Source organism: Streptomyces sp. NPDC003379, assembly GCF_053589195.1.
Genome location: NZ_JBSFRK010000001.1, coordinates 227,956 through 279,675, shown reverse-complemented (window position 1 = coordinate 279,675; position 51,720 = coordinate 227,956). Strand labels below are relative to the sequence as shown.

Sequence of the window (51,720 nt, the reverse complement as noted above, 5' to 3'; positions counted from 1 at the left end):
GTCGCCGGGGGCGAGTGGCGGACCGCTGCCGCCCTCGATACCCCCCGCGGCCGGCCGGGTCGTGCCTACGGGCCCGGCCCAGCGCGGCCCCGCCGCGATCCGGATGGCTCCGCTCACGCCGCTCGCAGCGCACCGTATCGCCGTCATCGGTGGCGGTCCCGGCGGTCTTTACGCCGCCGCGCTGCTCAAGCGGCTCGACCCCGGGCGTGAGGTGACCGTCTGGGAGCGCAACGCCCCCGAGGACACCTTCGGCTTCGGTGTCGTGCTCTCCGACGAGACGCTCGGCGGCATCGAGCACGCCGACCCCGCCGTCTACGCCGCCCTCCAGGCGGAGTTCGTACGCTGGGACGACATCGACATCGTGCACCGCGACCGGCGCCACACCTCCGGCGGACACGGCTTCGCGGCGCTCGGGCGGCGCAGGCTTCTGGAGATTCTGCACGCGCGCTGCCGCGACCTCGGGGTCGAGCTCCGCTTCCGTACCGGGGCGCCGCCCGCCGCCACGCTCGCCACGGCGTACGACCTGGTCGTCGCGGCGGACGGCGTGCACAGCCTCACCCGCGAGGCGCACGCCGACGCCTTCGGGCCGAGCGTCACGACCCACCGCTGCCGGTACATCTGGCTGGCCGCCGACTTCGCCTTCGACGCGTTCCGCTTCGAGATCGCCGAGACCGAGCACGGCGTGATGCAGCTGCACGGCTACCCCTTCTCCGCGGCCGGTTCCGGCGCGTCCACCGTCATCGTCGAGATGCGCGAGGAGGTCTGGGAGGCGGCGGGCTTCGACGGCCTCGACGAGCGCGAGTCCACCGACCGCTGCGCCAAGATCTTCACGGAAGCGCTCGGCGGCCGCCCCCTGCGCGGCAACAAATCCGCCTGGACAAACTTCCGTACGGTCGTCAACTCCCGCTGGTCGCACGGCAACACGGTCCTGCTGGGCGACGCCGCGCACACCGCCCACTTCTCCATCGGATCCGGTACGAAGCTCGCCGTGGAGGACGCCCTCGCCCTCGCCGCCTGCCTCCAGGAGCACCACGACATCCCGAGCGCCCTCCAGGCGTACGAGACGGAGCGCCGCCCCGTCGTCGAGTCCACTCAGCGGGCCGCCCGCGCCAGCCTGGAGTGGTTCGAGCGCCTGCCCGACCATCTCGACCAGCCGCCCCGCCAGTTCGCGTTCAACCTCCTGACCCGCAGCCGCCGCGTCACCCACGACAACCTCCGCCTGCGCGACGCCGACTTCACCCGCTCCGTGGAGCGCGAGTTCGGCTGCCCGGACGGTACGCCCCCCATGTTCACGCCCTTCACCCTGCGCGGCCTCACCCTGCGCAACCGCGTCGTGGTCTCCCCGATGGACATGTACTCCGCCGTGGACGGCGTCCCCGGCGACTTCCACCTGGTCCACCTGGGCGCCAGGGCGCTCGGCGGCGCGGGCCTTGTCATGACCGAGATGGTCTGCGTCAGCGAGCGCGGCCGCATCACACCGGGCTGCGCCGGCCTCTACACCCCCGAACAGGCCGACGCCTGGCGGCGGATCACCGACTTCGCCCACACCCAGGCGCCCGGCGCGGCGATCGGCGTACAGCTGGGCCACTCGGGTCGCAAGGGTTCGACGAAACTGATGTGGGAGGGCATCGACGAGCCGCTGCCCGACGGCAACTGGCCGGTCTCCGCGGCCTCCCCGCTCCCGTACAAGCCGGGCAGCCAGACCCCGCACGCACTCTCGCGGGCCGGACTCACGGAGATCCGCGAACAGTTCGCCGCCGCCGCCCGCCGCGCTGACCACGCGGGCTTCGACCTCCTCGAACTGCACTGCGCCCACGGCTACTTGCTGTCGGGCTTCCTCTCGCCCCTCACCAACCACCGCACGGACGCGTACGGCGGCTCCCTGCCCTCCCGCCTCCGCTTCCCCCTCGAAGTCTTCGACGCCGTCCGCGAGGTGTGGCCGGACGGCAAGCCGATGACGGTCCGGATCTCCGCCACCGACTGGGCCGAGGGCGGCACCACGGCCGACGACGCCGTCGCGATCGCCCGCGCCTTCGCCGCGCACGGCGCCGACGCCATCGACGTCTCGACGGGCCAGGTCGTCGCCGAGGAACGCCCCGCGTACGGCCGCTCCTACCAGACCCCGTACGCCGACCGCATCCGCAACGAAACGGGCATCCCCGTGATCACGGTCGGCGCCATCTCCTCCTGGGACGACGTCAACTCCCTCCTCCTCGCGGGCCGCACGGACCTCTGCGCTCTCGCCCGCCCCCACCTCTACGACCCCCACTGGACCCTGCACGCGGCTGCCGAGCAGGGATACGCGGGCCCCGGCGCGATGTGGCCCGTCCAGTACCGCGCAGGTAGCCGTCGCCCCCAGACGGGCCGCACGGACGCGCCGAAACCGCGGCTCTCACTGGGGAGTTGAAGCGGACGTCCTCAGCTCCCCTCGGGCGGCGACACGTACCGCGCACCGGCCTCCCGCAGCCACCCGTCAAGGCCCGCGAACACCGCGGCCGACCGCGCGCCCGGCCAGTCCCGCGGCAGGAGCGCCGCGGCCAGGCCCGGGTCGGCGTAAGGGAGTTGGCGCCAGGAGTCGAGGGCCAGGAGGTAGTCGCGGTAGGCCGCCTCGGGAGGCGGGGGAGCGTCTCCGCGGGCCTCCCAGGAGCGCAGGACCGGCTCGTGGCGGTCCAGGAACGCCTCGTGCCGCTTGGCCAGGGCGGCCAGGTCCCACCAACGGGCCACCGCCTCCGCCGTCGCGGCGAAGCCGAGATGCTCGCCGCGGAACAGATCTACGTACGCGGCGAGTTGGAGGCGCTCCAGAGTATGCCTGGTCTCCTCGTACAGGTGCGCGGGGGCGATCCAGACGCCGGGCGCCGCCGTGCCGAAGCCGAGGCCCGCGAGGCGGGAGCGCAGCACATGCCGCTTGTGCCGCTCCGCCTCGGGCACGGAGAAGACGGCGAGGACCCAGCCGCCCTCCCGCGTCCCCGCCGCACCGCCGTAGATGCGGCGGTCGCCGTCCTCCAGGAGCTGGCGCGCGTCGGGGGAGAGCGCGTACCCGGCCGCGCCCGCCTCCGTGCGCGCGGGCACGAGGAGGCCGCGCCGCTTGAGCCGCGACACCGACGAACGCACCGACGGCGCGTCGACGCCGACCGGCGCGAGGAGACGCACCAGCTCGGCCACCGGGACCGGCCCGGGCGCCGCCCGGCCGTAGGCGCCGTAGAAGGTGACGATCAGGGACCGTGGACTGTGCTGCTCGGACACGTGATCACTCTACGTTCCCCAGCCCACCAGCCACCCCCGCCGCCCCCGCCGCTGGTTCTGCCGCCGGACCCGCTGCCGACTCCGCCGCCGACTCCGTTGGCGCCGTCGCTGATGGCTGCGCCGTCGGGTCTGCTGGCGCCCCCGTCACTGACACCACTGACGCCGTCGCCGATGGCTGCGCCGCTGGTTTCGCTGATGCCGTCGCCGATGGCTGCGCCCTGGGATCCACCGATGCCGTCGCCGATGGCTGCGCCGCCGGGTCTGCCGGCGCTCCCGTCACTGACGCCGCCGACGGCGCCGCTGGGTCCGCCGGTGCCCCCGCCGCCAGGCCCCCCGCACTCTCCCCCCGCAGCCGGAACCTCTGCAGCTTCCCCGTCGCCGTCCTCGGCAGTGCGTCCAGGAAGACGATCTCTCGCGGGCACTTGTAGGGGACGAGTTCCCTCTTCACGAAGGCGCGCAGGCGGTCCGCGTCACGTGGTGTGCCCTCGCGTGGTACCACGTAGGCCACCACCACCTGGCCGCGCAGCTCGTCGGGGCGTCCTACGACCGCCGTCTCGGCGACGTCCGGATGGCGCAGCAGCGCCTCTTCCACCTCGGGGCCCGCGATGTTGTAACCGGCCGAGATGATCATGTCGTCCGCCCGCGCCACGTAGCGGAAGTAGCCGTCGGCGTCGCGGATGTACGTGTCGCCGGTGAGATTCCAGCCGTGGCGTACGTAGTGGAGCTGCCGCTCGTCGGCGAGGTAGCGGCAGCCGACCGGTCCGCGTACCGCGAGCAGCCCCGGCTCGCCGTCCGGCACCGGCGCCCCGGAACCGTCCACCACGCGCGCGTGCCACCCCGGTACGGGGCGCCCCGTCGTACCCGGCCGGATCGCCTCGTCGGCGGCGGATATGAAGATGTGCAGCAGCTCCGTCGCGCCGATGCCGTTGATGACGCGGTGCCCGGTGCGCCGGTGCCAGGCCTGCCAGGTCGCCGCGGGCAGGTTCTCGCCGGCCGAGACGCAGCGGCGCAGTGAGGAGACGTCGTACGCGTCGAGCTGCTCCAGCATCGTGCGGTACGCGGTCGGCGCGGTGAACAGCACCGTGATCCCGTGCCGCTCGATCGCGGGCAGCAGCTGCTTGGGGGCGGCCTGTTCGAGCAGCACCGACGAGGCGCCGAAGCGCAGCGGGAAGATGACGAGCCCGCCGAGCCCGAACGTGAAGCCGAGCGGGGGACTGCCCGCGAACACGTCGTCCGGGACCGGCTTGAGGATGTGCCGCGCGAAGGTGTCGGCGATGGCGAGCACATCGCGGTGGAAGTGCATGCACCCCTTGGGGCGGCCCGTCGTGCCGGACGTGAACGCGATGAGCGCGACGTCGTCGGCCGCCGTGTCCACCGCCTCGTACGCGCGGCGCCCGCCCTGCCGGGCCGCGCGCGCCAGCAGGTCGTCGGGGCCCCCACTGCCGTACGTGGTGACACTCAGCCCCGGCACACCGGCCTTGACCAGGTCGTCGACCGACCGTATGTCGCACAGCGCGTGCCGCACCTCGGCGATCTCGCACATGGTGGCGAGCTCCGGCGCCCGCTGCTGGGCGAGGACGGTCACGGCGACCGCGCCCGCCTTCATCACCGCCAGCCAGCAGGCCGCGAGCCACGGCGTGGTGGGCCCGCGCAGCAGTACCCGCTGCCCCGGCCGCACGTCCAGCTCGGCGCTCAGCACGTGCGCGATCCGGTCGACGTGGCCGCGCAGGACGCCGTACGTCCAGGTCTCGCCGGACGCGGAGTGGAAGGCGGGCCGCTCCGGGCCCAGCCGCTCCACCGTCCGGTCCAGCAGCTCCGTGCCACAGTTGAGGCGGGCGGGGTAGTGCAGCTCGGGGCGGTCGTGGACGAGGGCGGGCCACTGTTCGCGCGGGGGGAGACGGTCCCGGGCGAAGGTGTCGATGTGGCCGGATGGTGTCAGCCCCGGGATGCCGTTCGGTTCCATGGCGGCTCTGCCCCCTTGCCTGCCGGTCGGGCGCTGTGGTGGGCTCGCCCCACGAGCGTATCGTGATGGTGACGGCAGTCAACGGTGCGCGATAAAGGAGGGGCCCGGGATGGCGACATCGGCGACATTCTCGCTCGACCCGGAACAAACCGCCTGGTGCGAGGAGCTGCGCGGGCTCGCGGCGGAGCGGCTGAGGCCGTTGGCGGAGAAGGGGGAGCCGGGCCGAGTGAACCGGCCATTGGTCGAGGCGCTGGGCGAACTGGGCCTGCTGGCACGCCTCTTCGACGACGGATCCACCCCCCACCCCGGCCGGGGAACCGGCGCCCTCGATCTCTGCCTGATGCGCGAGTCCCTCGCCTACGCCTGTACGGAGGCCGAGACCGCCCTCGCGCTGCAAGGCCTCGGCGCGCACCCCGTGCACGTGCACGGCACGGCGGCGCAGCGGGAGCGTTGGATGCCGCCCGTCCGCGCCGGGCGCGCCGTCGCGGCGTTCGCGCTCTCCGAGCCGGGCGCGGGGTCCGACGCGGCGGCCCTGTCCCTGGAAGCGGCGCCGGACGGGCCTGACGGATGGCGCCTCACCGGCGAGAAGTGCTGGATCTCGAACGCCCCCGAGGCCGACTTCTACACCGTCTTCGCCCGTACGTCCCCGGGCGCCGGCGCCCGCGGCGTCACCGCCTTCCTCGTCCCCGCCGACCGCGCGGGCCTCACCGGCACGCCCCTCGACATGCTCTCCCCGCACCCGATCGGCGCGCTCGCCTTCGACGGCGTACGGGTCGGCCGCGACGACGTACTCGGCGAGACCGACCGCGGCTTCCGGACCGCGATGACCACCCTGAACCGGTTCCGGCCGAGCGTCGGCGCGTTCGCGGTCGGCATGGCGGCGGCGGCGCTGGACGCGAGCCTCGCGCATACCGCGGAGCGGGACGCGTTCGGGGGGAAGTTGAAGGACCTCCAGTCGGTCGCCCACCAGGTCGCCGAGATGGCCCTGCGTACGGAGGCGGCCCGCCTGATGGTCTACGCGGCGGCTTCCGCGTACGACCGTGAAGGCGCCGGGGCCCCCGGCGGCGCGCGGCGCGCGGCGATGGCGAAGCTGTTCGCTACGGAGGCGGCGCAGTACGTGGTCGACGCGGCCGTCCAGCTGCACGGTGCGTGTGCGCTGCGGCGCGGGCATCTTCTGGAACACCTCTATCGCGAGGTGCGGGCGCCTCGGATCTATGAGGGGGCGAGTGAGGTTCAGCGCGGGATCATCGCCAAGGAGCTGTATGGGTGACCGCCGGTCGGGTGTTCTGCGGGTCGGCGGTGGCTGGTCGCGCAGTTCCCCGCGCCCCTGGGGCCGCGGCTGTGTGGGTCGGCTGTGGTTGGTCGCGGAGTTCCCCGCGCCCCTGGGGGAGCCGGGCCCCGTCCGTGTCTGCGGGTCGGCGGTGGCTGGTCGCGCAGTTCCCCGCGCCCCTGGGGCCGCGGCCGTGCGGGTCGGCCGTGGTTGGTCGCGCAGTTCCCCGCGCCCCTGGGGGAGCCGGGCCCCGTCCGTGTCTGCGGGCCGGCGGTGGTTGGTCGCGGAGTTCCCCGCGCCCCTGGGGCCGCGGCCGTGCGGGTCGGCCGTGGCTGGTCGCGCGGTTCGCCGCGCCCCTGGGTGGGCATCCGTGTCGCCCATTCGTGTCCGTCTCGTCCACGACCGAGGAGTCCCGGCCCCATGGCCCTGCACCGTGTCAATCCCGCCGAACTCTCCCCGCCCACCGGCTTCTCGCACGCCGTCACCGCGACCGGATCCCGTCTGGTCTTCCTCGCGGGGCAGACCGCTCTGGACGGTGACGGCAAGGTCGTCGGTGTCACCCTGCCCGAGCAGTTCGAGCGGGCGCTCGCCAATCTGCTCAGCGCCCTGCGGCACGCGGGCGGCACCCCCGCCGACCTCGCCCGCGTCACCGTCTACGCCACGGACGTCGCCGACTACCGCGCGCACGCCCCCGAACTGGGCGCGGTCTGGAGGAGGTTGGCGGGGCGCGACTACCCCGCGATGGCCGTGGTGGGCGCCGCTCGTCTGTGGGACGATCAAGCGCTGGTGGAGCTTGACGGGGTGGCGGTCCTCGACTGACCGGGGCGCCGTGGAGGGGTGGGGGCATGCCGCAGATCGGGACCGGCGTCGGAAGCATCGCGTACGAGGACACCGGCGGGGATGGCGTTCCGCTCGTGCTGCTGCACGGGCCCGCCCAGGACGGCTCGGTCTGGCGGCACGTCGTGGACGAGTTCGGCACCGAGTTCCGCTGCGTCGTGCCGACCCTGCCCTACGGCAGCCACCGCACCCCGCTGCGGCCCGGCGCCGAGCTGACCCCGCGCACGATGGCCCTGCTCATCGGCGAGTTCGCGGACGCCCTGATGCTCGGCGACGAGACGGTGTTCGTGGAGAACGACGGCGGCCGCCTCCAGCAGCTGGCCGCCGAACGTCCCGACCGGGTCGGCCGGTTGGTGATCGCGGGCTGTGAGGCGTTCGACAACTACCCACCCCGCGCGGGCGGCAAGATGATGGTGGCGGCCGCCAGGATTCCCGGCGGCATCGCGGCGATGGCGCACGGCCTCGCGCTGCGCCCGGCCCGCCGCATCCCCGGCACCGGCTACGCGGTCATGGCGCACAGGCCCGTGGCGCACGACCTGATCGACCGCTGGATCGAACCGCTGCGCAAGGACCCGGCCGCCCGCCGCGTCCTGATCCGCTATCTGAGGGCGGCGCATCCTTCGGAGATGATGGAGGCCGCCGAGGGCCTGCGCTCCTACGACCGCCCCGCGCTCGTGGTGTGGGGCAGACAGGACCGCATGATGCCGCCCGAACACGGCCGCAGGCTGGCCGAGTTGCTGCCCCGGGGGCGGCTCGTCGAACTGGACGACTGCCGCACGCTGATCCCGCTGGACCGCCCCGCCGGCCTCGCCGACGCGATCCGCGCCTTCGTCGAGGAGACCACGCCCGGCGGGCCTCCGCTCACCCCCGCCTCCGCCCACACTCCCTGACCGCCCGGTCAAGTCCCCCGCGTCGAGGCCCGGTTACGGGGTACCTGGAGACGGCCGCGGCCAACCGGGCCGAGGCGAGTCTGGAGGGGTGAACACGTGCGTGCGACCAAGGTTTCAGGTGTCATCGGGATCATGGGACTCTCGGCCGCTCTGCTGACGGGGTGCGGAGACAGCGACGGCGGTGACGGCGGCGGCTCCGACAAGCCCTTCGCCAAGGACAGCGCCGACCAGATCGCGGCCAAGGCCGTCGAGGCCACCAAGCAGGCCGAGTCGATGCGCCTCAAGGGTGACATGCGGCAGGCCGGCGGGAAGTCGGTGAGCGTGGACCTCGCGGTCGACCAGGAGAAGAACTGCGAGGGGACCGTCGACACGGCGGGCGCCAAGGCCGAGCTGCGGCACACGAACGCGACGCTGTATGTGCGCGGCAACGAGCAGTACTGGAAGAACTCGCTGAAGAACCAGCCCGGCTCGGACAAGGTGCTCGCCAAGGTCACCGACAAGTGGGTCAAGATGCCCGCCGACGACGCCTCGACCTCCGGCCTCTGCGACAAGCAGGGCCTGGTCGCCTCGATGGACGAGGACAAGTCGACCCGCAAGGGCATGAAGAAGGGCGACACCACGTCCGTCGACGGGAAGGAGGCCATCACTCTGACGAAGAGGGCCTCCGGGGGCGAGACCCACACGCTGTACGTCGCCACGGAAGGCAAGCCGTACATCCTGCGCAGCTCCGTGAAGGGCGGCGACAAGCCCAACGAGGCGACGTTCACCGACTACAACAAGCCCGTGACCCCGAAGGCTCCGGGCAAGGGCGACACGGTCGACCTCAAGGAACTCGCGGCCTCGGGCCAGTAGCGCGCAGGCCAGCGGCGGGCGCGAGTGTGGGCGTGGCGTGGAGCGCCACGCCCACCCGGAACTCAGATGTCCCGGAACGTCTCGATCTGCGCCCCCACCGAGTTCAGCCGCTCCGCCAGATCCTCGTACCCGCGATTGATCACGTACACGTTGCGCAGCACCGACGTGCCCTCCGCCGCCATCATGGCGAGCAGGACGACCACGGCGGGGCGCAGCGCGGGCGGGCACATCATCTCGGCGGCGCGCCAGCGGGTCGGGCCCTCCACCAGGACCCGGTGCGGGTCCAGGAGCTGGAGGCGGCCGCCCAGGCGGTTGAGGTCCGTCAGGTAGATCGCGCGGTTGTCGTAGACCCAGTCGTGGATCAGCGTCTTGCCCTGCGCCGCCGCCGCGATGGCCGCGAAGAACGGGACGTTGTCGATGTTCAGGCCGGGGAACGGCATCGGGTGGATCTTGTCGATGGGCGCCTCCAGCTTGGAGGGGCGCACCGTGAGGTCGATGAGGCGGGTGCGGCCGTTGTCCGCCGCGTACTCCGCCGTGCGGTCGTGGTCGAGCCCCATCTCCTCCAGGACCGCCAGCTCGATCTCCAGGAACTCGATCGGCACCCGGCGCACCGTCAGCTCGGACTCCGTGACGACGGCGGCGGCGAGCAGGCTCATCGCCTCGACCGGGTCCTCGGAGGGGGAGTAGTCGACGTCGACGTCGATGGTCGGCACGCCGTGCACGGTCAGCGTCGTCGTGCCGATGCCCTCGACCTTCACGCCCAGCGCCTCCAGGAAGAAGCACAGGTCCTGGACCATGTAGTTCGACGAGGCGTTGCGGATGACGGTCGTGCCGGCGCTGCGGGCGGCGGCGAGCAGCGCGTTCTCGGTGACGGTGTCGCCGCGCTCGGTCAGCACGATGGGCCGGTCGGGGGAGACGTCCCGCGCGACCTCGGCGTGGTACAGCCCCTCGGTCGCCGCGATGTCCAGGCCGAACCGGCGCAGCGCGATCATGTGTGGCTCGATCGTGCGGGTGCCCAGGTCGCAGCCGCCCGCGTACGGCAGCTTGAAGCGGTCCATGCGGTGCAGCAGCGGGCCGAGGAACATGATGATCGAGCGGGTGCGGCGCGCCGCGTCCGCGTCGATGGCGTCCATCTCCAGCTTGGCGGGCGGCACGATCTCCAGGTCGACGCCGTCGTTGATCCAACGGGTGCGCACCCCGATGGAGTTGAGCACCTCCAGGAGGCGGTAGACCTCCTCGATGCGGGCGACGCGGCGCAGCACCGTGCGGCCCTTGTTGAGCAGGGACGCGCAGAGCAGCGCCACGCACGCGTTCTTGCTCGTCTTGACGTCGATGGAGCCGGAGAGCCGGCGTCCGCCGACCACCCGCAGGTGCATCGGCCCGGCGTAACCGAGCGACACGATCTCGCTGTCGAGCGCCTCACCGATACGGGCGATCATCTCAAGGCTGATGTTCTGATTGCCGCGCTCGATGCGGTTCACGGCGCTCTGGCTGGTGCTGAGCGCCTCGGCGAGCTGCGTCTGTGTCCAGCCTCTGTGCTGCCGGGCGTCACGGATGAGCTTGCCGATGCGTACGAGGTAGTCGTCTGCCATGTTTCGCAGGCTATCTCAGATATGAGATGAAGCGCGCGCTGGGGTGAGCCATATGGGGAGCGGCCCCACGGATGGCCCGTTCGGGAACGCGACCGCCCTCCGTACGGGAGTTCACCCGCGCGGAAGTCACCCACAACCGCACGAACCGTGCCGCCCACCGTGCCGCCCACCGTGCACCGACGCGTACGCCGTGGGCCGGGGCCCCGCCGCCGCCCGCGTCACTCGGGCGGCGGCCGCGCGTCCTGCCGACGACTGTGCGTCGTGCACCACTGTGCCCCCGACGAGCGTGAGGCGCACCTCGGCGGAGCTGATATCGGCCACCGGACACCGCGTCACATCGCGGCCGGGCGCGCCGAGATCGGCCATCGAGCCCCGCTCGACAGTGCCGGTGACATGGCCGGTACGGAGTTGACGCGCGGTGCCCAGGGTGTGCATGAGCAGGGCGGACGTACGGCTGAGCCCTTCCTCTGCGCGGTAGAGGTCGCCCTCGCCGTCCATGCCCTCGCGGTCGATCGCGGTCCGTATCCGGTTCCAGACCCTGAAGAGGGTCGACCGGCCGGTCCGAGCCACCCGCGAGCGCCGCGCGCCGCTTGAGGAGGCTGCGCGCCGGGTACTGCCACCGGTGGCGCGCGGCGCCGATGTAGGGCAGCAGGGCGTCCACGGTCCAGGTGTCACGGGCGGCCCACTGGAGCTGCATGCACGCGACGACACCGAGCGCGGCGAACCGGGCGGTGACGGCGGCGTACGGACGGTGGTGCGCGGAGCGCCGGGCGGCCCCGCTGATCGTGCCGTTCGAGGTGACCGACGATCAGGGGCACGCGTTCGACGCGCTGTTGCGGGGTCCGGACCGCCCCGACGCCGTCTACGCGGCGTACGACCCGGGCTGCGCGTCCCGGTGTTCCCCCAGGTCGGCGCAGGTCAGCAAGGGCTGGGTGAGAGTGGTGGGCACGGTGGTGGACATGGTGCGCGTCTCCTTCGCGGGGGCGATGTCACGGCCTGGCCGCCGCGATCGTCGTGTGTAGGTGACGGGGAACGACAGGAAAAGGTGACCGATGGACGGGCAGCAGACAGTGGCGGGCGGGCAGCAGGCACTGGCGGATCGCCGGCAGGTACCGGCGGGCGGGCAGCAGGCACTGGCGGAGAGATTCGAGGCGCACCGGGGGCAGCTGCGCGGCGTCGCCTTCCGCATGCTCGGCTCGCTCAGCGACGCCGACGACGCCGTCCAGGAGGCCTGGCTGCGGCTCAGCCGCGTCGCCGACGCCGACGGGATCGAGAACCTCACGGGCTGGCTCCGCACGGTCGTCTCGCGCCTCTGCCTTGACATGCTGCGCTCCGCCGCGGCACGCCACGAGGAGGCGGTAGGCGGCCGACTCCCGGACCACATCGCGCAATGCGCGGGCGGCGACGCCGACCCCGAGGAGGAGATCCTGCTCGCCGACTCCGTGGGCCGCGCGCTGCTGGTGGTCCTGGACACGCTGGGCCCCGACGAGCGCGTCGCTTTCGTGCTGCACGACCTGTTCGCCGTGCCGTTCGCGCAGATCGCGCCCGTCGTGGAGCGCAATCCGGTCGCCACGAAGAAGCTGGCGAGCCGCGCGCGCCAGAAGGTCCGGGGCACGCCCCGCCCGGCCGCCTCCGGCCTCACCGGGGACCGGCAGGTCGTCGAGGCCTTCCTGGCCGCCGCCCGCAGCGGCGACCTCGAAGCGCTGCTGAGGGTGCTCGCCCCGGACGTCGTACGCAGGGCGGACCTCGCCGCGCTCCCGGCGGGCCGGTCGGCGCTGATCCGCGGGGCCCGTGCCGTGGCCGAGGAGACGGTGCTCCTCCAGCGCAACGCCCGCTTCGCCGAGCCCGCGCTCCTCAACGGCACCGTCGGCCTGATCGTGGCCCCGCACGGCCGGCTGCTCCTGGCCCTCCTGATCCGGGTAGAGGGCGACCGCGTCACCGCGTACGAGGTGGTGGCCGCCCCGGAGCGCCTGCGCGCACTGCACGTATCAGTACTCCCACCAAGGGCCCGCACGGATCACGGAAGGCCCTGCCTCAGGGACCCATGGCCCGGCGGCGCGACGGGGGATATAGCGTCGCGATCATGAGACCGCTGACCGATACCACCACCGACCAGGCGCCGGCTGATCCGGCCGCCACCGACGACATGCTGGCCACCCAGCCCATCGGCTACTGGAGTGGCCTCGCCCACGCGGCCGTCACCCGGCATCTGCGTGACGCCATGGCCCGGATCGACGTCACGCAGCCGCAGTACTGGGTGCTCAACGTGGTGAACGGCAGACCCGCGGCGCCGAGCCGCGAGGAGGTCGTCGTCCAGCTGACGCCCCTCGCGGACGGGCCGCACGAGATCGCTCGTGTCATCGACCAGCTGCTCCACCGCGGCTGGCTCCGGACCGACGCCGGGCAGCGTCTGCGGCTCACCGACGCCGGGGAGGCCGCCAGGGTGCGGCTGCGCGAGCTGGCGACCGAGGTGCGCGCCGTGGTCCACGAGGGCATCAGCGACGAAGAGTACGTGGCCGCGCTCAAGGTGCTGCGCAGGATGGTCGCCAACGTCGAGGACGACGGGGACTCCTAGGTTCTGCCTCTTCGGTCGGACTAAGGGCGCGGGCGCGCCTCGTCGACACCCCGGCTCATGTACTAGAGTTATCTCGACATCGAGATATCTGCCGAGGCGCACCAGAGGCCGCCAGCTGGTAAGGGTTACCTAACTAAGTCTTACCTTAGCGGATCGACGAGGAGTCGTGGCGGCAGGATGTGCTGGAACGCGCACAAAAATGAAGGAGACTGTCGTGTCGGCGAACAGCTTCGACGCCCGCAGCACGCTGCGCGTGGGCGACGAGTCGTACGAGATCTTCAAGCTGGACAAGGTCGAGGGCTCCGCACGCCTTCCCTACAGCCTGAAGGTCCTGCTGGAGAACCTGCTCCGTACTGAGGACGGCGCGAACATCACCGCCGACCACATCCGTGCCCTCGGCGGCTGGGACTCGCAGGCCCAGCCCGCGCAGGAGATCCAGTTCACGCCGGCCCGCGTGATCATGCAGGACTTCACCGGCGTCCCGTGTGTGGTGGACCTCGCCACGATGCGTGAGGCCGTGAAGGAGCTCGGCGGCGACCCGGCGAAGATCAACCCGCTGGCCCCGGCCGAGCTGGTCATCGATCACTCCGTGATCGCCGACAAGTTCGGCACGGCGGAGGCCTTCGGCCAGAACGTGGAGCTGGAGTACGGCCGCAACAAGGAGCGCTACCAGTTCCTGCGCTGGGGCCAGACCGCCTTCGACGAGTTCAAGGTCGTCCCCCCGGGCACCGGCATCGTCCACCAGGTCAACATCGAGCACCTCGCTCGCACGGTCATGGTCCGGGGCGGCCAGGCCTACCCCGACACCCTCGTCGGCACCGACTCGCACACCACGATGGTCAACGGCCTGGGCGTCCTCGGCTGGGGCGTCGGCGGCATCGAGGCCGAGGCCGCGATGCTGGGCCAGCCGGTCTCCATGCTCATCCCGCGCGTCGTCGGCTTCAAGCTGACCGGTGAGCTGAAGCCGGGCACCACCGCCACGGACCTCGTCCTCACGATCACCGAGATGCTGCGCAAGCACGGCGTCGTCGGCAAGTTCGTCGAGTTCTACGGCGAGGGCGTCTCCGCCACCTCGCTCGCCAACCGCGCCACCATCGGCAACATGTCGCCGGAGTTCGGCTCCACCGCCGCGATCTTCCCGATCGACGACGAGACGCTGAAGTACCTGCGCCTGACCGGCCGCGACGAGCAGCAGGTCGCGCTTGTCGAGGCGTACGCCAAGGAGCAGGGCCTCTGGCTCGACCCGGCCGCCGAGCCCGACTTCTCCGAGAAGCTGGAGCTCGACCTCTCCACGGTCGTCCCCTCCATCGCCGGTCCCAAGCGTCCGCAGGACCGCATCGTCCTCGCCAACGCCGCCGAGCAGTTCAAGAGCGACGTCCGCAACTACGTGGACAGCGTGGACGAGGCGGGCAAGGAGTCCTTCCCGGCCTCCGACGCCCCGGCCACCACGAACGGCGTCCCGTCGAACCCGGTCCTGGTGACCGCCCCCGACGGCTCGACGTACGAGCTGGACCACGGCGCCGTCACCGTCGCCGCGATCACCTCCTGCACCAACACCTCGAACCCGTACGTGATGGTCGCCGCCGCGCTCGTCGCGAAGAAGGCCGTCGAGAAGGGCCTGACCCGCAAGCCGTGGGTCAAGACCACCCTCGCGCCCGGTTCGAAGGTCGTCACCGACTACTTCGACAAGGCGGGGCTCACCCCCTACCTCGACAAGGTCGGCTTCAACCTCGTCGGCTACGGCTGCACCACCTGCATCGGCAACTCGGGCCCGCTGCCCGAGGAGGTCTCGAAGGCCGTCAACGACCACGACCTGGCCGTGACGTCCGTCCTCTCCGGTAACCGGAACTTCGAGGGCCGCATCAACCCCGACGTCAAGATGAACTACCTGGCGTCCCCGCCGCTGGTCGTCGCGTACGCCCTCGCCGGTTCGATGAAGATCGACATCACGACCGAGGCCCTGGGCGCCGACCAGGACGGCAACCCGGTCTACCTCAAGGACATCTGGCCCTCCGAGGCCGAGGTCAACGACGTCGTCGCCAACTCCATCGGCGAGGACATGTTCAACAAGTCCTACCAGGACGTCTTCGCGGGCGACGCCCAGTGGCAGGCGCTCTCGATCCCGACCGGCAACACCTTCGAGTGGGACACCGAGTCGACGTACGTCCGCAAGCCCCCGTACTTCGAGGGCATGACGATGGAGACCACCCCGGTCTCCGACATCACGGGCGCCCGCGTCCTGGCCAAGCTGGGCGACTCGGTCACCACCGACCACATCTCCCCGGCCGGTGCGATCAAGGCCGACACCCCGGCCGGCAAGTACCTGACGGAGCACGGCGTGCAGCGCCGCGACTTCAACTCGTACGGCTCGCGCCGAGGCAACCACGAGGTCATGATTCGCGGTACGTTCGCGAACATCCGCCTGCGCAACCAGATCGCGCCGGGCACCGAGGGCGGCTTCACGCGTGACTTCACGCGGGAGGACGCGCCGGTCTCGTTCATCTACGACGCCTCGCGCAACTACATCGACCAGGGCATCCCGCTGGTCGTCCTCGCGGGCAAGGAGTACGGCTCCGGCTCGTCCCGCGACTGGGCCGCCAAGGGCACCGCGCTCCTCGGCGTCAAGGCCGTCATCGCCGAGTCGTACGAGCGCATCCACCGCTCGAACCTCATCGGCATGGGCGTCCTGCCGCTCCAGTACCCGGAGGGCCAGACCGCCTCCTCCCTCGGCCTGACCGGCGAGGAGACGTTCTCCTTCTCCGGCGTCACCGAGCTGAACAACGGCACGACGCCGCGCACGGTGAAGGTCACCACCGACACCGGTGTCGAGTTCGACGCGGTCGTCCGCATCGACACGCCCGGTGAGGCGGACTACTACCGCAACGGCGGCATCATGCAGTACGTGCTGCGCAGCCTGATCCGTAAGTAGGCTTACGCTACGCAGTAGTTGAGGGCCGCACCTCGTTTCGTACGGGGTGCGGCCCTCGTGTGTCTACTGCTGTGGCCAGCCGCCGTACGGCACCGTGATCAGTTCCATGGCGTGGCCCGACGGGTCCAGGAAGTAGACGCCCTTGCCGCCGTCGTTGCGGTTGATCTCGCCCGGGTGCTTCTGGTGCGGGTCCGCCCAGTGTTCGATGCCGCGCGCCTTGATCTTGTCGTACGCGGCGTCGAACTCCGCCTCCGGGACCAGGAAGGCGTAATGCTGCGGGGTGATGTGTTCGGCGGGGACGGTGGCGAAGTCCAGGGTGACTCCGTTGCTCAGGGCCACCGCGACGAACGGGCCCCACTCCCCGGCGATCTCAAGGCCCAGCAGCTCCGCGAAGAACTCGGCGGACTCCCGGTTGTCCCGGGCGTGGACGATCGTGTGGTTCAGCTCGACTGACAAGGAATGCCTCCAACAGGCATCTCCTGACACCTCCATGCCTCACCCGGCCGGTGACCGACACGCGATGTCGCCGTGGATCTTAGGCAGAGGCCTATCGAGTTGTCGACCTCATTCCTCGGCGGCCACCAGGTCCAGCAGCCCCGGGAAGCGCTCGTTCAGGTCCTTCCTGCGCAGGACCGCCGTCCGGCTGTTGCCGTGGTCGACCATCCGCAGCAGGCCCGCCTCGCGCATCACCTTGAAGTGGTGCGAGGTCGTGGACTTCGACACGGGCAACTGGAAGTAGGCGCAGGTCCGTTCGGCGTCGTCCGGCTCCCGCAGGAACCGGGCGATCACCCCGAAGCGCAGGGGGTCGGCGAGGGCGTGCAGGACTGTGCGCAGGTCCATCTCTTCCTGGAGGGGGTGTCCCTCGTCGTCCGGCATGGAGTGCCTCCTCGGTGGGGCTCGACTCACAGGTTCGACTTGCATCGTACCTCGATGGCGTGCCAAGGTCGGTTTAAGGTTCGATCGATTCCGAACCTTCCCGAATCCAAAACTGGAGCCCCACCCGTGTCGCTCAGCAAAGCAGTGCCAACCACCCCTACAGCGGGAGAAGTTGGTGGCGTACGACCCCCCGTCCTGCCGCTCGCCGCCATCCTCCTCGCCGTCTTCGTCGTCCCCATGTCGATCTCCGGGACCGCCGTCGCCCTGCCCGGCATCGGCGCCGATACCGGCGCCGGGGCAGCCCCGCTTCAGTGGGTGGTGAACGCCTTCAATGTCGCCTTCGCCTGTTTCACCCTCGTCTGGGGCTCGGTCGCCGACGTCGTCGGCCGGGTCAGGGCCTTCGCGACCGGCGCCGCCGTCTACGCCGTCGCCTCGCTCGGCAGCGCCCTCGCCTCCGACGTCCTCCTGCTGGACGCGGCCCGCGCGCTCGCGGGCGTCGGCGGCGCGGCGATCTTCTCGTGCGGCTCCGCGATCCTGTCCACCGTGTACGAGGGTCCGGCGCGGGCCAAGGCGTTCGCGCTCTTCGGCACCGTCGCGGGCGTGGGTATCGCGATCGGACCCTCGCTCTCCGGAGTGCTGCTCCAGACGTCCAGCTGGCGCTGGGTCTTCGCCGTGCACGCGGTGGCGCTCGCCCTCGTACTCCTCGCCGTCCCGGCCATCGCGCGCTCACTCCCGGCCACGCCCCGCCCGCGCGGCGCGCGTGTCGACATACCCGGCAGCGCCGTCTTCGTCGTCGCCATGGTGCTCATGACCACCGCCATCGTGCAGGGCTCGCAGTGGGGCTGGGCCAGCGCGGGCGTACTTTGCCTCTTTGCGGGAGCGGCCGTCGCGTTGGCGGTCTTCGCCTCCGTCGAGAAGCGCCGCGCCCACCCCATGCTGGACCTGACCCTGCTGCGGAACCGCCGCTTCTTGGCGCTGTGCCTGGTACCGGTCGCGGGCTCGTTCGGCTTCGTCACGATGCTCACGTATCTGCCGAGCTATCTGACGGAGGTGACCGGGCGTGGCACGGCCGCCGCGGGGCTCCTGATGGTGCTGCTCACCGCGCCGATGCTGGTCCTGCCGTTGCTGGCAGCGAAGTTGGTGGCCCGCGGTGTCCCCGCGCTCACCATCATCTACGTCAGCCTGGCCGCCCTCGTCGTGGGCGACGCCGCCCTGACCCTCTTCGGTCCGGACGTCTCCGTGGCCGTGATCGCACTGCCGATGATGGTCACCGGCGCGGGCATGGCGCTGGCCGCCGGGCTCGTCGACGGCCAGGCCCTCGAACTCGTCGACCCCGCGAAGGCGGGCATGGCCGCGGGCTTCCTCAACACGCTGCGGCTCGGCAGCGAGGCGGTCGCGGTGGCGCTGTACGGATCGGTCCTGACGACGCTCACCGCGTCACGGTCCTACGATGCGGGGTTCCATCTGGTGCTTTGGGGGCTGGCCGGGGTCTGCCTGGTCCTCGGGCTGATCATCTTCGCCCTCCTGCGAGGGGTCAGGCCGAGTCCTGAGTGAGCGACAGGAAGGCGGTCCAGGCATCCGGGGCCACAGTGAAGTGCGGGCCTTCACGGTTCTTGGAGTCGCGGATGTGTACGGAGGTGGGGTGGGCGGCGATTTCGAGGCACTCGCCGCCTTCGCTGCCGCTGTAACTGGACTTGCGCCAAGTGCAGGCAACTTCAAGGCAGTTGCCTCCGTCGCTGCCGCTGTAGCTCGACTTGAACCACTGAAGCGCGGTGTCGCTCATTGCCCTCCTAGCAAACGGTCCAACAGGTCCCTGGTGTCCTCGGGGTTGAGGGCCTGTGTCCGCAGCATCGCACATTTCTGCGTCAGGATCGCTACCTCGTCCGGATCAGCGATCAGCTGACTGCCGCGCTGGGTTTCCGTATAGGCGAGCCGCTGGTGGTCGGGCGTTTCCAGGAGCACGAATGGCCCGTCGAGAGAGGCGTGGGCGGCGCGACCCAATGGCAGAACCTGCAAGGCCAGACCAGGCAGTTCGGCGTACTCGCGCAGACGGCGCAGCTGTTCGAAGTAGACGGTGTCGCCACCGAGGCGGTCGAGCAGTACTGGCTCCCAGATCACGAAGCTGGTCGTCGGGGGAACCTTGCGGTGCAAGATCTCTTGGCGCTCCATTCGCGTCGCCACGAACTGCTCGATCGCGTCCTCGTCGAAGACCGGCACGCGGCTGCGGAAGACCGCCCGTGCATAGGCTTCGGTCTGGAGTAGACCGGGCAGCACCTGGTTTGCGTACAAGGAGATCGCGATCGCCTCCCGTTCGCAGTCCAGATACTCCTCGGCCCACCGGGGAATCAGGTCCACCTCCGGCATGTGCTCGACCGCCGTCGCCAACGTGCCGTTCGTACCCAGCAGTTCGTCCAGCTTGATCGCCAGGTCCATTTTCAGGGGCCGCCGCCCCTGCTCGATAGAGGCGATGTGGTCCTCGCCCACCACGAAGTGCTCGGCCAGCGACTTCTGGGTGTACCCGGCCGCCTCCCGGTGGATGGCGAGCAGCGCGCCCACCATCCGCATCGCCGAGGCGTTCCTCCGTGACCGTCGCCTTGGGCTGTTCATGTAGTCCAACTCCCCACCTGAAGTCTCGCGTTCACGCAAAAATCTCGTACAGCACCGCCGTACGAGATAACGCACTGCTTTATGATGGGCACGGAGTGTGACTCTGGTCACGTGAACGAGGAAACTTCACCCCAGCCCACGCGTGAACGCTTCTACCGCCGTGAGCGTCAGTCCGTCCCCGCCGCCCGCGCCTTCACGCGCGCCGCGCTCGCCGACTGGGGGATCAGTGACAGGCGGGACGAGATCGCGCTGTGCGTCAGCGAGTTGGCAACCAACGCCCTGCTGCACGGCGTCCCGCCCGGCCGGGGTTTCCGGCTGTGCCTGTGCCGTGTCGACGACGTACTCCGTGTGGAAGTGCATGACAGTGGCGGCGGATGGCCCCGACCCGGCGGTGAGGGAAATGACACCGACGAGTCGGGGCGGGGCCTGCTGCTGGTGGCGGCGCTGGCCGACAAGTGGGGGGTCGACGAACGCGACCCCGGCAAGGTGGTCTGGTGCGAGTTCGGCGCTGACCCTCGGCAGTAGCGGCGCCTGACATGACCGAGACCGGACACACCAGCGTGGGGGACAGGTGTGGCCGGTCGTCTGCGGGTCAGGCGGTGGTCAGGTGTTCCGCTCCACCACCTTGAAGAACTGCGTCAGGTACTGCTGGAAAGGCAGCGTGTACAGCAGCATCTCCGTATTGGTGAGCGGGGCGACCGCCACGGAGAGGTCGTCGGCCGGGTGCAGGCTGAAGCTGCCGAACAGCCCCGACGCCTGGACGCGCCACCTCTGACCGGTGGGGTAGGCGCTCCCGGTGAGGACGACCTTCTTGTAGTGCCGGTCCGAGGGCGCGGTGGTCAGCTCGCGGCCCGAGTTGGCGTTGACGATGGTGTAGGTGCCGTCCGCGGCGGCCCTGAACTGCCACTGTTCGCCGAGCGCGTTGGTGTTGTCCCGGTCGTGGAACAGACGCGCGTGGCCGTTCTCTCCACCGGCGTAGCCCTCACTGTTGAGGTGCAGCGAGGTGACCAGGTTGTCGATCCACACGTTCCGGTCCGTGGGGATGTTGAGGGACGGCTGCGGCGGGGTGGGCGGGTCCTCGTAGGGACGAGGCTCAGGCATGGTGGGTCTCCTTCTCGTGTACCCGTTTCTCGGTGGGGTTCGGGTGGTGCGGTGACGGCCTGGTCACTCGCCTTCGCCTTCTTCGCCCCGGGAGACAGGAGCGAACATCCACGCGTGGTAGAGGCTGGGGTGGCCGTTCCAGGTCCGGATGAGCCGGACCTCGGAGCCCAGGGAGAGTCCGCCGCTCGCTACGCCGAGGGCATAGCCGGTGCCACGGGCGATCAGGGCACGGACGGGAGCCTTGCCGGTGTCGCTCAGCCCGGGGACGGGAACGAGCGCCCAGTGCTGCCGGTAGTCGTTCTCGGCCCTGCTGCGGATGCGGACGTTGGCGTTGTACCCGGCCGCGGTCTGCACGGTGAGGAACCGCTGGCCGCTGGTCGTGCCGATGCGGTAGAAGCCGCTCTGGAGGCGGGTGATCCTCCACAGGGCTGCCGCGCCGGAGGCCAGCGGATCCGTGGCCTGGATCTCGACCTCGTCGTCCTCGATGCTGTCGTTGATGTTGTCCGGCAGGAGGTAGCCGTTGGTCACGCTGTGGATGAGCATCGCCTCAGTGGGCAGGGTGCTCGGCGGGACGGGGGGAGTGGGTTCGGACATGACGGTTCCTTTCGTTGTTGTTCACTGCGGGTCGGTGCGGGTCGGTGCGGGTCAGTACAGGGACGAGAGGTGCAGCACGCGGCCGGTGCGCCGGGAGAACTTCAGCGTCTTCTTCGGGGCGCCGGTCTCGTCCTTGAGGGCCTGGTAGTCGAAGAAGCGGACGGTGCCGCCTCCCGTGCCGGTGACGGCGATGTCGACGCGGTCGAGGATCCAGTCGTCGTCGACGACGTGGGGCTCGAAGCGGATGTAGACCGGGTGGCGGTCCAGGTCCGCGACCCGGAGCTGGGGGTTGCGCGGATCGTTGCCCGCGGCGTTCTCGACGTTGGCGCCCTCGCCGAGGACGAACGTGTCCGTGGTGGGCCGGCCGCCGGTGGGCGGTTCGAAGTCGTCGGCGGGGGTGTCGAGGTGGAACTCGCGGCCCCCGATGCCGAGGTAGACCCAGCCGTTGGTGCCGGCGCCGGGAGAGGTGTCGGTCTGCGTCTTCACCTCGATCCGGGTGATCAGCTGCGGCTCGTTGGGGTCGATGGGGCGGGGATTGGGCATGGGAGTGCTCCTGTTCGCGCGGCGAGGGGTCAGTAGACCGAGGCAAGGGACAGCTGGGTGCCGGAGTAGGCGCCCAGCCACAGCTTCCGCTTGGGGCCGGAGTCGTCGGTGATGACCGGCGAGCGGTAGTCGTAGAAGCGCACCACTCCGCCGCCGGCGGCGGTGAGGGTCACGTTCACCCAGTCGATCTCCCAGTTGTCGCTGTCGTCGGCCGGCTGGAAGCTGAGGTAGGCCGGGTAGCGGTCCAGGTCGGAGATCTGGATCTGGGGCCTGCGCGGGTCGTTGTCGTCCGGGTTGTTGACGTTGGCGCGGTCGCCGAGGACGAAGGTGTCGACGTTGGTGGGCGGGTCGGGCCGCTCGAAGTCGTCGGCCGCGGTGTCCAGCAGGAACTCGCGGCCGCCGATGCCGAGGTAGACCCAGCCGTTGGTGCCCGCGGAGGCTTCGGTGCCGGTCTGGACCTTCACCTCGATCTGCGAGATCAACTGCGGTACGGAGGGGTCGATGGGCCGGGGATTGGGCATGGGAGTGCTCCTTGGCTCGGTTCTCCGAAGGGAGGGGGGACGGGGCGCTGCCCCGGTGTCAGGGGCCGCCGGTGTCTGGGGGGCCGGTTTGTCAGGGCGAGGGGGTGAGGTAGACCCGCTCGCTGAAGCGGGTCCCCATGCGCAGGGTCCGCTTCTTTCCGCCTTCGTCGGCGAGAGCCCGGTAGCTGCGGGTGTTGGCCGGGCTTCCGTCGCCGGAGGTCACGGTCACGTCCACCCGCTCCAGGTGCCACATGTCGTTCTGGTCGACGGGCCGGAAACGGACGTACGGCGGGAACGCGTCCAGGAACGAGGCGCGGAGCTGCGGATCACGCGGATCGTTGCTGGCGCTGTTGAGGACGTTGGAGTCCTCGCCGAACACGAAGTTCTGCGACCCCTGTTCCATGTTGTCGCCCTGCGCCGTCCTGAGCAGGAACTCGCGGCCCGCGATGAACAGGTACACCAGGCCACCGGTACCGGCGTCCGTCTCCCGGACGGTCTGCACCAGCACTTCGATCTTCCTGATGTTCTCGTCGGCCATGGCTGGTCTCCTTACTGACGGGGGTTGCTCCTGCCTGCGGACATGCCGGATCAAGCCGCGACCGAGCACGCCCGGCAGGAGGGAAAGAGGGGGATCAGGCGAAGCGCCTGAGAGAGACGGTCGTAATGGACCGTGCATGGATGGCATGCCCTAGTCACTTTCAGCGACACGCGCGTTCATCAGAACGAGGGACAAAAGTGATACGAGCATCGGTTCGGTCGACCCCGCGTACGCCGTGCACGTATCCGACGACCACACACCCTCGAACACGCCCACGGCCGTCAACGCACCGTCGACACGCCCCCGACACACCCTCCAACGCAAAAAGCCGTGCGGCGCCGACATTTGTCAGCGCCGCACGGTCACGGTCCGGCAGGAACCGCTCAGCTCAGGACAGCAGCTCCAGCTCCGCCAGCGTCGCGGAGCCGTCCGGCACCAGCCGGTAGTGGCGGTACGACCCCGGGTGGACCACGGTGAACACCCGGGTCTGCTGGTCCCATGCGAAGGACTCACCGGAGCGCTTGTCCACGGTCTTCCACTCCTCACCGTCGGCGGAGCCCTGTAGCACCCAGCCGCGCGGCGCCTTCGCCTTGTCGGTGGACGACGTCAGCGTGTACTGCACCGCCTTGGTCTCCCCGGTGACGGGAAGCTCCACCACAGACTCCGAAGTGGCTTCCGTGGCCGACGAGTTGTCGAAGAGCGCGCCCTCACCCTTGAGTGCGTCCTTCCTCGGTGACGGCACCTTGTCGTCCTGCGTGATCGACGTCGGCTGGGCGTGCTTGCCGGAGCCCCACGAGGACGGCTTCGGGCCCATGTCGAACTCCAGGACCCCGCCGCGCGCGATCAGCTCGTGCGGCAGCGCGGTCGACTTCCACGCCTTGCCGTTGACCTTGAGGCCCTGGACGTAGATGTTCTTGGCGCTGTTCTTCGGCGCCTTGACGACCAGGTCCCGGCCGTTGTCCAGGTGCACGGTCATCTTCGTGAACTGCGGCGACCCGATCGCGTACTCGCCGCTGCCCATGACCAGCGGATAGAAGCCGAGCGAGGAGAAGAGGTACCAGCCGGACTGCTCGCCGTTGTCCTCGTCGCCGTGGTACCCCTGGCCGATCTCGCTGCCGGTGTAGAGGCGGGAGAGGACCTCGCGGACCTTCTCCTGCGTCTTCCACGGCTGCCCGGCCGCGTCGTACATGTACGCGACGTGGTGGGCGACCTGGTTGGAGTGCCCGTACATGCCCATGCGCACGTCGCGCGCCTCCGTCATCTCGTGGATGACGCCTCCGTAGGAGCCCGCGAACTCGGCGGAGCCGGTCTCGGGGGTCGCGAAGTACGTGTCGAGCTTCTCGCCGAGGCCCTTGCGGCCGCCGTACAGGTTCGCCAGACCGCGCGAGTCCTGCGGCGCCGTGAAGGCGTAACCCCAGGCGTTCGTCTCGGTGTAGTCGTGACCCCACACGCGCGGGTCGAACTTCTCCGAAGGCACCCGCCAGACGCCCTTGGCGTCCTTGCCCTGGAAGAAGCCGGGGGGCGAGCCGGGTGACGTGCCGGGTGATGTGCCCGCGCCCGCCGCCTTGTCGTCGAAGAGGTTCACGTAATCCCGGGCGCGGTTCAGGAAGTACGCGGACTCCTCCTTGTAGCGCTTCTCGCCCGTCTTCTTGTAGAGGGCCGCGCCCATGCGGGAGATGCCGTAGTCGTTGAGGTAGCCCTCCAGCGCCCACGACAGGCCCTCGTGCGTCTCGCTGCTCGTGTAGCCGAGGAAGGGCGAGGTCTTCATGCCCTTGCGGCCGACGCCCGAACTCGGCGGTACCACCGTCGCGTTCTTCAGGGCCGCCTCGTACGCGGCCTCCGCGTCGAACTTCACGTCCTTGACGTACGCGTCGGCGAACGCGACGTCGGAGGAGGTGCCCGTCATCAGATCCGCGTACCCCGGCGAGGACCAGCGCGAGGTCCAGCCGCCGTCCTTGTACTGCTGCACGAACCCGTCGACCAGCTCACCCGCCTTCTTCGGAGTGAGGAGGGAGTACGCGGGCCATGTCGTCCGGTAGGTGTCCCAGAAGCCGTTGTTGACGTACGGCTTGCCCTCGACGATCTTCGCGCCGGTGTGGGTCGGGGTGTCGGGCCCGGTCTGCGGCGAGAACGGCGAGGCGTACTTGTACGTGGCCTTGCCGCCCGCCCCACCACCTCCCTTGCCGACCTTCTCGAAGCCCGAGTTGGGGTACAGGTATAGCCGGTAGAGCGAGGAGTACAGGCTCGTCAGCTGGCCCTGGCTCGCGCCCTCGACCTCCACCTTGCCGAGGATGGCGTCCCACTGCTTCTGGGCGCGGTCCTTGACGCGGCCGAAGGAGGTGCCGGCCGGGATCTCCTCGTCGAGATTGGCCTTCGCCTGGTCCACGCTGATGAGAGACGTGGCGAGACGGAGATTGACGGCACGGTCCTTGCCCGCCTCGAAGCGGAGGTAGCCGGTGACGTCACCGCCACCGCCGCCGTCGAGCTTGCCGCCCGCCGTGACGGGCGAGTCGAAGGTTCCGTAGACGAACAGGCGGGTGGCGCCCGTCGACAGACCGGACTTGACGTCCGAGAAGCCGGAGACGACACCCCGCTCCTTGTCGAGAGTGAGGCCGGCCTTGTCCGAGACGTTGTCGAAGATGACGCTCGCGTCGTCACCCGGATAGGTGAACTTCATCATCGCGGCATGGTCCGTGGGCGCCATCTCGGCCTTCAGACCGTTCTCGAACGTCACGCCGTAGTAGTGCGGGCGCGCCGTCTCCTTCTCGTGCCGGAAGGGCAGCGCCCGCTTGGTCCGCGAGGCGCTCGGCGTCTCCTTGTCGACGGACGGCATCACCTGGAACGTCTGCCGGTCACCCATCCAAGGGCTCGGCTCGTGGCTCGCGCTGAACGCCTGGATCGTCGGCAGGTTGTCGTCGTTGTTGCCGCGCGCGTAGTCGTACAGCCAGCTCAGAGAGCCCGCGTTCGTCACCGGCGTCCAGAAGTTGAAGCCGTGCGGGACGGCCGTCGCCGGGAAGTTGTTGCCGCGCGAGAAGCCGCCGCTGGAGTTGGTGCCGCGCGTCGTGTCCGCGTAGTCGGAGGGGTGCGCCTTGGGCCTCGGCGGGGCCTTCTCCTTCAAGGACACGTCGTCCAGCCAGCCGCGGAACTTCGCCGGGCCCTTCGGAGCGTCGTACGCGACGAGGACCCGGTCGACCGTCTTGCCGCGCGCGACCTGGCCTATGCGCGAGGCGACGTTGTTCCACTGGTTGACGTAGAGCACCTTGGCGGCGCCCTGGCCGCGCGGGTCCAGCGGGAAGCCGTGCTGGTCGGTGGCGCCGAGGTCGCTCAGATAGGTGCCGTCGGTGAACGCCAGGTCCACGGCGACGTTCGTGGCCGCGTAGTCGAGGTCGCCCTCGGCCATCGAGGGGAAGACACGATAGCCGAGCTCGGTGTCACGGCGTACCGCGACATTGACGTCGAAGACCTTGTTGTACGAGTAGCCGCGACCGTCGACCTTGTGGGTGCCCGCATAGCGCAGCGCGTGCTTGCCCATGAACCCGGCGCGCGACTTCGCGGTGGGGGAGCCGCTGGGGCCGCGGTCCACCAGGCTCAGCATGTCCTCGGGGGCGGGGGCCTGCGTGCCGCCCACCGACAGGTGTACGTCGGCGAGTTGCAGGATGTCGGCGGCGCCGTTGTTCGCGGTGACGTCGAGGCGGAAGTGGGAGTACGCCGGTGTGTCCGCCCCGCCTGTGACGTCGTACCTCTTCATCTTGTGCCGGCCGTCGAACGCCTCGCCCTCGCGCTCGTCGAGGACCTTCCAGTCCTTGCCGTCCGTGGAACCCTTCAGGGTCCAGTCCTTCGGGTCGCGCGGGGCGTGGTCGTTCGCCGAGGTCAGCGCATACGTCACGACCTTGGCGGGCTCGTCCAGGTCGAACTCGACCCAGCCGTCCTTCGCGAACGTCAGCCATTTGCTGGTCGCCTCGCCGTCGACGAGGTTCTCCGCGACCTCGCCCGAGCCCGCGTTCTCGCCGCTGGCCCGGACCTCGGTGACGTGGTCCATCACGCTGCCGGGCAGACCGGAGCTGAACTCGCCGTTGACGCCCGAGGCCTTCTTCTTGCCGCCGGGACCGGTCTCGACGGTGTTCAGCCAGTCCGGCTGGGCGTCGCCGTCCTCGAACGAGGAAGCGAACGCCCGGTCTGAGCGGGGAGATTGCTCGGCCTTGGCGGCGGCGGCCCCCTGTGTGGCCACGGCGAGTGCCAGCGCCAGCGCCAGCGCGCCGACGGCCACGGCCGAGCGGGGTCCGGGCGTGCCCGGACGGTGGTGTCTGTAACGAGGTCTGCGTGCCGTGTACGGCATCCCCGAGCCCCTCCTTGCGAGTTGGACAACGTTGTCACGATCGCTGCGCAAGGTCTAGTAGGGAGTCAAGTGCCGCAGGGTGTCAAGGCTGTTGACGGGCTTCCTGGGGCGGGCGGGACGTGCGTACGGCTTGGCAGCTCTCCGAGCGGGGAGGCTCTGCGGGACCTGATCCTGATGGCGGGACGAGCGACGCCTGCTGTAGCTCTCAGCCTCTCGCCGCAGGCCCCGCACAGGCGTCGACGATGGCCTGGGTGTCCCAGTAGAACGGCCGGACCTCGGTGATCTGACCGTCCCTGACCGTGATCGTCTGGAGGATCGGGAAACTGAGTTCACGGCCCGTCGCACGGGCGCGAGCACGGACCTGAGTGAGCACGACCGCGGTCTCACCGGTGGCAAGGAACTCCTGCTCCACCATGTCGAACGTCTCCCAGGCCTCCCCCATCGCGAGGAAGAACCGCGTCATCCCTTCGTGCCCACGCCAAGTACCTCCGTACGGCAGGGCATCCGCTTGACGCAGCTCGACATCGGACGCGAAGAAGGGCGCGAGCAAGTCGAACGAGGCCTCGCCAGGCCCTCCGGCCGCCAGATACTCGGCCTCAGCCGCGTACATACCGGTGAGGACTGCCACGGAGTCTGTAGTCGTTGACATCGTCATGGCACCAGCATGATCAGCGAAGGCGCGTCCCGCTCGCGGAAATCAGACCTCGTCGTGCGACTAGCCCACCAGTCCTGTGCGCTTGGCCATGGCGATGAGGTCAGGGCGGCTTCGCTGATGGAGGATGAAGAGGACCCGGAGCACTTCCCTGCTCATCGGGTGCACTTCGGCCATCTGCGGGGCCACCCGGAAAGCTTCCTTCAGGGCTTCTTCGGCTCCCTGGAGGTCATTTCTGGCGAGGCTCGCCCGTGCCGCGTCGATGTACAGCCTGCCGAGCCTGTTCGGCTTCAGCCCCACAGGGGGCGCGTGCAGGAGAGGGGCGGACATCTCCGTCGCCTTGTCGAGCCGGCCGAGTTCGATATGGGCGGCGAGTTCGTAGAGAGCGGTGTTTCCTTCCCCGAAGGTCAGGTTGTGCTTGACGGTGTCGCGAGGGAGCCGCGCCGCGAGTTCCTTGGCCCGGCGCAGATGGTCGTTGGTGGCGTTGGCGTCCTTGTGGCGGGACGCCAGGACGACTCCGCGCAGGTGGAGGGAGCCAAGGGCTATGACCCTTTCGGACCCGTCCCCGACTGTGGATCCGTTTCCGATTGAGGCCCCGTTACCGCCTGCGGCCTCGTACTTGATGATGGCCCGTTCGATGATGGCGAGCCCGTCGTCGTACTGACCGGCGGATTGGTAGGTGCCTGCCTCGTTCCAGGCGGTCGCGGCCTCGGCGACCGGATTCCACGTCTGCTGGGCCGCCCAGGCCTGCCGGGAAACAATCATGTCCGCGAGGTCGGGCTGGGCCAGGCGGTGCGCGACGGCATAGGCGCACCCGTAGAGGTCCGACACCTGTCCCCAGGCGGTCGCGTCTCCCGAGGCGTCCATGGCGGTTGCCGTGGCCTGGCCGAGGAGCCTGGGGAGTATCCGCAGGAGTTCGAGGTACCGGGTGTCTGCACGGAGGTGCGCCGCCTTGTCGAGGTCCGCGGCGAGTCGGTCGAGAGGGGGCGTGTCTTCCTTGGGAAGAGTGTGCCGCCGCACAGCGCCGCGTAGGTCGTTGAGGAGGTCCGACTGCTCGGACGGGCCGAGGAACGGCTGGCCGTAGATGCGGGCCGTGGTGACGTGGAGCGCTTTGGCGACGCCCGCGACGATGGGAGGGGTCGCCGGTCGGAGCCCTGTCTCGATCTTCGACAAGTAAGACAGCGAGATGCCGGTTTCGCGGGCCAGCTTGGTCTGGCCCATGCCTCGGGCCTTACGGAGGACTGCGATGTTCTCGCCGGGGGCGGGGGTGCTCTCCATGGATTCACTTTGCCATGTCCGAGTGGCCGTCCTGGTCAACTCGGGGTTGACCGCGCCCGGTTGTGCAAGTCCTGTGTGAACGGATCTTGAGCGTGCGCAGTTTCCTGGTTACGCAGAGCAAGACAACGTCGACGAGGAGGCACTTCGATGACCGCATGGTGGATGCTGCAGGCTGATGGCGGGAACCCCCAGGACGACAGCGACTCCGGGAACAAGCACGGTGGTGGCGGATCGGACGAGGGCGGCAACACGAGTGACGGCCAGGGCCCGGCGGACGGCAAGTGAATGACGTACGAAACCACGGAGACGGCCACTCCTGACAGTCTGGCCGCGCGACTGATGGAGTCGGGGGCCCTGACGTCGGACTGGTTGCCCTCGTACAGGGCTGTGCCACGGGACAGGTTCGTCCCGGACCGGATCTGGCCCGGCACGGGTGGCGGCAATCGGCAGAGCGGGCGACTCATCCGAACGGCGAATCCAGACTCGTGGTGGCGGGCCGTGTGGTCGGACATCCCGATCACCACACAATGGGATGACGGGGCGTACGAAGGTCCTGGCAAGGGGCGCGTCGCTTCCTGCTCCAGCACGATGCCGACCATGGTCTTCCGCATGCTCACCGCGCTCGATGTGGGTGCGGGTGACAAGGTGCTGGTGATCGGTCCCGGGTACGGGTGGGACCTCGGACTCCTGTGTCATCGGCTCGGGGACCGGAACGTCACCGCGGTCGAGGTCGATCCCACGATCACCGACGAGGCTCGCGCTCGTCTGCATGAGTGCGGCTACCACCCGTCCATCTGCAACGGAGACGGGACCGTCGGCCATGGCGGGCGCGCCCCCTACGACCGGGTCCTCGCATCCTGTTCACTCGGCTTCATCCCGTCCCAGTGGATCGGGCAGGCCCGTCCAGGGGCGATCGTCGTCGTCCCTTGGGGCCCCGGATATGGGGGCGAAGGTGTCGTTCGGCTCCAGATCGATGAGACCGGAACTGCCCAGGGGAACTTCATCAGTTCCTCGGCATTCATGCGGCTGCGCCAACAGCGCAAGAAGTTTCCGGATGTCCGGGAGCGCCTCGGAGGTCAGAGGTGGTCTGCCGAGGCTGTCACGTCGACCACTCGGCTCTCTCCTGACGGCGTGGGTGACTGGATCCATATGTTCGCCATCGGAGTGCAGGTCCCGGATCTCTACTGTCGTGTCGAGTACGGCGAGGAACGCTCCTACCGCCTCTGGCTCGGGGCCACCGGGACGACGAGTTGGGCGTCCGTCGATCACGCGAGCGGGGTCGACGAGTATGTGGTCGCTCAGGCGGGGCCACGGCGGCTGTGGGACGAGCTTGGAGCCGCCTGGCGATGGTGGGACCAACAAGGCCGGCCTGGCTTCGAACAGTTCGGCATGACGACCACCGGCGCCCAGAACTACACGATCTGGCTCGACTCCCCTGACACCCCTGTCCCGAACCAGATGGGAAGCGGAAGCGATGTCGAAGGAACCTGACCCGCCGAGCGAACTGCTCAAGTGCCGGAACTGCACCGCGATCGTCCTGTGGGACACGAAGGAGGACGGAGAAATCTGCTTCTTCTGCGAGAAGCCGATCCGGTCCAAGAGCGGTGCCGCCGATGGGGCGGCTGTGTCACCGAGCGCACACTGACTCCCGCCCTGGCCGTGAGCAACCCGGGAAGGTCGACGGCCAGGGCGGGTCATCACCCCGACGATGAAGGAAGGAGCGATGCCTTGAGCTTATCGGCCACACCGCCGGCTCCACCCGAGCCGGGCCCTACGCCGCCCGCCCGTGACGGGCGTAGGAAACGCGATGCTGAAGGGGGTCCCGTCCTGAGAATGTGACCCCTGCCAGGCGGCCCCGAGGTGCAACCTCGGGGCCCCAGACGCACGGAAGGCCCACCCGCCGCGCCCCCGAGGGAAAGTCCATGCGAACCGCCGCGAAAGTCCACGCGCCGGCGAGGCGATGTGCGAGAGGTTTTGACCAGGGGTCTTCGCAGGTCTCAACTCGGAAAACCTCCGGGGAAACCCGTATTCGATCTTGCCCAGTCGAGCGGAAGTGGACTATACCTGTCGGCATTCGCGCTGCAGTTACGGCACCACCGCACGACCCCAGCTTCACACCATCGCGGTGCCGGGGAGGGTCCGGTTCACCGCCTGAGTCCTGTTGGAAGGCGAGGACTTGAGCATGGGATCCACCAGCGTCAACCGTCGTGATGTCATGAAGAGGGCGGCGGCCGCCGGTCTGCTCGCGGTGCCGGCCGTCGGGGTGCTCAGCTCCTGTGCCAGCGGGGGCGGCTCGGAGAACAAGGCCGAGAAGGGCGAGAAGTCCAAGAAGAACCCGCTCGGCGTGAAGGCGGACGCGGGGCTGACCGTCTACATCTTCAACGGCGGCTACGGCGACAAGTACGCCCAGTTCGTCACCGACATGTACGCCGAGAAGTACCCCAAGGCCGAGCCCGACCAGAAGGCGACCGAGAAGATCGCCACCCAGGTGCAGCCGAAGATCGTCCGGGGCAAGCCCACGGCGGACGTCGTCAACAACTCCGGCGCCGAGCAGATGAACATCGGCAAGCTCGTGCACAACAAGCAGGTCGCCGACCTCGGCGAGCTGCTCGACGCCCCCTCCTGGAACGACCCGGACGTCACCGTCCGCGAGACCCTGGTGCCGGTCGTCGAGCAGATGGGCCGCTTCGGGGGCGAGGAGTGCTACCAGCTCAACATCACCCTGACGGTGTACGGGAACTGGTACTCCAAGAAGCTGCTGGAGGACGGTCTCGACTCCGCGTACCCGAAGACCTGGGACGAGATGCTCGCGGTCTGCAAGAAGGCCAAGGCCAAGGGCATCCACGGATGGAGCTATCCGGGCGGCCACCCGCGCTACATGTTCTTCAGCATGTACGCGATGTTCGCCCAGCGCGGCGGCCGCGACGTCACCGAGGCGATGGACTACCTGGAGCCGGGCGCCTGGCAGCACGACGCCGTCAAGGACGTCTTCGAGGCCTGGGAGGAGCTGGTCGCCAAGAAGTACGTGCTGACCGGCTTCGACGGCACCGAGGCGCACACCGAGATGCAGACCGCCTGGACGAAGGAGGGCAAGTGTCTCTTCGTACCCAACGGCACCTGGGTGGAGAACGAGGCGAAGGACACCACGCCCAAGGACTTCCGGATGACGGTGGGCGCCACCCCGTCCCTCGACTCCGGCGACAAGATGCCCTTCGGCACGCTCTACGCCCCGGCCGGTGAGCCCTTCATCGTCCCCGCCAAGGCGAGGAACCGGCAGGGCGGCCTGGAGTGGCTGCGGATGATGTACAGCAAGGAAGCCGCCCTCAACCTCTTCAAGGAGGTCGGCTCGATGCCCGTCGTCAAGGGTGCCATCGACGGTGAGGACCTGCCGTCGGGCACGGCCAGCGCGCAGGCGGCGATCAAGGCGGCCGGTGACAACATCGTCATCCCGCAGTTCATGGACTGGTACAACGAGCTGTTCCGCGAGGACTTCAACAACATGATCCACAAGTTCATGCAGGGCCAGATCGGACCCAAGCAGGCGATGGACACCATGCAGAAGGCCGGCGAGCGGATCCTGAAGGACCCCGACATCAGCAAGGTCAAGAAGGCCTGAGCGGCGACGTGAAGACCGACACCCCGGTGGATGGCCCTCCACCCTCGACGAAGTCGACGGACTCGAAGGAGCAGGTGGCGGAGCGCACCGCTCCGCCCGGTCCGGCCAACGGGCTGCTGCTCTGCCTCGCGATGTTCACGCCACCCAGGTTCACCCCGATGCGGGTCCGCTACGACCGGCGCTACCGCGCGCTCGACAAGTACCGCTTCATCGTGGGCTTCCTGGCCGTGCCGCTCGCCTTCTACGCGCTGTTCGTCATCTCGCCCTTCCTCCAGGCGATCTACTACTCGTTCACCGACTGGTCCGGCGGGCCCGTCGCGAACTTCATCGGGTTCGACAACTACCAGAAGATGTGGAACGACGACCGCTTCTGGGACTCCCTCAAGGTCAGCACCCTCCTGCTCGTCATCGCCCCCGTCTGCACCCTCGTACTCGGCATGTTCTTCGCCTACATGATCACCGCGGGCGGCCGGCACCGCAGGGGTCAGGCCATCGCGGGCGTCGCCGGATCATCGTTCTACAAGGTCGTCTACTTCTTCCCGCAGGTGCTGTCCGTCGCCATCATCGCCGTGGTGTGGGGGCGCGTCCTCAACACCAACAGCGGGCTCATCAACGGCGGCCTTGACAAGGTCGGCGTCGACGGGCCGGCCTGGCTCGGCGGTGATCAGACGCTCGGGCTCCTCTCGCTGCTCACCGTGATCAGCTGGAGCTTCATCGGCTTCTACGTCGTACTGTTCTCCGCCGCGATGGGGGCGATCCCCAAGGACATCTACGAAGCGGCGCTCCTGGACGGCGCGGGCCGCGCCCGTACGTTCTTCGGCGTCACGCTGCCGCTGATCCGGGACACCGTGCGCACCGGCTGGATCTACATGGGCATCCAGGCGCTCGACACCTTCGCGATCTGCCTGGTGATGGTGCCCCCGCACGTCCTGAAGGTCACCCCGGTCTTCCTCTACGAACGCTTCCGTGACGGCCAGTACGGCTACGCCACGTCCATCGGCGTCGTCCTCCTCGTCCTGAGCATGGCGTTCTCCCTGATCGTCATGCGGGTCGGGAATCGCGACCGGATCGAATACTAAAGACCGCGGGAGCCACTGCATCATGACCACGACCGCCGCCGCCGCGCCCCGCCCCGAGACCACCGAGGCCCCCCGCCGCGAGAAGGAGACGGGCGGCACCACCCTCAACGTCTTCTCGCACGCCTTCCTCGTCCTGTGGGTCGTCCTCGCCGCCGGGCCGCTGATCTGGGTCGCGCTCACCGCGTTCCGTCCCTCGGCCGAGATCCTCAGCGATCCGATGGGCTGGCCGGCCTCCTTCCACTGGGAGAACTTCACCAACGCGTGGAACAAGGCCAACATCGGGCAGTACACGCTCAACTCGCTGATCATCCTGGCCGGTTCACTGACCGGCACGATGCTGCTCGGCTCGATGGCGGCGTACGTCATCGCCCGCTTCACCTTCCCCGGCAACCGCCTGATCTTCATGCTCTTCGCGGGCGGCATGATGTTCCCGGTCATCCTCGCGCTCGTCCCGCTCTTCGCCGTGATGGAGAACTTCGGGCTCCTCGACACCCGGCCGGGTCTGATGATCGCGTACATCGCTTACTCGCTGCCGTTCACCACCTTCTTCCTGACCTCCTTCTTCCGTACGCTGCCGACCGGTGTGCAGGAGGCGGCGATGGTCGACGGGGCCTCGCACACCCGCACCTTCTTCCAGATCATGCTGCCGATGGCCAAGCCGGGCCTGGTCAGCATCGGCATCTTCAACTTCCTCGGCCAGTGGAACCAGTACCTGCTTCCGCTGCTGCTCAACAACGAGGAGGAGAAGAGCTACGTGCTGCCCCAGGGACTCGCCTCGCTGGCGGTCTCCCAGGGCTACCGCGGCGACTGGGGAGCGCTCTTCGCGGGCCTGACGATCGCCATGGTCCCGGTGCTCGTCGTCTACGCGGTCTTCCAGCGACAGGTACAGGCCGGTCTGACCACCGGGGCCCTCAAGTGACCTGCCGGAGCAGGTGATTTCAGCTTGGCCACGAAAGTGGTCTAGGCCTGTCGAGGCGAATCGGGCCGTGAGTAGTGTCGGCGCCACGGCGCCGCGGGGGTGCGACTGTACGCGCTCAAGTCGACACCGATGTCGAAGGGTTGAACAGCATGAGGAATCGAATGGTCGCCACCGGTGCGGCAACGCTCTGCATGGCGCTGGGACTCACCGCCTGCGGCGGGGACAGCGACAGCGGCGACAGCAAGACGATCAAACTCGTCGCCGCCGACTACGGCGACAAGGCCTCCAACGCCTCCAAGGTGTACTGGAACCAGGTCAAGAAGGAATTCGAGAAGGCCAACAAGGGCTACAAGGTCGATGTCCAGGTCATCAACTGGAACGAGATCGACAAGTCCGTGAAGAACATGATCCAGGCGGGCGACGAGCCCGATCTGCTGCAGACCGGCGGCTACGCCGACAAGGTCGCCGACGACCTCCTCTACAAGGCGGACGAGGTGATGTCCGCCAAGACCCGCGAGAACCTCATTCCCACCTTCGCCAAGGCCGGTGAGGTCGACGGCACCCAGTACGGCATACCGTGGGTCTCCTCCAGCCGCGTGATGTTCTACAACAAGGACGTCTTCAAGAAGGCCGGCGTGAAGACCCCGCCGAAGACCTGGGACGAACTCGCCGCCGCCGCGAAGAAGATCAAGGACAAGAAGGCCGCAGAGACCCCGTACGCCCTGCCGCTCGGCCCCGAGGAGACCCAGGGCGAGACGATGATGTGGGAGCTGGGCAACGGCGGCGGCTACACCGACGCGGACGGCAAGTACACCGTCGACAGCGCCCAGAACGTCGAGACCTTCGAGTGGCTCAAGGCCAAGCTGGTCAAGCCCGGCCTCACCTACGCCAACCCCGCGTCCACCGACCGCAAGACGGCCTTCGCCGACTTCGCGGCCGGCAAGGTCGGCATGCTCAACGGCCACCCCAGCCTCATCCAGATGGCCAAGGAGGGCAACGTCGACTACGGAGTCGTGCCCATCCCCGGCAAGGAGGGGCCGCTGGAGAGCACCCTCGGCGTGGCCGACTGGATGATGGCGTTCAAGGACGGCGGCGCGGAGAAGGAGGGCGTGAAGAAGTTCCTGGACTTCACGTACTCCAAGAAGATGCTGGCGTTCGACGAGATGTACAACCTGATGCCGGTCACCCAGGACGCCCTGAAGACCATGCAGAGCAACGGCAAGCACAAGGACCTGGAGCCGTTCTTCGAGGTGCTGCCGAACGCCAGGTTCTACCCGCTGGGCGACACCTCCTGGGACCTCGTCTCCGCCGAGATCAAGAAGACCGGCGGCAAGGCCGTCGTCGACGACCCGAAGCAGGTCCTCGGCGACCTCCAGAAGAAGGCGGAGTCGGCGGCCGCCGACGCCAAGTAGCCCACCCCTCGTCCAACTGGTTCGCACAGTCCACCCGGTTCGCAAGGAGACCTTGTGTCACTGAAGGCCCCTCCGTCCCCGGCCGACTCAGGCCGGGGACGGGGCGGGCGCGCGGCCAGGCCGGTGAGCCGCCGCAGCGGCATCGCCCGGCTCGGCCCGCTGCCCTGGATAGCGCCCGTCATCCTGCTGATCCTCGCCGTGGTCGTCTGGCCCGTCATCGAGCTGATCCGCACCTCGTTCCTCAACATCTCCATCTCCGGCAAGGTGCGCGGCAGCGCCGGGACCGACAAGTTCAAGAAGCTCTTCGAGGAGAGCGACTTCGGGGCCGTCCTGACCTGGACCGTCATCTGGACGGTCGTCGTCGTCACCGTCACGATGCTGCTGTCGCTGGCCCTCGCCCAGCTCTTCAACCAGAAGTTCCCGGGCCGCCGCATCACCCGCTGGGCGCTCATCGCCCCCTGGGCTGCCTCCGTCCTGATGACCGCCATCGGCTTCAAGTGGATGCTCAACCAGACCGCGGGCGTCCTCAACACCGTGATGCTGGACCTCGGCCTCATCGACAGCTCCAGGGACTGGCTCGGCAAGCCGGAGACCGCCTGGCCCTGGATGATGGCCGTCGCCGTCTTCGTCTCCCTGCCCTTCACCACGTACACGCTCCTCGCCGGCCTCCAGACGATCCCGCGGGACGTCTACGAGGCGTCGCGGATCGACGGGGCCGGGCCCTGGCAGACGTACCGCCACATCACGCTCCCGATGCTGCGGCCCGCCTTCCTCGTCGGCGTGGTCATCAACCTCATCAACGTCTTCAACTCCTTCCCGATCATCTGGGCCATGACCCAGGGCGGTCCGGGCTACGACACCTCCACGTCGATGGTGTTCATGTACAAGCTGAAGGAGACCGACATCGGTGAGTCCGCGGCCATGTCGGTCGTCAACTTCCTGATGGTCGTGGTGCTCGTGCTGATCTTCCTGAAGGTCAGCCGGTGGAACGAGGAGGACTGATGGCCACCGCGACGGCGACCCGCCCCGCGCCCGAGAAGGGCCGCACACCCAAGCGCGCCTTCCGGCCCCGCACCCTGGTCATCACGGCCTGCGCCTGGCTCCTGGCGGCGGTCTTCCTCGCGCCGTACCTGGAGATGATCGTCACCGCGCTGCGGCCCAAGGAGGAGCTGCGGGACCGCACGTACCTGCCCCAGAACCTGGAGTGGGCCAACTTCATCGACGTCTGGAAGGAGTCCGAGCTAGGACAGAACCTCCAGGTCACCCTGCTGGTGGCGGGCGGCGCCACGCTGCTGGTCCTGCTCGTCTCGCTGCCCGCCGCGTACTACACGGCACGCATGCGCTACCGGGGCCGCAAGCTCTTCCTGCTCCTGGTCCTGGTCACCCAGATGTTCCAGCCCACGGCGCTCCTGGTCGGCCTCTACCGCGAGTTCCACCAGCTGGACATGCTCAACTCGGTCTGGACGCTGATCCTCACCAACGCGGCGTTCAACCTCGCCTTCGCCGTGTGGATCCTGACGGCGTACATCAGCTCGATCCCCCCGGAGCTGGAGGAGGCCGCCATGGTGGACGGCACCAGCCGCTTCGGCGCCATGATCAGGGTGACGCTGCCGCTGGCGCTGCCGGGCGTGGTCACGGCCGTGATCTTCACCTTCATCACGTCCTGGAACGAGTTCGTGATGGGCCTGACCCTCACCACCGAGCCGGACAAGCAGCCGCTGACGGTGGGCATCAACAACTTCATCGGCAACTACACGGTCCAGTGGAACTACCTCTTCGCCGCGTCCGTGGTCGCCATCGTGCCGGTCATCGTGCTGTTCGCCTTCATCGAGCGGCATGTGGTGTCGGGGCTCACGGCGGGGTCGGTGAAGTAGCGGCGTACAGTACCGGGCCCGGCGGGAGGCGCCTTCCGCCGGGCCCGGCCTTTTCCGCTGTTTCCGGTGACGTCTATTTCCGTCAAGGACTTGACTGCGCCAACCCCTTCAACGGAGCTTGGAGTTCACAACTTGTACGGGCGGCCCTGTGCCGTACGTCATACGGCAAAGGTGGAAGAGTCAATGGAGACTCCGGGGTCGCAGTCCTCTCTGCACCGGGCCAATCTGGAGCGGGTCGTACGCGCCGTACGGCTCGCCGGGTCGCTCACGCAGGCGGAGATCGCAAGGACGACGGGCCTGTCGGCCGCGACGGTCTCCAACATCGTGCGGGAGCTCAAGGACGGCGGAACGGTCGAGGTGACGCCCACCTCGGCGGGCGGCAGGCGGGCCCGCAGCGTCTCGCTCAGCGGCGACGCGGGCATCGTCATCGGCGTCGATTTCGGACATACGCATCTGCGCGTGGCGGTCGGCAACCTCGCCCACCAGGTGCTTGCCGAGGAGGCCGAGCCGCTGGACGTGGACGCGTCCGCCGCGCAGGGCTTCGACCGGGCCGAGCAGCTGGTCAGCAGGCTGCTCGCGGGCACCGGTGTGGACCGCGCGAAGATCGCCGGCGTGGGGCTCGGCGTGCCGGGGCCCATCGACGTGGAGTCCGGGACGCTCGGCTCGACCTCGATCCTGCCGGGCTGGACCGGCACCAAGCCCGCCGAGGAGCTGGGCGCCCGCCTCGGCGTGCCGGTGCACGTGGACAACGACGCCAACCTCGGCGCGCTCGGCGAGCTGGTCTGGGGGAGCGGCCGCGGGGTCAAGGACCTGGCGTACATCAAGGTCGCGAGCGGTGTCGGCGCGGGGCTCGTGATCAGCGGGCGGATCTACCGGGGGCCCGGCGGCACGGCGGGGGAGATCGGCCACATCACCCTCGACGAGTCGGGGCCGGTCTGCCGCTGCGGCAACCGCGGCTGCCTGGAGACCTTCACCGCCGCCCGTTATGTCCTGCCGCTGCTCCAGTCCAGCCACGGCACGGACCTCACCATGGAGCGCGTGGTGGGCCTCGCGCGGGACGGCGACCCGGGGTGCCGGCGCGTGATCGCCGACGTCGGGCGGCACATCGGCAGCGGCGTCGCGAATCTCTGCAACCTCCTCAACCCCTCCCGGGTCGTCCTCGGCGGGGACCTCGCGGAGGCCGGTGAGCTGGTGCTCGGCCCCATCCGGGAGTCCGTCGGGCGGTACGCGATCCCGAGCGCGGCGCGTCAACTGACCGTGCTTCCGGGGGCACTTGGCGGCCGCGCCGAGGTGCTCGGCGCGCTGGCCCTCGCACTCAGCGAGATGGGCGATTCAACCCTTTTGGACGGAACGCTGCCCGCGGGCACACCTGCTTTCACTTAGATAACGCATGGCACCGTTGTCATCTCGTTAAGGGTTTACTCCTTGACGCTGGTGTGGCGGCCGAGTTGACTTCGAGCCACCTCGGCCGCAACGACGCGGCCTCGTCAGGGAGGCACCCCACCATGAACGCAATGACGCGTCGCGTCGTCATAGGCACGGCCGCGGTTTCGATGGCACTGGCCATGACCGCGTGCGGCAAGGCCGGAGACGGCGACGACAAGGGCAGCGGCGGCGACACCAAGACCATCGGTCTGCTGCTCCCCGAGAACAAGACCACCCGGTACGAGACCTTCGACCGCCCCATCATGGAGGCGAAGATCAAGGAACTCTGCTCGGACTGCAAGGTCAAGTACAACAACGCCGCTCAGGACATCGAGAACCAGAAGAAGCAGTTCGACGCCCTCATCACCCAGGGCGTCAAGGTGATCATTCTGGACGCGGTCGACTACAAGTCCACCAAGTCCTGGGTGCAGCGGGCCGACAAGGAGGGCGTGAAGGTCGTCGCGTACGACCGCCTCGCCGAGGGCCCGCTCGCCGCCTACGTCAGTTACGACAACGAGAAGATCGGCCGCCTCCAGGGCGGGGCCATGGTCAAGGCGCTCGGCTCCAAGGCCAAGGACGCCAACGTCGTCATGATCAACGGCTCGCCGACCGACCCGAACGCCCCCTTCTTCAAGAAGGGCGCCCACTCGGTGCTCGACAAGAAGGTCAAGAAGATCGCGTACGAGCAGGACATCCCGGACTGGTCGCCGGACGAGGCGAACCGCAAGATGTCCTCCGCGATCGACAAGCTCGGCAAGGACGGCATCCAGGGCGTCTACGCCGCCAACGACGGCATGGCGGGCGGCGTGATCACCGCCCTCAAGCAGCGCGGCATCAAGGTCCCGGTCGGTGGCCAGGACGCCGAACTCGCGGGCGTACAGCGCCTGCTGAACGGCGACCAGGACTACACGATCTACAAGGAGATCAAGCCGGAGGCCGAGACCACCGCCGAGATCGCCGTGGCGCTGCTCCAGGACAAGGCCATCGACGCGATCACCGACCGCAAGGTCGACTCGCTCAGCGGCGACTTCAAGGACATCCCGGCGAAGCTGTACGACGCGCAGGCGATCACCAAGAACGAGGTCGCCGACACGATCGTCAAGGACAAGGTCTACAAGGTCAGCGAGATCTGCACCGCCCAGTACAAGAAGGCGTGCGACGCCGCGGGCATCAAGTAACCCCCGCTTCCCGTACCGGTCCGGCGCCCGCCCCGTTCATCCGCCCCGCAAACGGGGGGGGCGGGCACCGGCCCTGCCCTTGCTGCACCACCATCCCCGCCGGTCAGGCGGCGAAGGAGATGATTCACGTGTCCGCTACGCCCGTGCTGGCGTTGCGCGGGGTCTCCAAGCGGTTCGGCGCCGTCCAGGCGCTCACGGACGTAGACCTCGAAATCCACACCGGTGAGGTGGTCGCCCTGGTCGGCGACAACGGCGCCGGCAAGTCCACCCTCGTCAAGACCATCTCGGGCGTCCACCCGATCGACGACGGCACCATCGAGTGGGAGGGCCGCCCGGTCCGCATCGGCCGGCCGCACGACGCCCAGAACCTCGGCGTGGCCACCGTCTACCAGGACCTCGCCCTCTGCGACAACCTCGACGTCGTCGCCAACCTCTTCCTCGGCAGCGAGCTGAAGAGCGCCTCCGTCCTCGACGAGATCAAGATGGAGAAGCGGGCCAGGGAGCTCCTGGACACCCTCTCCATCCGCATACCCAGCGTCCGCATCCCGGTCGCGGCGCTCTCCGGCGGTCAGCGCCAGGTCGTCGCCATCGCCCGCGCGCTGGTCGGCGACCCCAAGGTCGTCATCCTCGACGAGCCCACCGCGGCCCTCGGCGTCGAGCAGACCGCACAGGTCCTCGACCTGGTGGAGCGGCTGCGCGAGCGCGGCCACGGCGTGATCCTCATCAGCCACAACATGGCCGACGTCAAGGCCGTCGCGGACAAGGTCGCGGTGCTGCGGCTCGGCCGCAACAACGGCATCTTCCCCGTCGCCGACACCACCAACGAAGAGATCATCGCCGCGATCACCGGCGCCACGGACAACGCCGTGACCCGCCGCAAGGCGCGTACGGCCACGGCACCGAAGGAGGGAGCGAAGTGAGCGACCTCGCCAAGACCCCCAAGACCCCCCGGAACGCCGCGTCCTCCGCGCCCTCCTCCGGCGCCCCGGCCTCCGCCGCGCCCGCCCCCGCCGTCGACCCGCGCCTGCTCGTCCGCGAGGAGGGCCTGGCCGGCTACTGGACCGAGTTCAAGCGCAAGATGCGCGGCGGTGAGCTGGGCTCGCTGCCCGTCGTCATCGGCCTGATCGTCATCGCGGTCGTCTTCCAGCTGAAGAACGACCACTTCCTGGACGCGAGCAGCCTCGCGAACATCGCGGTCTTCACCTCCGGCCTCGGCATCATGGCCGTCGGCATCGTCTTCGTCCTGCTGCTCGGCGAGATCGACCTCTCGGTCGGTTCGGTGGCGGGCATGGGCGCGGCGGTCTGGGCCGTGCTCAGCGTCACCCACGGCCTGAACGACTGGCTCGCCGTCGTCCTCGCCATCCTGGCCGGCCTGGTCATCGGCGCCGTCCACGGGTTCTTCTTCGCCAAGATCGGCGTGCCCGCCTTCGTGGTCACCCTCGCGGGCTTCCTCGGCTGGAGCGGTCTGCAGATCTGGCTGATGGGCGGCGAGGGGAGCATCAACACTCCCGAGGGCAGCGTCGTCGAGGACCTCACCGGGCACTTCTTCGCGGAGAAGGGCGCGGCCTACGGTCTCGCCGCCGTCGCGATCATCGCGTACGCCGCGTCCCTGCTGCTCGACAGCAGGCGCCGCAAGGCGGCCGAGCTGCCCTCGCGCCCCGTCAGCGAGATCGTGCTGCGCACGGTCGTCGTCGCCGTCCTCGCGGGCGGCGCCGCGTACGTCCTGAACGAGCCGGTCGGAGCCCGCGGCCTGCCGCTGGCCCTGGTGCTCTTCCTCGCCGTCCTGGTGATCGCGGACTTCGTGGCGCGGCGCACCACCTTCGGCCGCCAGGTCTTCGCGGTCGGCGGCAACGCGGAGGCCGCACGCCGGGCCGGCATCAACGTCGACCGGGTCCGGATCACCGTCTTCGCGATCTCCGGCATGCTGGCGGCCTTCGGCGGCCTGTTCGTGGCGAGCCTCTCCGGAGGCGCCACGAAGAGCCTGGGCGGCGGCAACACGCTGATGATGGTGATCGCGGCGGCCGTCATCGGCGGGACGAGCCTCTTCGGCGGGCGCGGCAAGGTGTGGTCCGCGCTCCTCGGCATGCTCGTGATCCAGTCGATTCAGCAGGGGCTGAACCTGCTGGGCATGGCGAGTGAGATTCAGTACATGATCACGGGTGCGGTGCTGCTCGCGGCGGTGGTCATCGACTCTGTTTCGCGGCGTACACAGAAGTCGGCGGGGCGGGCGTAGCGCTCGGCCGGGGCTTTCCCCACGCCCCTGTCGGGCTTTCCCCGCGTCCCTGTTAAGGGGCGCGGGGTTTCCGTGTGTCCGGGAAAATGTGCCTCCCGGAGGCGGGTGCCCGTTGCGGAACATTAGACTCGACAGACCCGGCAACGCTCGAACAGCACATCTCAGCTCTACTGCAAGGAGGCACGGGTGCCGCTGCTGACCCGCATCACGGGACCGCGCGATCTGGACCGGCTCAGTCCCGAGGAGCTGAACCAGCTGGCCGGAGAGATCCGCAGCTTCCTCGTCGAGGCGGTCTCCAAGACCGGCGGCCATCTCGGCCCCAACCTCGGCGTGGTCGAGCTCACCATCGCCCTGCACCGCGTCTTCGAGTCGCCGCAGGACAAGGTCCTCTTCGACACCGGTCACCAGAGCTATGTGCACAAGCTGCTCACCGGCCGCCAGGACTTCGGCAGGCTGCGCACCAAGGGCGGCATCTCCGGCTACCCCTCGCGCGCCGAGTCCGAGCACGACGTGATCGAGAACAGCCACGCCTCCACGGTCCTCGGCTGGGCCGACGGCCTCGCCAAGGCGAACGAGGTGCGCGGCAAGGACGACCACGTCGTCGCCGTCATCGGTGACGGCGCGCTCACCGGCGGCATGGCCTGGGAGGCGCTGAACAACATCGCGGCCGCCAAGGACCGCCCGCTGGTGATCGTCGTCAACGACAACGAGCGTTCCTACGCCCCCACGATCGGTGGCCTCGCCAACCACCTCGCGACGCTGCGTACGACCGACGGCTACGAGCGGTTCCTCGCCCGCGGCAAGGACCTCCTGGAGCGCACGCCGGTCGTCGGCAGGCCGCTCTACGAGACGCTGCACGGCGCCAAGAAGGGCCTGAAGGACTTCATCGCCCCGCAGGGCATGTTCGAGGACCTCGGTCTGAAGTACGTCGGTCCGATCGACGGCCACGACATCGAGGCCCTGGAGTCCGCGCTGCAGCGCGCCAAGCGCTTCGGCGGCCCGGTCATCGTGCACTGCCTCACCGAGAAGGGCCGCGGCTACCAGCCCGCCGAGGAGGACGAGGCCGACCACTTCCACGGCATCGGCCCGATCCACCCCGACACCGGGCTGCCCATCGCCGCGGGCGGCATGGACTGGACGTCCGTCTTCGGCGAGGAGATGGTCAAGCTCGGCCGGGAGCGCGAGGACATCGTCGCCATCACGGCCGCCATGCTGCAGCCGGTCGGCCTGAAGAAGTTCGCCGAGGAGTTCCCCGACCGGGTCTACGACGTGGGCATCGCCGAGCAGCACGCGGCCGTCTCCGCGGCGGGCCTCGCCACCGGCGGCCTGCACCCCGTCTTCGCGGTGTACGCGACGTTCCTCAACCGCGCCTTCGACCAGCTCCTGATGGACGTGGCCCTGCACAAGTGCGGCGTCACCTTCGTCCTGGACCGGGCGGGCGTCACCGGCACGGACGGCGCCTCGCACAACGGCATGTGGGACATGTCGATCCTCCAGTGCGTGCCGACCCTGCGGATCGCCGCCCCGCGCGACGCCGACCAGGTCCGCCTCCAGCTGCGCGAGGCCGTCGACGTCGACGACGCGCCGACCGTCGTGCGCTACTCCAAGGGCGCGGTCGGCCCGGCGGTCAAGGCCGTCGGCAAGGTCGGCGGCATGGACGTGCTGCGCGAGGCGGGCGGCGAGAGGCCCGACGTGCTGCTGGTCTCCGTCGGCGCGCTCGCCCCCATGTGCCTGGAGATCGCCGGTCTGCTCGACAAGCAGGGCATCACCACGACCGTCGTCGACCCGCGCTGGGTCAAGCCGGTCGACGAGGCCATGGCGCCGCTCGCCGAGCGGCACCGCGTCGTCGTCACCGTCGAGGACAACTCCCGCGCGGGCGGCGTCGGTTCGGCCATCGCCCAGGCGCTGCGCGACGCGGGCGTGGACGTACCGCTGCGCGACTTCGGCATCCCGCCGCGCTTCCTCGACCACGCCTCCCGCAAGGAGATCATGGCGGAGATCGGCCTGACCGCCCCGGACATCGCCCGCCAGGTGACGGGTCTGGTCGCCAAGCTCGACGGACGGTACGAGCGCTCGGCCGCCGCGGTGGACGCCGTGGAGCCCGCCCGCGACTGAGCGTCAACGTACGCGGCCGATGGGCCGGTCCCGACACCCTGTACGGGTGGTGGGACCGGCCCATTCGCGTGAATGGGCCCGTGCCGGAGCCTTGGGGGTACTCGGTCTCTCGATCATGTCGGGGACGACGGGACGACAAGCGTGGAGGTTCACCCGTGACAAGTACCCTGTTCCGAACAAAGAGCGTCGAGCAGTCCATCCAGGACACCGAGGAGCCGGAGCACGCGCTCAAGAAGTCGCTCTCCGCCCTCGACCTCACGGTGTTCGGCGTCGGCGTCATCATCGGCACCGGCATCTTCGTCCTGACCGGAAAGGTGGCCAAGGAGACCGCGGGGCCCGCCACCGCGCTCGCCTTCGTCGTCGCGGGCGTCGTCTGCGCGCTCGCCGCCCTCTGCTACGCGGAGTTCGCCTCGACCGTGCCGGTGGCCGGATCGGCGTACACCTTCTCCTACGCCTCACTGGGTGAACTGCCCGCCTGGATCATCGGCTGGGACCTGGTACTGGAGTTCGCCCTCGGCACCGCCGTGGTCGCCGTCGGCTGGTCCGGCTATGTCCGCTCGCTGATGGACAACGTGGGCTGGCATCTGCCGGAGGTGCTCACCGGGCCCGATGCCGCCGAGGGCTTCGGCTTCGACATCCTCGCCTTCGCCCTGGTGCTCGTCCTCACGGTCGTCCTCGTCCTCGGCATGAAGCTCTCCGCGCGCGTGACCACGGTCGTCGTGGCCATCAAGGTGGCCGTGGTCCTGATCGTCATCATCGCGGGCGCCTTCTTCATCAAGGCCGACAACTACAAGCCGTTCATCCCCAAGGCGCAGGAGGTCCCCCCGGGCGACAGCATCCAGTCGCCGCTGATCCAGCTGATGTTCGGGTACGCGCCCACCAACTTCGGCGTCCTCGGCATCTTCACGGCCGCCTCGGTCGTCTTCTTCGCGTTCATCGGCTTCGACATCGTGGCCACCGCCGCCGAGGAGACCAAGCTGCCGCAGCGCGACATGCCGCGCGGCATCCTCGGCTCCCTCCTCATCTGCACGGTCCTGTACGTCGCCGTGTCGATCGTCGTCACCGGCATGCAGCACTACAGCGAACTCTCCGTGGACGCCCCACTGGCCGACGCCTTCAAGTCCACCGGGCACCCCGCCTACGCGGGCATCATCAGTTTCGGCGCCGCCGTCGGCCTCACCACCGTCTGCATGATCCTGCTGCTCGGCCAGACCCGCGTCTTCTTCGCGATGAGCAGGGACGGGCTGCTGCCCCGGTTCTTCTCGCACGTCCACCCGAAGTACCGGACGCCGCACCGGCCGACCATCCTGCTCGGTGTGCTCATCGCGGTACTCGCGGGCTTCACCAGCCTCAACGAACTCGCCGAACTGGTGAACATCGGCACGCTCTTCGCCTTCGTCGTCGTCGCCCTGAGCGTCATCATCCTGCGCCGCACCCGCCCCGACCTGCCCCGCGCCTTCCGCACCCCGATGGTGCCCCTGGTGCCCATCCTCTCGGTGGCGGCCTCGGTGTGGCTGATGCTGAACCTGCCCGCCGAGACCTGGCTGCGGTTCGGCATCTGGATGGCGCTCGGCTTCGTCGTCTACTTCGCGTACGGGCGTTCGCACAGCCAGTTGGGCCTACGCGGGAAGCGGTTCCCCGCCGACGGCGCACGGTAGTCACCCGCCATTCGGCAGGCATGTGGCTCCGGCCCCGTATGTCCCGATCCGTCGGGAACTGCGGGGCCGGATAGCGTGCACCGTATGCCCGCCGCGCCCCCCACCTCACTACGCCCCGTACGCGACCTACGGGTGCCGGGCCCGCGCGAGGAGTACGTCCCCGACCCCCGGGGCGCCTACTGGACGCGGCTGCTCCCGCTCTTCGCCGCCCTGGCGTGCGTGACCCGCCTGCCCTCCTTCCGGTGGCCGCTGTGGAATCCCGACGAGGGTTATCTCGCCGTGCAGGCACGGATGTTGGCCGACGGCGGCGAACTCTACGAGACGGTCGTCGACCGCAAGCCACCACTCGTCCCCTGGCTCTACGCGGGGTCCTTCGCGCTCTTCGGCGACACCTCGCTGCTGCCACTGAAGATCCTCGCCCTCGCCGCGCAGCTTCTGACGGCGGTGCTGCTCGCCTCGCTGGCCCGGCGCCGCTGGGGGGACGGCGCGGGGCGCACGGCGGGCGTCCTGTACCTCCTGATCTCGATCGGCCTCAACCCGGAGGACGCCCAGGCGGCCACCTTCGAGATCTTCCTGCTGCCGTGCACGGCCGCCGCCATGTGGTGCGCGGACCGCCGCCGCTGGGGCGCCGCGGGGACCGCGGTGGCCTGCGCGTTCCTCGCCAAGCAGACCGGCGGGGCGGTGCTCCTGCCGGTCCTGTGGCTGCTGTGGCGGGGCGGCGCCCCACGCCGGGACGTCCTGCGCCTGGGCGCCGGGCTGTCCGCTCCCGTCCTGGCCGCGGCCGCCCTGACGACGCCCTGGGGCTTCCTGTTCTGGACGGTGACGGGCTCGGGCGCGTACGCCTCGTTCACGGGCTCCGAACTTCACGTCCTGGGGCGGGGGTTGGTGAACGCCGCGATCCTCGCGGTGGCCTGCGCGGGCATCGTCCCACCGGTCGTACGCGTCCTGCGCGTCGCCCGTACCGGGGCGGGCGAGCTGTGGCTGTGGCTCGCCTCATCGGTGGCCGCGGTGCTCCTCGGCTTCCACTTCTTCGGGCACTACTACCTGCAACTCATGCCGCCACTGGCCCTGTTGGGCACGGCGGCGCTACAGATCCTGCCACGTGAACGGACGGTCCGCGCGGTCATCGCCTCGGGGTGCGCGTCCACGCTGTTCCTGGCCTGGGGCCTCCTCGCGCCACGCCCCGAACTGGCGCACGCCACACGCCTCGCGGAGACCGTCAGGGCACACACCGCGCCCGACGCGAAGGTGCTGTTCTGGGGGATACACCCGGAGGCGTACTGGCTGGCCGACCGCGCCCCCGCCAGCCGCTTCCTCACGGCCGGGCTGCTCACCAACTACAGCGGCGGCCGCAACGGCCCCCAGGTGGGGGAGAAGTACGCGGTCGACGGCGCCTGGCCCGCCTTCCGCGAGGAGTGGCGGGCCCACCCGCCGGCCCTGGTGGTCGACGACTCCCGGGGCCTGCCGTACGCCCCGGCCCGCGTCCCGTCCCTGCGGCGTGCCCTGGCGGTGGGATACGAGCCGGTGCTGTGGGTGGACGGGGCGGTGGTGTACGTACGGGTGGACCACCGGGGGCGGTGACGGCCCCGAAGGGCGTACGCGCGTCAGTCGAGGGTGTGGTGGGTCAGGACGTGGTCGGCGGTCTGGTGGAGGGGCTGGTTGTGGCGGAAGGCGTGGGCGCGCATACGGGCCAGGGCGTCGTCCGGGGGAAGCTGGTACGTCTCGGCGAGGATGCCGGCGGCCATGTGGACGCTGGGCGGGTAGCCCTGCGGACCGGCCCGTGGCGGGCGGTGCTCGGCGGTGAGCAGGTGGGGGTGCTCGTCGAGGGCCAGCAGGGCCAGGATGCGGGCGTAGGCGCGGCCCAGGGACTTCTGCCGGTCGGTGAGGAGGCCGGGCGTCGTGCGGTAGAGGTCCATGGCGCCGATGCGCAGCTGGCCGGTGGCCAGGGGGAGAGCTGCCACGGAGCGCATCAGCTGCTCGGCGGCGGCCTGGGTGAAGGCGGGCCACCGGGCGAACGCCTGGTCCAGGTCCGCCTCCTCCACCAGGGTGTGCTGCACGAAGGCGTCGGTGCAGGGCCCCTCCCCGGTGGTGAGCTGGGCGTCCTCCAGGCGCCGGGCGCGCTCGTCGGTGGCGTGGCCAAGGAGGCGCAGTTCACCGGAGACGACCAGGGTCACGCCGAGGCAGTCGGCCTCCAGGTCCGAGGCGCAGGCCCGGCAGGCCGAGGCGAGGCTGATGCCGCCCTCGGAGGCGCCGATCCGTAGCCAGGCGGCGGCGTGGTCGTCATCCATGGGGTGTCCCAACGAGAGGTCGCGGGAAGGGGTGGCTGAGGGGCGGTGGGTGGTCAGGGGCGTGCTATGGCGTCGGTGTCGAGGTGTCCGTCGATGATCTGGCGGCACAGCCAGGTCAGACCCAGCTGGTGGGCGCGGGCGTGGCGGCGCAGCGCGTCGAAGGCGTCGTCGACGCCGGTGCTCCAGCGTTCGGCGAGTATGCCTTTGGCCTGCTCGATGACGACGCGGCTGATCAGGGCCGCGTGCATCTGGGCGCGCTGCTGGTTGGCGTGGGTGAGGGTGCGGTGCTGCAGGATGGCGATGGTCGCCACGTCCGCCAGCGCCTGCGCGACCCGCGCGTCGGCGGGGGAGAGGTCCTGCGAGCGGGTGTCGAAGAGGTTCAGCGCGCCGATGACCTCTTCGCGCAGGCGAATCGGCAGCGCGTGGGTGACGAGGAAACCGGCCTGGCGGGCGCGGGCCGCGAAGACCGGGAAGGCGCTGGTGGCCACCGGCGAGGTCAGGTCGATGTTCAGCCGCACGGTGCCGCTCTTGTGGGTCTCCACGCACGGGCCCTGGTCGTGCTGGAGTGCGAAGAGCTCCAGCAGGCGGGTGTGCTCGTCGGAGGCGGCGATCAGCTGCAGTCTGCCGCCGGGATCCTCGAGCATGACGCCCACCGCCGACACGTCGAGCAACTCCGTGCAGCGATCGCAGAGCGTGTGCAGGAAGTCGATCAGGTCGAAATCGTCGACGAGCGTGTCGACCGCGTCGATGACGGCCGCCAGCAGGCGTTCTTCTCGAGTCATGCCCTTCAGTCCCTCCGCCGGCCAGAAGCGCCCGGCTCGTCTCCATCATCATGGCGAAAATGCACCCGACGGGCTACCACGTCCTCTGCGACCTCGATCAACGGCCTTCCATGGCGGAAGGCGTGGGCCCGCAGCCGGATCAGCGACTCGGCCAGGGAGACGCCGGCCTGCACACTGATCATCCCGGTGGCCTGGTGCACGGCGGCACGGTAGAAGTGCGACCCGTCCTCCGCGGCGGCGAAGGCCTCCCACTGTCCACCGTCCCGCACGAGCGCGGCGGTCAGCGCGCGCGTGACGATCCACGCGTCGGCCAGGGACAGCTCCTCCAGCGGGCCGGGCCTCGCCCGCTGCAGGGTCATGGTGCCCAGACAGGCCGTGCCGACCAGCAGCGGCAGACAGAACACGGCCCCGATCCCCAGCGCGAGCGCCTCGGGCAGCAGGGTCGGCCACCGGTCGACGGGCTCGGCCGCCAGGTCGGGCACCGAGACGGCCGTGGCCGAAACGGCGACCTCCGGGCCCGGGCCCTGCCCCAGGGTGAACTGCAGGTCCTCCAGCCGGGTGCTGACACCCGGGGTGGACCACAGCAGCTCATTGAGGCCGCCGGCGACCGTGACGGACACGGCCACGCCGTCGACCCCGAGCGCACGGGCGCACCGGGCCGCGTCCGCGCCGACCGGGCCGACGCTGTCGGGCGCCGGGCGCAGGCTCGCCAGCACGGCGGCGAGGTCGCCCTTGGAGACCACGGCCCGTCACCTCCTGCCTGGCCGAATTCGCCTGGGAAATGGCCTACCCAGTCTATGACGCCTGATTTCATCGCGGGCATCTGCCATTGCGGGGCGGTGTCAGGAGCGTAGGGTGGAAGCAACTGCCCGTACTCGCACAGACGGTTCTGTCTCGCACGGCAACCCTGACATTGGCTTCCGATCAAGGGCAGCATCGGCGGTTGAGTGCCAAAGATCGGAAGCACACCATGCGCACACTCATTGGTGCGTGCTCTCGTGCCGCACCCGTCTTCCTGTCCCCATGACCGCCGCCCGGGCGGCAGCCGTCGAACTCGCCGCCCTCCATCTCGACCGCCCCGACCCGGCCGGCAGCCTCGCGCGCGCGTGCCGGACAGAGCTGAGCCGGGCCTGTTCGGTGGGTCTGACGCTGGCGGCGGACGCCGCGCTGGCGCAGCGCGTCTCCCTGGCCGCCGAGGGCCCGCTGGCCGCCCGGGGGGAAGCCCTCCAGGTGAACCTCGGTGAAGGACCCTGTGTCCAGGCCCTGAGCCGCCTCGTGCCGGTCCTCGCCCCCGACCTCGACGACGCGGACGTCGCCGGAGCCTGGCCCGTCTACGCCGCGGAGGGCCGCGCCCACGGCATCCGGGCCGTCTTCGCGCTCCCCGCGGTCCCCGCCGGCCACACCCTGCCCCAGCCGGGGCTCGCGCTGTGCCTCTACCGCGACCGGCCGGGGATGCTGCCCGAAGCGGACCTGGACATCGGCCGCACTTACGTACGCGCCGCCGAGCTGCTGCTCCTGGCCGTGCCCGCCCCCGGCGAGGACGACGCCGCCGACGCCTGGCTCCTGCCCGTCGATGCCGTCGTCCACCAGGCCACCGGCATGATCAGCCACCGCCACGCCCTCACCACCGGCCAGGCGCTGGCCCTGCTGCGCTCCCATGCCCATGCCCGCGACAGCGACCTGACCGACCTCTCCCACGCCATCGTCCACCACGGGCTGCGACTGCCCGAGCCTCCCCCGTCGGACTCCGCCGGGCTTTGAGGCAGGGGCCTGAGGCCGGGGCCGGGCCACCACAGCTCACGGCCGCCGCTGAGTCGCTCGAAGCAGCGGCGGCCGATCGGGCGCGGGGGGCAGGGCTTCTCCGTCCCCCTCGCGTCGCCGTCCTCATGACCCGGGGGCGCGGGAGTTGCCCCGGGCCGGGCTGAGGACGCGTGGGCCGGGGCC

At 69.7% G+C, this 51,720-nt stretch carries 46 protein-coding genes and 1 pseudogene; 28 read left to right on the top strand and 19 right to left on the bottom strand.

All coding sequences use genetic code 11. The features are described 5' to 3' along the window. Positions 1 to 103: 103 nt before the first annotated feature. Positions 104 to 2,407 carry a bifunctional salicylyl-CoA 5-hydroxylase/oxidoreductase gene (locus ACWDVB_RS01195; protein ID WP_451513452.1) on the top strand — a complete coding sequence of 768 codons (2,304 nt, stop codon included), beginning with the start codon at positions 104 to 106 and terminating at the stop codon, positions 2,405 to 2,407. 11 nt (positions 2,408 to 2,418) lie between these two features. Here the strand turns inward: ACWDVB_RS01195 and ACWDVB_RS01190 are convergent, their stop codons facing one another. After that, positions 2,419 to 3,243 (bottom strand): PaaX family transcriptional regulator, encoded by an 825-nt coding sequence (locus ACWDVB_RS01190; RefSeq protein WP_451513451.1) that lies wholly within the window; start codon positions 3,241 to 3,243, stop codon positions 2,419 to 2,421. Between the two features lie 346 nt (positions 3,244 to 3,589). Continuing rightward, positions 3,590 to 5,206: pseudogene (locus tag ACWDVB_RS01185) on the bottom strand (AMP-binding protein); the annotation flags it as partial. 109 nt (positions 5,207 to 5,315) lie between these two features. Here ACWDVB_RS01185 and ACWDVB_RS01180 point away from each other — a divergent pair. The 4 genes from ACWDVB_RS01180 to ACWDVB_RS01165 all read left to right on the top strand — a co-directional run bounded on the left by ACWDVB_RS01180 (position 5,316) and on the right by ACWDVB_RS01165 (position 9,055). Further along, positions 5,316 to 6,476, top strand: a complete 1,161-nt coding sequence (locus tag ACWDVB_RS01180; protein WP_451513450.1) for an acyl-CoA dehydrogenase family protein — start codon at positions 5,316 to 5,318, stop codon at positions 6,474 to 6,476. 420 nt (positions 6,477 to 6,896) lie between these two features. Further along, the gene (locus tag ACWDVB_RS01175; protein WP_451513449.1) at positions 6,897 to 7,295 is read left to right on the top strand and encodes a RidA family protein; all 399 of its coding nucleotides are present in this window, start codon (positions 6,897 to 6,899) and stop codon (positions 7,293 to 7,295) included. Between the two features lie 26 nt (positions 7,296 to 7,321). Next, positions 7,322 to 8,203 carry an alpha/beta fold hydrolase gene (locus tag ACWDVB_RS01170; protein WP_451513448.1) on the top strand — a complete coding sequence of 294 codons (882 nt, stop codon included), beginning with the start codon at positions 7,322 to 7,324 and terminating at the stop codon, positions 8,201 to 8,203. A 132-nt stretch (positions 8,204 to 8,335) separates the two neighbouring features. Then, positions 8,336 to 9,055: a hypothetical protein gene (locus ACWDVB_RS01165; protein ID WP_451513447.1), complete on the top strand. Its 720-nt coding sequence runs from the start codon at positions 8,336 to 8,338 to the stop codon at positions 9,053 to 9,055. 62 nt (positions 9,056 to 9,117) lie between these two features. Here the strand turns inward: ACWDVB_RS01165 and ACWDVB_RS01160 are convergent, their stop codons facing one another. Both ACWDVB_RS01160 and ACWDVB_RS01155 read right to left on the bottom strand, forming a co-directional pair. Beyond that, positions 9,118 to 10,647 carry a helix-turn-helix domain-containing protein gene (locus tag ACWDVB_RS01160; RefSeq protein WP_451513446.1) on the bottom strand — a complete coding sequence of 510 codons (1,530 nt, stop codon included), beginning with the start codon at positions 10,645 to 10,647 and terminating at the stop codon, positions 9,118 to 9,120. 126 nt (positions 10,648 to 10,773) lie between these two features. Then, positions 10,774 to 11,217: an amidohydrolase family protein gene (locus ACWDVB_RS01155; RefSeq protein WP_451513445.1), complete on the bottom strand. Its 444-nt coding sequence runs from the start codon at positions 11,215 to 11,217 to the stop codon at positions 10,774 to 10,776. A gap of 125 nt (positions 11,218 to 11,342) precedes the next feature. On the opposite strand from ACWDVB_RS01155, the gene ACWDVB_RS01150 reads away from it, so the two are divergent. The 4 genes from ACWDVB_RS01150 to acnA all read left to right on the top strand — a co-directional run bounded on the left by ACWDVB_RS01150 (position 11,343) and on the right by acnA (position 16,151). Next, positions 11,343 to 11,669 carry a hypothetical protein gene (locus ACWDVB_RS01150; RefSeq protein ID WP_451513444.1) on the top strand — a complete coding sequence of 109 codons (327 nt, stop codon included), beginning with the start codon at positions 11,343 to 11,345 and terminating at the stop codon, positions 11,667 to 11,669. A gap of 30 nt (positions 11,670 to 11,699) precedes the next feature. Further along, on the top strand, positions 11,700 to 12,734 hold the full coding sequence (locus tag ACWDVB_RS01145; RefSeq protein ID WP_451513443.1) for a sigma-70 family RNA polymerase sigma factor: 1,035 nt from the start codon (positions 11,700 to 11,702) through the stop codon (positions 12,732 to 12,734). Beyond that, entirely contained in the window at positions 12,731 to 13,222 is a 492-nt protein-coding gene (locus ACWDVB_RS01140) for a MarR family winged helix-turn-helix transcriptional regulator (protein WP_451513442.1), read from the top strand. The genes ACWDVB_RS01145 and ACWDVB_RS01140 overlap by 4 nt, the downstream gene beginning before the upstream one ends. A gap of 214 nt (positions 13,223 to 13,436) precedes the next feature. Beyond that, entirely contained in the window at positions 13,437 to 16,151 is a 2,715-nt protein-coding gene (gene acnA, locus ACWDVB_RS01135; RefSeq protein WP_451513441.1) for an aconitate hydratase AcnA, read from the top strand. A 63-nt stretch (positions 16,152 to 16,214) separates the two neighbouring features. Here the strand turns inward: acnA and ACWDVB_RS01130 are convergent, their stop codons facing one another. Continuing rightward, positions 16,215 to 16,607 carry a VOC family protein gene (locus tag ACWDVB_RS01130; RefSeq protein WP_451513440.1) on the bottom strand — a complete coding sequence of 131 codons (393 nt, stop codon included), beginning with the start codon at positions 16,605 to 16,607 and terminating at the stop codon, positions 16,215 to 16,217. Between the two features lie 108 nt (positions 16,608 to 16,715). Beyond that, positions 16,716 to 17,027 (bottom strand): ArsR/SmtB family transcription factor, encoded by a 312-nt coding sequence (locus ACWDVB_RS01125; protein WP_451513439.1) that lies wholly within the window; start codon positions 17,025 to 17,027, stop codon positions 16,716 to 16,718. A gap of 126 nt (positions 17,028 to 17,153) precedes the next feature. On the opposite strand from ACWDVB_RS01125, the gene ACWDVB_RS01120 reads away from it, so the two are divergent. Next, positions 17,154 to 18,581, top strand: a complete 1,428-nt coding sequence (locus tag ACWDVB_RS01120) for an MFS transporter (protein WP_451513438.1) — start codon at positions 17,154 to 17,156, stop codon at positions 18,579 to 18,581. On the opposite strand, the gene ACWDVB_RS01115 is transcribed toward ACWDVB_RS01120, so the two are convergent. After that, a complete protein-coding gene (locus ACWDVB_RS01115; RefSeq protein ID WP_451513437.1) occupies positions 18,562 to 18,810 on the bottom strand; it encodes a DUF397 domain-containing protein in 249 nt (82 codons plus the stop codon). The genes ACWDVB_RS01120 and ACWDVB_RS01115 overlap by 20 nt on opposite strands. Further along, positions 18,807 to 19,634, bottom strand: a complete 828-nt coding sequence (locus ACWDVB_RS01110) for a helix-turn-helix domain-containing protein (protein ID WP_451513522.1) — start codon at positions 19,632 to 19,634, stop codon at positions 18,807 to 18,809. The genes ACWDVB_RS01115 and ACWDVB_RS01110 overlap by 4 nt, the downstream gene beginning before the upstream one ends. Positions 19,635 to 19,745: 111 nt before the next feature. Between ACWDVB_RS01110 and ACWDVB_RS01105 the strand changes: the two genes are divergently transcribed. After that, positions 19,746 to 20,159, top strand: a complete 414-nt coding sequence (locus ACWDVB_RS01105; RefSeq protein WP_451513436.1) for an ATP-binding protein — start codon at positions 19,746 to 19,748, stop codon at positions 20,157 to 20,159. 78 nt (positions 20,160 to 20,237) lie between these two features. Here the strand turns inward: ACWDVB_RS01105 and ACWDVB_RS01100 are convergent, their stop codons facing one another. From ACWDVB_RS01100 to ACWDVB_RS01065, 8 genes are all read right to left on the bottom strand, one after another. Further along, positions 20,238 to 20,735, bottom strand: a complete 498-nt coding sequence (locus ACWDVB_RS01100) for an RICIN domain-containing protein (RefSeq protein WP_451513435.1) — start codon at positions 20,733 to 20,735, stop codon at positions 20,238 to 20,240. Positions 20,736 to 20,798: 63 nt separating this feature from the next. After that, on the bottom strand, positions 20,799 to 21,329 hold the full coding sequence (locus ACWDVB_RS01095; protein ID WP_451513434.1) for an RICIN domain-containing protein: 531 nt from the start codon (positions 21,327 to 21,329) through the stop codon (positions 20,799 to 20,801). A gap of 51 nt (positions 21,330 to 21,380) precedes the next feature. Continuing rightward, entirely contained in the window at positions 21,381 to 21,872 is a 492-nt protein-coding gene (locus ACWDVB_RS01090) for a hypothetical protein (protein WP_451513433.1), read from the bottom strand. A gap of 29 nt (positions 21,873 to 21,901) precedes the next feature. Next, positions 21,902 to 22,393 (bottom strand): hypothetical protein, encoded by a 492-nt coding sequence (locus tag ACWDVB_RS01085; RefSeq protein ID WP_451513432.1) that lies wholly within the window; start codon positions 22,391 to 22,393, stop codon positions 21,902 to 21,904. A 91-nt stretch (positions 22,394 to 22,484) separates the two neighbouring features. Next, positions 22,485 to 22,931 carry a hypothetical protein gene (locus ACWDVB_RS01080; protein ID WP_451513431.1) on the bottom strand — a complete coding sequence of 149 codons (447 nt, stop codon included), beginning with the start codon at positions 22,929 to 22,931 and terminating at the stop codon, positions 22,485 to 22,487. A gap of 388 nt (positions 22,932 to 23,319) precedes the next feature. Then, a complete protein-coding gene (locus ACWDVB_RS01075; RefSeq protein ID WP_451513430.1) occupies positions 23,320 to 27,267 on the bottom strand; it encodes a GH92 family glycosyl hydrolase in 3,948 nt (1,315 codons plus the stop codon). A 205-nt stretch (positions 27,268 to 27,472) separates the two neighbouring features. Continuing rightward, positions 27,473 to 27,922, bottom strand: a complete 450-nt coding sequence (locus ACWDVB_RS01070; RefSeq protein ID WP_451513429.1) for a nuclear transport factor 2 family protein — start codon at positions 27,920 to 27,922, stop codon at positions 27,473 to 27,475. A 60-nt stretch (positions 27,923 to 27,982) separates the two neighbouring features. After that, positions 27,983 to 29,197, bottom strand: coding sequence for a helix-turn-helix domain-containing protein (locus ACWDVB_RS01065; RefSeq protein ID WP_451513428.1), 1,215 nt, complete (start codon positions 29,195 to 29,197; stop codon positions 27,983 to 27,985). Positions 29,198 to 29,344: 147 nt separating this feature from the next. Between ACWDVB_RS01065 and ACWDVB_RS01060 the strand changes: the two genes are divergently transcribed. From ACWDVB_RS01060 to ACWDVB_RS00985, 16 genes are all read left to right on the top strand, one after another. Next, complete coding sequence (locus ACWDVB_RS01060; protein ID WP_451513427.1) at positions 29,345 to 29,482, top strand: hypothetical protein; 138 nt, start codon at positions 29,345 to 29,347, stop codon at positions 29,480 to 29,482. Further along, a complete protein-coding gene (locus ACWDVB_RS01055; RefSeq protein ID WP_451513426.1) occupies positions 29,483 to 30,688 on the top strand; it encodes a methyltransferase domain-containing protein in 1,206 nt (401 codons plus the stop codon). It begins immediately after the preceding gene. Then, positions 30,672 to 30,842 (top strand): hypothetical protein, encoded by a 171-nt coding sequence (locus ACWDVB_RS01050; RefSeq protein WP_451513425.1) that lies wholly within the window; start codon positions 30,672 to 30,674, stop codon positions 30,840 to 30,842. The genes ACWDVB_RS01055 and ACWDVB_RS01050 overlap by 17 nt, the downstream gene beginning before the upstream one ends. Positions 30,843 to 31,379: 537 nt before the next feature. Beyond that, the gene (gene ngcE / locus ACWDVB_RS01045) at positions 31,380 to 32,813 is read left to right on the top strand and encodes an N-acetylglucosamine/diacetylchitobiose ABC transporter substrate-binding protein (RefSeq protein ID WP_451513424.1); all 1,434 of its coding nucleotides are present in this window, start codon (positions 31,380 to 31,382) and stop codon (positions 32,811 to 32,813) included. A 158-nt stretch (positions 32,814 to 32,971) separates the two neighbouring features. Next, a complete protein-coding gene (locus ACWDVB_RS01040; protein WP_451513521.1) occupies positions 32,972 to 33,892 on the top strand; it encodes a carbohydrate ABC transporter permease in 921 nt (306 codons plus the stop codon). Between the two features lie 22 nt (positions 33,893 to 33,914). After that, positions 33,915 to 34,811 (top strand): carbohydrate ABC transporter permease, encoded by an 897-nt coding sequence (locus ACWDVB_RS01035; RefSeq protein ID WP_451513423.1) that lies wholly within the window; start codon positions 33,915 to 33,917, stop codon positions 34,809 to 34,811. 149 nt (positions 34,812 to 34,960) lie between these two features. After that, positions 34,961 to 36,223: an extracellular solute-binding protein gene (locus tag ACWDVB_RS01030; protein WP_451513422.1), complete on the top strand. Its 1,263-nt coding sequence runs from the start codon at positions 34,961 to 34,963 to the stop codon at positions 36,221 to 36,223. A 54-nt stretch (positions 36,224 to 36,277) separates the two neighbouring features. After that, positions 36,278 to 37,225 carry a carbohydrate ABC transporter permease gene (locus ACWDVB_RS01025; RefSeq protein ID WP_451513421.1) on the top strand — a complete coding sequence of 316 codons (948 nt, stop codon included), beginning with the start codon at positions 36,278 to 36,280 and terminating at the stop codon, positions 37,223 to 37,225. Beyond that, entirely contained in the window at positions 37,225 to 38,097 is an 873-nt protein-coding gene (locus ACWDVB_RS01020) for a carbohydrate ABC transporter permease (RefSeq protein ID WP_451513420.1), read from the top strand. Before ACWDVB_RS01025 ends, ACWDVB_RS01020 begins: the two co-directional genes overlap by 1 nt. Before the next feature lie 183 nt (positions 38,098 to 38,280). Beyond that, the gene (locus tag ACWDVB_RS01015; protein ID WP_451513419.1) at positions 38,281 to 39,480 is read left to right on the top strand and encodes an ROK family transcriptional regulator; all 1,200 of its coding nucleotides are present in this window, start codon (positions 38,281 to 38,283) and stop codon (positions 39,478 to 39,480) included. A gap of 122 nt (positions 39,481 to 39,602) precedes the next feature. Beyond that, entirely contained in the window at positions 39,603 to 40,700 is a 1,098-nt protein-coding gene (locus tag ACWDVB_RS01010; protein WP_451513418.1) for a substrate-binding domain-containing protein, read from the top strand. Positions 40,701 to 40,819: 119 nt separating this feature from the next. After that, the gene (locus ACWDVB_RS01005; RefSeq protein WP_451513417.1) at positions 40,820 to 41,620 is read left to right on the top strand and encodes an ATP-binding cassette domain-containing protein; all 801 of its coding nucleotides are present in this window, start codon (positions 40,820 to 40,822) and stop codon (positions 41,618 to 41,620) included. Next, positions 41,617 to 42,933, top strand: coding sequence for a sugar ABC transporter permease (locus ACWDVB_RS01000; protein ID WP_451513416.1), 1,317 nt, complete (start codon positions 41,617 to 41,619; stop codon positions 42,931 to 42,933). The genes ACWDVB_RS01005 and ACWDVB_RS01000 overlap by 4 nt, the downstream gene beginning before the upstream one ends. A 186-nt stretch (positions 42,934 to 43,119) precedes the next feature. Further along, positions 43,120 to 45,048, top strand: coding sequence for a 1-deoxy-D-xylulose-5-phosphate synthase (dxs, locus tag ACWDVB_RS00995; protein WP_451513415.1), 1,929 nt, complete (start codon positions 43,120 to 43,122; stop codon positions 45,046 to 45,048). 155 nt (positions 45,049 to 45,203) lie between these two features. Next, entirely contained in the window at positions 45,204 to 46,706 is a 1,503-nt protein-coding gene (locus ACWDVB_RS00990) for an amino acid permease (RefSeq protein WP_451513414.1), read from the top strand. 84 nt (positions 46,707 to 46,790) lie between these two features. Further along, positions 46,791 to 48,287 (top strand): ArnT family glycosyltransferase, encoded by a 1,497-nt coding sequence (locus ACWDVB_RS00985; protein WP_451513413.1) that lies wholly within the window; start codon positions 46,791 to 46,793, stop codon positions 48,285 to 48,287. Positions 48,288 to 48,310: 23 nt separating this feature from the next. On the opposite strand, the gene ACWDVB_RS00980 is transcribed toward ACWDVB_RS00985, so the two are convergent. Genes ACWDVB_RS00980 through ACWDVB_RS00970 form a run of 3 tightly spaced genes read right to left on the bottom strand, consistent with a single transcriptional unit; the run spans position 48,311 to position 50,519 of the window. Beyond that, positions 48,311 to 48,994, bottom strand: coding sequence for an ANTAR domain-containing protein (locus tag ACWDVB_RS00980; RefSeq protein WP_451513412.1), 684 nt, complete (start codon positions 48,992 to 48,994; stop codon positions 48,311 to 48,313). Positions 48,995 to 49,047: 53 nt separating this feature from the next. Then, positions 49,048 to 49,776: a GAF and ANTAR domain-containing protein gene (locus tag ACWDVB_RS00975; protein WP_451513411.1), complete on the bottom strand. Its 729-nt coding sequence runs from the start codon at positions 49,774 to 49,776 to the stop codon at positions 49,048 to 49,050. A 5-nt stretch (positions 49,777 to 49,781) separates the two neighbouring features. Continuing rightward, positions 49,782 to 50,519 carry a GAF and ANTAR domain-containing protein gene (locus ACWDVB_RS00970; protein ID WP_451513410.1) on the bottom strand — a complete coding sequence of 246 codons (738 nt, stop codon included), beginning with the start codon at positions 50,517 to 50,519 and terminating at the stop codon, positions 49,782 to 49,784. Between the two features lie 280 nt (positions 50,520 to 50,799). On the opposite strand from ACWDVB_RS00970, the gene ACWDVB_RS00965 reads away from it, so the two are divergent. Then, positions 50,800 to 51,537: a GAF and ANTAR domain-containing protein gene (locus ACWDVB_RS00965; RefSeq protein ID WP_451513409.1), complete on the top strand. Its 738-nt coding sequence runs from the start codon at positions 50,800 to 50,802 to the stop codon at positions 51,535 to 51,537. Positions 51,538 to 51,720: the final 183 nt, after the last annotated feature.

Excerpts from the sequence above, each read along its gene's own strand:
- ACWDVB_RS01195 (WP_451513452.1), top strand. The coding sequence starts at position 104 with ATGGCTCCGCTCACGCCGCTCGCAGCGCACCGTATCGCCGTCATCGGT.
- ACWDVB_RS01180 (WP_451513450.1), top strand. The coding sequence starts at position 5,316 with ATGGCGACATCGGCGACATTCTCGCTCGACCCGGAACAAACCGCCTGG.
- ACWDVB_RS01175 (WP_451513449.1), top strand. The coding sequence starts at position 6,897 with ATGGCCCTGCACCGTGTCAATCCCGCCGAACTCTCCCCGCCCACCGGC.
- ACWDVB_RS01170 (WP_451513448.1), top strand. The coding sequence starts at position 7,322 with ATGCCGCAGATCGGGACCGGCGTCGGAAGCATCGCGTACGAGGACACC.
- ACWDVB_RS01165 (WP_451513447.1), top strand. The coding sequence starts at position 8,336 with ATGGGACTCTCGGCCGCTCTGCTGACGGGGTGCGGAGACAGCGACGGC.
- ACWDVB_RS01160 (WP_451513446.1), bottom strand. The coding sequence starts at position 10,647 with ATGGCAGACGACTACCTCGTACGCATCGGCAAGCTCATCCGTGACGCC.
- ACWDVB_RS01150 (WP_451513444.1), top strand. The coding sequence starts at position 11,343 with ATGCACGCGACGACACCGAGCGCGGCGAACCGGGCGGTGACGGCGGCG.
- ACWDVB_RS01145 (WP_451513443.1), top strand. The coding sequence starts at position 11,700 with ATGGACGGGCAGCAGACAGTGGCGGGCGGGCAGCAGGCACTGGCGGAT.
- ACWDVB_RS01140 (WP_451513442.1), top strand. The coding sequence starts at position 12,731 with ATGAGACCGCTGACCGATACCACCACCGACCAGGCGCCGGCTGATCCG.
- ACWDVB_RS01125 (WP_451513439.1), bottom strand. The coding sequence starts at position 17,027 with ATGCCGGACGACGAGGGACACCCCCTCCAGGAAGAGATGGACCTGCGC.
- ACWDVB_RS01115 (WP_451513437.1), bottom strand. The coding sequence starts at position 18,810 with ATGAGCGACACCGCGCTTCAGTGGTTCAAGTCGAGCTACAGCGGCAGC.
- ACWDVB_RS01110 (WP_451513522.1), bottom strand. The coding sequence starts at position 19,634 with ATGAACAGCCCAAGGCGACGGTCACGGAGGAACGCCTCGGCGATGCGG.
- ACWDVB_RS01100 (WP_451513435.1), bottom strand. The coding sequence starts at position 20,735 with ATGCCTGAGCCTCGTCCCTACGAGGACCCGCCCACCCCGCCGCAGCCG.
- ACWDVB_RS01095 (WP_451513434.1), bottom strand. The coding sequence starts at position 21,329 with ATGTCCGAACCCACTCCCCCCGTCCCGCCGAGCACCCTGCCCACTGAG.
- ACWDVB_RS01090 (WP_451513433.1), bottom strand. The coding sequence starts at position 21,872 with ATGCCCAATCCCCGCCCCATCGACCCCAACGAGCCGCAGCTGATCACC.
- ACWDVB_RS01085 (WP_451513432.1), bottom strand. The coding sequence starts at position 22,393 with ATGCCCAATCCCCGGCCCATCGACCCCTCCGTACCGCAGTTGATCTCG.
- ACWDVB_RS01080 (WP_451513431.1), bottom strand. The coding sequence starts at position 22,931 with ATGGCCGACGAGAACATCAGGAAGATCGAAGTGCTGGTGCAGACCGTC.
- ACWDVB_RS01075 (WP_451513430.1), bottom strand. The coding sequence starts at position 27,267 with ATGCCGTACACGGCACGCAGACCTCGTTACAGACACCACCGTCCGGGC.
- ACWDVB_RS01070 (WP_451513429.1), bottom strand. The coding sequence starts at position 27,922 with ATGACGATGTCAACGACTACAGACTCCGTGGCAGTCCTCACCGGTATG.
- ACWDVB_RS01065 (WP_451513428.1), bottom strand. The coding sequence starts at position 29,197 with ATGGAGAGCACCCCCGCCCCCGGCGAGAACATCGCAGTCCTCCGTAAG.
- ACWDVB_RS01060 (WP_451513427.1), top strand. The coding sequence starts at position 29,345 with ATGACCGCATGGTGGATGCTGCAGGCTGATGGCGGGAACCCCCAGGAC.
- ACWDVB_RS01055 (WP_451513426.1), top strand. The coding sequence starts at position 29,483 with ATGACGTACGAAACCACGGAGACGGCCACTCCTGACAGTCTGGCCGCG.
- ACWDVB_RS01050 (WP_451513425.1), top strand. The coding sequence starts at position 30,672 with ATGTCGAAGGAACCTGACCCGCCGAGCGAACTGCTCAAGTGCCGGAAC.
- ngcE (WP_451513424.1), top strand. The coding sequence starts at position 31,380 with ATGGGATCCACCAGCGTCAACCGTCGTGATGTCATGAAGAGGGCGGCG.
- ACWDVB_RS01040 (WP_451513521.1), top strand. The coding sequence starts at position 32,972 with ATGCGGGTCCGCTACGACCGGCGCTACCGCGCGCTCGACAAGTACCGC.
- ACWDVB_RS01035 (WP_451513423.1), top strand. The coding sequence starts at position 33,915 with ATGACCACGACCGCCGCCGCCGCGCCCCGCCCCGAGACCACCGAGGCC.
- ACWDVB_RS01030 (WP_451513422.1), top strand. The coding sequence starts at position 34,961 with ATGAGGAATCGAATGGTCGCCACCGGTGCGGCAACGCTCTGCATGGCG.
- ACWDVB_RS01020 (WP_451513420.1), top strand. The coding sequence starts at position 37,225 with ATGGCCACCGCGACGGCGACCCGCCCCGCGCCCGAGAAGGGCCGCACA.
- ACWDVB_RS01015 (WP_451513419.1), top strand. The coding sequence starts at position 38,281 with ATGGAGACTCCGGGGTCGCAGTCCTCTCTGCACCGGGCCAATCTGGAG.
- ACWDVB_RS01010 (WP_451513418.1), top strand. The coding sequence starts at position 39,603 with ATGAACGCAATGACGCGTCGCGTCGTCATAGGCACGGCCGCGGTTTCG.
- ACWDVB_RS01005 (WP_451513417.1), top strand. The coding sequence starts at position 40,820 with ATGATTCACGTGTCCGCTACGCCCGTGCTGGCGTTGCGCGGGGTCTCC.
- ACWDVB_RS00985 (WP_451513413.1), top strand. The coding sequence starts at position 46,791 with ATGCCCGCCGCGCCCCCCACCTCACTACGCCCCGTACGCGACCTACGG.
- ACWDVB_RS00980 (WP_451513412.1), bottom strand. The coding sequence starts at position 48,994 with ATGGATGACGACCACGCCGCCGCCTGGCTACGGATCGGCGCCTCCGAG.
- ACWDVB_RS00975 (WP_451513411.1), bottom strand. The coding sequence starts at position 49,776 with ATGACTCGAGAAGAACGCCTGCTGGCGGCCGTCATCGACGCGGTCGAC.
- ACWDVB_RS00965 (WP_451513409.1), top strand. The coding sequence starts at position 50,800 with ATGACCGCCGCCCGGGCGGCAGCCGTCGAACTCGCCGCCCTCCATCTC.